The sequence below is a fragment of the Bradyrhizobium sp. SHOUNA76 genome (assembly GCF_023006445.1).
GTDB lineage: Bacteria > Pseudomonadota > Alphaproteobacteria > Rhizobiales > Xanthobacteraceae > Bradyrhizobium.
Genome location: NZ_JALBHA010000011.1, coordinates 1 through 49,745 on the forward strand (window position 1 = coordinate 1; position 49,745 = coordinate 49,745).

Annotated in this window: 46 protein-coding genes and 5 pseudogenes; 36 read left to right on the top strand and 15 right to left on the bottom strand. The window is 59.7% G+C overall.

The annotated features are described in order from the left end of the window. A partial coding sequence (locus tag MOV74_RS03050) for an AMP-binding protein (RefSeq protein WP_246917778.1) occupies positions 1-846 on the bottom strand: 846 nt, incomplete at its 3' end. A gap of 252 nt (positions 847-1,098) precedes the next feature. On the opposite strand from MOV74_RS03050, the gene MOV74_RS03055 reads away from it, so the two are divergent. After that, the gene (locus tag MOV74_RS03055) at positions 1,099-3,057 is read left to right on the top strand and encodes a primary-amine oxidase (RefSeq protein ID WP_246917780.1); all 1,959 of its coding nucleotides are present in this window, start codon (positions 1,099-1,101) and stop codon (positions 3,055-3,057) included. 100 nt (positions 3,058-3,157) lie between these two features. Beyond that, on the top strand, positions 3,158-4,315 hold the full coding sequence (locus MOV74_RS03060; protein ID WP_246917783.1) for an MFS transporter: 1,158 nt from the start codon (positions 3,158-3,160) through the stop codon (positions 4,313-4,315). A 15-nt stretch (positions 4,316-4,330) separates the two neighbouring features. On the opposite strand, the gene MOV74_RS40955 is transcribed toward MOV74_RS03060, so the two are convergent. Further along, positions 4,331-5,368, bottom strand: a complete 1,038-nt coding sequence (locus tag MOV74_RS40955) for a response regulator transcription factor (protein WP_246917785.1) — start codon at positions 5,366-5,368, stop codon at positions 4,331-4,333. A 638-nt stretch (positions 5,369-6,006) separates the two neighbouring features. Between MOV74_RS40955 and MOV74_RS03070 the strand changes: the two genes are divergently transcribed. The 12 genes and pseudogenes from MOV74_RS03070 to MOV74_RS03125 all read left to right on the top strand — a co-directional run bounded on the left by MOV74_RS03070 (position 6,007) and on the right by MOV74_RS03125 (position 19,633). Next, entirely contained in the window at positions 6,007-7,290 is a 1,284-nt protein-coding gene (locus MOV74_RS03070; protein WP_246917787.1) for an ABC transporter substrate-binding protein, read from the top strand. Continuing rightward, positions 7,290-8,066, top strand: coding sequence for an ABC transporter ATP-binding protein (locus MOV74_RS03075; RefSeq protein WP_258719494.1), 777 nt, complete (start codon positions 7,290-7,292; stop codon positions 8,064-8,066). Before MOV74_RS03070 ends, MOV74_RS03075 begins: the two co-directional genes overlap by 1 nt. Beyond that, complete coding sequence (locus MOV74_RS03080; protein ID WP_246917792.1) at positions 8,063-8,830, top strand: ABC transporter ATP-binding protein; 768 nt, start codon at positions 8,063-8,065, stop codon at positions 8,828-8,830. Before MOV74_RS03075 ends, MOV74_RS03080 begins: the two co-directional genes overlap by 4 nt. Before the next feature lie 3 nt (positions 8,831-8,833). Continuing rightward, entirely contained in the window at positions 8,834-9,715 is an 882-nt protein-coding gene (locus MOV74_RS03085) for a branched-chain amino acid ABC transporter permease (RefSeq protein WP_246917794.1), read from the top strand. Between the two features lie 3 nt (positions 9,716-9,718). Then, complete coding sequence (locus MOV74_RS03090; protein WP_246917796.1) at positions 9,719-11,368, top strand: branched-chain amino acid ABC transporter permease; 1,650 nt, start codon at positions 9,719-9,721, stop codon at positions 11,366-11,368. A gap of 69 nt (positions 11,369-11,437) precedes the next feature. Next, positions 11,438-13,759 (top strand): LamG domain-containing protein, encoded by a 2,322-nt coding sequence (locus MOV74_RS03095; protein WP_246917799.1) that lies wholly within the window; start codon positions 11,438-11,440, stop codon positions 13,757-13,759. Between the two features lie 81 nt (positions 13,760-13,840). Further along, positions 13,841-14,206, top strand: a complete 366-nt coding sequence (locus MOV74_RS03100; protein ID WP_246917801.1) for a hypothetical protein — start codon at positions 13,841-13,843, stop codon at positions 14,204-14,206. 61 nt (positions 14,207-14,267) lie between these two features. After that, positions 14,268-16,604: a LamG domain-containing protein gene (locus tag MOV74_RS03105; RefSeq protein ID WP_246917803.1), complete on the top strand. Its 2,337-nt coding sequence runs from the start codon at positions 14,268-14,270 to the stop codon at positions 16,602-16,604. Positions 16,605-16,614: 10 nt separating this feature from the next. Then, positions 16,615-17,307, top strand: coding sequence for a glutathione binding-like protein (locus MOV74_RS03110; RefSeq protein ID WP_246917805.1), 693 nt, complete (start codon positions 16,615-16,617; stop codon positions 17,305-17,307). Between the two features lie 85 nt (positions 17,308-17,392). Continuing rightward, positions 17,393-17,998 carry a 2-hydroxychromene-2-carboxylate isomerase gene (locus MOV74_RS03115; RefSeq protein ID WP_246917807.1) on the top strand — a complete coding sequence of 202 codons (606 nt, stop codon included), beginning with the start codon at positions 17,393-17,395 and terminating at the stop codon, positions 17,996-17,998. A gap of 241 nt (positions 17,999-18,239) precedes the next feature. Continuing rightward, positions 18,240-18,364: pseudogene (gene mraY, locus MOV74_RS03120) on the top strand (phospho-N-acetylmuramoyl-pentapeptide-transferase); the annotation flags it as partial. 888 nt (positions 18,365-19,252) lie between these two features. Continuing rightward, positions 19,253-19,633, top strand: a complete 381-nt coding sequence (locus tag MOV74_RS03125) for a hypothetical protein (RefSeq protein WP_246917809.1) — start codon at positions 19,253-19,255, stop codon at positions 19,631-19,633. Between the two features lie 92 nt (positions 19,634-19,725). Here the strand turns inward: MOV74_RS03125 and MOV74_RS03130 are convergent, their stop codons facing one another. Next, positions 19,726-19,986: a DUF1488 domain-containing protein gene (locus MOV74_RS03130; protein WP_246917813.1), complete on the bottom strand. Its 261-nt coding sequence runs from the start codon at positions 19,984-19,986 to the stop codon at positions 19,726-19,728. A gap of 886 nt (positions 19,987-20,872) precedes the next feature. Here MOV74_RS03130 and MOV74_RS03135 point away from each other — a divergent pair. From MOV74_RS03135 to MOV74_RS40760, 12 genes and pseudogenes are all read left to right on the top strand, one after another. Continuing rightward, positions 20,873-21,256 (top strand): response regulator, encoded by a 384-nt coding sequence (locus MOV74_RS03135; protein ID WP_246917816.1) that lies wholly within the window; start codon positions 20,873-20,875, stop codon positions 21,254-21,256. 99 nt (positions 21,257-21,355) lie between these two features. Then, positions 21,356-22,132, top strand: a complete 777-nt coding sequence (locus tag MOV74_RS03140) for a sensor histidine kinase (protein WP_246917819.1) — start codon at positions 21,356-21,358, stop codon at positions 22,130-22,132. Positions 22,133-23,389: 1,257 nt separating this feature from the next. Then, entirely contained in the window at positions 23,390-24,394 is a 1,005-nt protein-coding gene (gene dctP, locus MOV74_RS03145; RefSeq protein WP_246917821.1) for a TRAP transporter substrate-binding protein DctP, read from the top strand. Positions 24,395-24,400: 6 nt separating this feature from the next. After that, positions 24,401-26,392, top strand: coding sequence for a bifunctional diguanylate cyclase/phosphodiesterase (locus tag MOV74_RS03150; RefSeq protein WP_246917823.1), 1,992 nt, complete (start codon positions 24,401-24,403; stop codon positions 26,390-26,392). Positions 26,393-26,547: 155 nt separating this feature from the next. Then, a complete protein-coding gene (locus tag MOV74_RS03155; RefSeq protein WP_246917860.1) occupies positions 26,548-27,933 on the top strand; it encodes an HlyD family efflux transporter periplasmic adaptor subunit in 1,386 nt (461 codons plus the stop codon). Continuing rightward, positions 27,930-29,873, top strand: coding sequence for a glycosyltransferase (locus MOV74_RS03160; RefSeq protein WP_246917825.1), 1,944 nt, complete (start codon positions 27,930-27,932; stop codon positions 29,871-29,873). The genes MOV74_RS03155 and MOV74_RS03160 overlap by 4 nt, the downstream gene beginning before the upstream one ends. A 1,196-nt stretch (positions 29,874-31,069) precedes the next feature. Continuing rightward, positions 31,070-31,423: a phasin family protein gene (locus MOV74_RS03165; protein WP_246917828.1), complete on the top strand. Its 354-nt coding sequence runs from the start codon at positions 31,070-31,072 to the stop codon at positions 31,421-31,423. Positions 31,424-31,515: 92 nt separating this feature from the next. Then, positions 31,516-31,761 (top strand): hypothetical protein, encoded by a 246-nt coding sequence (locus tag MOV74_RS03170; RefSeq protein WP_246917830.1) that lies wholly within the window; start codon positions 31,516-31,518, stop codon positions 31,759-31,761. A 135-nt stretch (positions 31,762-31,896) separates the two neighbouring features. Then, a complete protein-coding gene (locus MOV74_RS03175) occupies positions 31,897-32,481 on the top strand; it encodes a hypothetical protein (protein ID WP_246917832.1) in 585 nt (194 codons plus the stop codon). A gap of 132 nt (positions 32,482-32,613) precedes the next feature. Further along, entirely contained in the window at positions 32,614-33,372 is a 759-nt protein-coding gene (locus tag MOV74_RS03180) for a DUF1236 domain-containing protein (protein ID WP_246917834.1), read from the top strand. Between the two features lie 765 nt (positions 33,373-34,137). Further along, positions 34,138-34,311 (top strand): annotated as a pseudogene (locus tag MOV74_RS40960) (AI-2E family transporter); the annotation flags it as partial. 206 nt (positions 34,312-34,517) lie between these two features. Beyond that, positions 34,518-35,087 carry an AI-2E family transporter gene (locus MOV74_RS40760; RefSeq protein ID WP_309486775.1) on the top strand — a complete coding sequence of 190 codons (570 nt, stop codon included), beginning with the start codon at positions 34,518-34,520 and terminating at the stop codon, positions 35,085-35,087. Positions 35,088-35,274: 187 nt separating this feature from the next. Here MOV74_RS40760 and MOV74_RS03190 read toward each other — a convergent pair whose 3' ends face one another. After that, complete coding sequence (locus MOV74_RS03190) at positions 35,275-35,952, bottom strand: Crp/Fnr family transcriptional regulator (RefSeq protein WP_246917836.1); 678 nt, start codon at positions 35,950-35,952, stop codon at positions 35,275-35,277. 608 nt (positions 35,953-36,560) lie between these two features. Between MOV74_RS03190 and MOV74_RS03195 the strand changes: the two genes are divergently transcribed. The 5 genes from MOV74_RS03195 (at position 36,561) to MOV74_RS03215 (ending at position 38,439) form a co-directional block, all read left to right on the top strand. Then, the gene (locus MOV74_RS03195) at positions 36,561-36,731 is read left to right on the top strand and encodes a hypothetical protein (protein ID WP_246917837.1); all 171 of its coding nucleotides are present in this window, start codon (positions 36,561-36,563) and stop codon (positions 36,729-36,731) included. A gap of 145 nt (positions 36,732-36,876) precedes the next feature. Continuing rightward, on the top strand, positions 36,877-37,380 hold the full coding sequence (locus MOV74_RS03200; RefSeq protein WP_246917838.1) for a hypothetical protein: 504 nt from the start codon (positions 36,877-36,879) through the stop codon (positions 37,378-37,380). A 26-nt stretch (positions 37,381-37,406) separates the two neighbouring features. Continuing rightward, positions 37,407-37,778 (top strand): signal transduction histidine kinase, encoded by a 372-nt coding sequence (locus MOV74_RS03205; RefSeq protein ID WP_246917840.1) that lies wholly within the window; start codon positions 37,407-37,409, stop codon positions 37,776-37,778. 112 nt (positions 37,779-37,890) lie between these two features. Further along, complete coding sequence (locus tag MOV74_RS03210) at positions 37,891-38,133, top strand: hypothetical protein (RefSeq protein WP_246917843.1); 243 nt, start codon at positions 37,891-37,893, stop codon at positions 38,131-38,133. A gap of 60 nt (positions 38,134-38,193) precedes the next feature. After that, positions 38,194-38,439, top strand: coding sequence for a DUF2061 domain-containing protein (locus MOV74_RS03215; RefSeq protein WP_246917845.1), 246 nt, complete (start codon positions 38,194-38,196; stop codon positions 38,437-38,439). A 1,031-nt stretch (positions 38,440-39,470) separates the two neighbouring features. Here MOV74_RS03215 and MOV74_RS03220 read toward each other — a convergent pair. Beyond that, positions 39,471-39,821 carry a DUF1003 domain-containing protein gene (locus MOV74_RS03220; RefSeq protein WP_404979107.1) on the bottom strand — a complete coding sequence of 117 codons (351 nt, stop codon included), beginning with the start codon at positions 39,819-39,821 and terminating at the stop codon, positions 39,471-39,473. A 495-nt stretch (positions 39,822-40,316) separates the two neighbouring features. Between MOV74_RS03220 and MOV74_RS03225 the strand changes: the two genes are divergently transcribed. Then, a complete protein-coding gene (locus MOV74_RS03225) occupies positions 40,317-40,670 on the top strand; it encodes a hypothetical protein (protein ID WP_246917862.1) in 354 nt (117 codons plus the stop codon). Positions 40,671-40,879: 209 nt separating this feature from the next. Here the strand turns inward: MOV74_RS03225 and MOV74_RS41215 are convergent. The 3 genes and pseudogenes from MOV74_RS41215 to MOV74_RS03230 form a co-directional block, all read right to left on the bottom strand. Next, positions 40,880-41,029: pseudogene (locus MOV74_RS41215) on the bottom strand (trehalose-6-phosphate synthase); the annotation flags it as partial. A gap of 167 nt (positions 41,030-41,196) precedes the next feature. Beyond that, complete coding sequence (locus MOV74_RS41220) at positions 41,197-41,412, bottom strand: trehalose-6-phosphate synthase (protein ID WP_369010437.1); 216 nt, start codon at positions 41,410-41,412, stop codon at positions 41,197-41,199. Positions 41,413-41,687: 275 nt separating this feature from the next. Then, on the bottom strand, positions 41,688-42,053 hold the full coding sequence (locus tag MOV74_RS03230) for a hypothetical protein (protein WP_246917847.1): 366 nt from the start codon (positions 42,051-42,053) through the stop codon (positions 41,688-41,690). A gap of 92 nt (positions 42,054-42,145) precedes the next feature. Between MOV74_RS03230 and MOV74_RS03235 the strand changes: the two genes are divergently transcribed. After that, a complete protein-coding gene (locus MOV74_RS03235; RefSeq protein WP_246917849.1) occupies positions 42,146-42,421 on the top strand; it encodes a hypothetical protein in 276 nt (91 codons plus the stop codon). A gap of 2 nt (positions 42,422-42,423) precedes the next feature. Here the strand turns inward: MOV74_RS03235 and MOV74_RS03240 are convergent. Then, positions 42,424-42,860, bottom strand: a pseudogene (locus MOV74_RS03240) (IS701 family transposase); the annotation flags it as partial. A 132-nt stretch (positions 42,861-42,992) separates the two neighbouring features. Between MOV74_RS03240 and MOV74_RS03245 the strand changes: the two are divergent. From MOV74_RS03245 to groL, 3 genes are all read left to right on the top strand, one after another. Beyond that, positions 42,993-43,262 carry a hypothetical protein gene (locus MOV74_RS03245; protein WP_246917851.1) on the top strand — a complete coding sequence of 90 codons (270 nt, stop codon included), beginning with the start codon at positions 42,993-42,995 and terminating at the stop codon, positions 43,260-43,262. Between the two features lie 343 nt (positions 43,263-43,605). Beyond that, positions 43,606-43,923, top strand: coding sequence for a co-chaperone GroES (locus tag MOV74_RS03250; protein ID WP_246917854.1), 318 nt, complete (start codon positions 43,606-43,608; stop codon positions 43,921-43,923). A 143-nt stretch (positions 43,924-44,066) separates the two neighbouring features. Next, positions 44,067-45,707 (top strand): chaperonin GroEL, encoded by a 1,641-nt coding sequence (gene groL, locus MOV74_RS03255; RefSeq protein WP_246917855.1) that lies wholly within the window; start codon positions 44,067-44,069, stop codon positions 45,705-45,707. Positions 45,708-45,964: 257 nt separating this feature from the next. Here the strand turns inward: groL and MOV74_RS40965 are convergent, their stop codons facing one another. The 6 genes and pseudogenes from MOV74_RS40965 to MOV74_RS03285 all read right to left on the bottom strand — a co-directional run bounded on the left by MOV74_RS40965 (position 45,965) and on the right by MOV74_RS03285 (position 49,744). After that, the gene (locus MOV74_RS40965; protein WP_309486776.1) at positions 45,965-46,375 is read right to left on the bottom strand and encodes an exopolysaccharide biosynthesis protein; all 411 of its coding nucleotides are present in this window, start codon (positions 46,373-46,375) and stop codon (positions 45,965-45,967) included. Continuing rightward, complete coding sequence (locus MOV74_RS03265) at positions 46,299-46,463, bottom strand: DUF3309 family protein (RefSeq protein ID WP_246917856.1); 165 nt, start codon at positions 46,461-46,463, stop codon at positions 46,299-46,301. The genes MOV74_RS40965 and MOV74_RS03265 overlap by 77 nt, the downstream gene beginning before the upstream one ends. A 176-nt stretch (positions 46,464-46,639) precedes the next feature. Next, complete coding sequence (locus tag MOV74_RS03270) at positions 46,640-47,002, bottom strand: hypothetical protein (protein WP_246917857.1); 363 nt, start codon at positions 47,000-47,002, stop codon at positions 46,640-46,642. A 923-nt stretch (positions 47,003-47,925) separates the two neighbouring features. Then, a pseudogene (locus tag MOV74_RS03275) lies at positions 47,926-48,441 on the bottom strand (transglutaminase family protein); the annotation flags it as partial. A 90-nt stretch (positions 48,442-48,531) separates the two neighbouring features. Beyond that, positions 48,532-49,572 (bottom strand): class II aldolase/adducin family protein, encoded by a 1,041-nt coding sequence (locus MOV74_RS03280; RefSeq protein WP_246917858.1) that lies wholly within the window; start codon positions 49,570-49,572, stop codon positions 48,532-48,534. Positions 49,573-49,582: 10 nt separating this feature from the next. Further along, positions 49,583-49,744, bottom strand: a complete 162-nt coding sequence (locus tag MOV74_RS03285) for an HAD hydrolase-like protein (protein WP_246917868.1) — start codon at positions 49,742-49,744, stop codon at positions 49,583-49,585. Between the last annotated feature and the right edge of the window lies 1 nt (position 49,745).

The following is a 49,745-nucleotide window of genomic DNA, read 5'->3' on the forward strand; positions in this document are numbered from 1 at the left end:
GTAGACGATCGGCGCGCCGCACATGTGGGTGACGCCATGCTGCCTGATCAGCTCGAAGATTCTGGTCGGCTCGACCTTGCGCAGGCAGACGTTGATGCCGGCTGACGCCGCAATGGTCCAGGGAAAGCACCAGCCGTTGCAGTGGAACATCGGCAGCGTCCAGAGATAGACCGGATGCTGGCCGAGATTGCCGGCGAGGATATTGCTGACGGCATTGAGATAGGCGCCGCGATGATGGGTCACGACGCCCTTGGGATTGCCTGTCGTGCCTGAGGTGTAGCTCAGCGCGATGGCGTCCCATTCGTCGCTCGGCGTGATCGCCGTGAAGCCTGGATCGCCTTGCGCGACCGCCGCTTCGTATTCGATCTCGCCGATGCGCTCGCCGCCCTTGAACGAGGCGTCGTCGACGTCGACCACCAGCGGCTTGGGCCCCGTCATCTGCGCCAGCGCGTCGGTGATGACGCCTGAAAACTCGGGATCGACCAGAATGATCTTCGCGCCGCCATGATCAAGCTGGAACGCGATCGAGGGCGCATCGAGACGGATGTTCAGCGCGTTGAGCACGGCGCCCGTCATGGGCACGGCGAAATGCGCCTCGTTCATCGCCGGGATGTTCGGCAGCATCGCCGCAACGGTGTCGCCGACGCCGATGCCCTTGCGCGCGAGCCAGGACGCAAAACGCTTGCAGCGCTCATAGGTCTCAGCCCACGTGAAGCTGCGCCCCTCATAGACCGTGCTGACATGATCGGGATAGACGGCGGCGCTGCGCGCGAGGAAGCTCAGCGGGCTCAGCGGCACGTAGTTGGCTGGGTTCTTGTCAAGGCCGACGTCGTAAGGGTTCTGCACGGTTTTCCCTATTGCATACGAACCGGTTTGATAGGGCAGATCGCCCGCAAAATGGCAGCCGTCATAACATCACGGTGGGATCGGTTGAATCGGTCAACTGACGTATTGCGTAGGGCATGTGGGCAAGAAAGCATGGAGATGCGATGGCCCCGGTCCATCCAGAGCGACCGGCAGGTCCGGACAGCGATCGCAAATGTCTGAACAAGCCTCTGGGCTTTAAAGCCACGGGCGGTACTTTTGGGGAAATTGCGTATGGACAAAGCCGCTTCCGAGTCATCCTGCTCTTGCGCGTCGAAAAGCGAGCAAGTGGATGAGGTGCGCCATCCTCTGGATCCTTTGACCGCAGCAGAGATTCGTACAGTTGTGGAGGTAGTCCGTAGCCATCCCCAGTACGGCCGAGATTTCCTGTTCGAAACTATCGAGTTACTCGAACCTGAAAAGTCAGTCGTCCGTCAATACAAGAGCGGGAATCCAATCCCGAGAGCAGCGCGCGTCAATCTTTTCAAAGTCAAGGAGGACGGCATCTGGCGTCTCACGGTGTCGCTGACGGATGAGAAGGTGCTCTCATCGAGGCATCTCCCGATTGCCAAGCCAATGATCCAACTCGAGCAGTTTACCGCTATCGAAGATGCCGTGCGCGCAGACCACCGGTTCATTGCTGCCTGTAAGCAGCGTGGCATCGACGACATGTCGCTTGTTTGCATCGATCCCTGGTCGGCTGGAAATTTCGGCATTCCGGGGGAGGACGGTCGCTATTTGGCTCACGTTTTCGCGTGGGTGCGTCTACGAGAGAACGACAATCTCTACGCGCACCCTATCGGTGGACTCAACGCGGTTGTGGATATCAAGACCTACGAAATCATCCGCGTTGATGATCATGAGATCATTCCGATCCCAGCCGCCGAGGTGAATTATGAAGCGGAGTTTATCAAGAACCCGCGAGCTCCGTATAAGCCGCTCAACATCGTGCAGCCTGAAGGGGTGTCATTTAAGCTCGACGGGCATCGGCTGACTTGGGATCGCTGGTCAGTTTTGGTTGGATTCAATTCCCGCGAAGGTCTGACCTTGCACGATATCAGTTGCGACGGCCGACCAATCGCCCATCGCGCGTCCTTGGTCGAAATGGTCGTGCCGTATGGGACGACCGACAAAGGGCATTTCCGCAAGAACGTCTTTGACATCGGCGAGTACGGGATCGGCAAGCTGGCCAATTCACTGAAGCTCGGCTGCGATTGTCTTGGTGCGATCGAATATCTCGACGCTCACCTCACGAACATGGATGGCAGCGTCACAACAATCGAAAATGCCATCTGCATCCATGAGGAAGATGCGGGATTGCTCTGGAAGCACTGGGATTTCCGGTCCAATAACGTCGAGTCGCGCCGGGCGCGCAGGCTGGTTATTTCGTGCATCGCGACGGTCGCCAACTACGAATATGGCCTGTTCTGGTACTTCCATACGGACGGCTCGATCCAGTTCGAGCTCAAGGCGACCGGCATCATCAACACAGCCGCCTGCCATCCAGGCCAGCCCGGCAAATACGGCAAGGAGGTCGCCCCCGGCGTTGTCGGTCATATCCACCAGCATATATTCTGTGCTCGCCTGGACATGAACATCGATGGTGACGACAACAGTGTCGTCGAGCTCAACACGCGGGCCGATCCGTGGGGACCGGACAATGCCTATGGCAACGGCTTCTACGAGGAGGAGACGGTTCTCAAGACCGAGCTTGGCGGGTGCCGCCAGGTGAACCCGGCCACGCATCGTGCCTGGAAGGTTGTAAACCCCAATCGCAAGAATTGGGTCGGCATGCCGACGGGCTATAAGCTCGAGGCCAGCCATCCAGTGACGCCATTCATCCATCAGGAGTCGCCGTCGGGCAGGCGGTCGAATTTCATCAAGAACCAGTTGTGGGTGACGGCGTTCGATCCCGAAGAGCGATATCCGGCTGGCGAACACATGAATCATTCGGACGGCAGTGGTGGCGTCGCCGATTTCGTCGCGAAAAACCGGAATATCGAGAACACCGATATCGTGCTCTGGCACGTCTTCGGTCTTCACCATCAAGTCCGTCCCGAAGATTTTCCCGTTCAACCCTGCATCTTCACCGGCTTCAAGCTGATGCCCAGCGGCTTTTTCGATCGCAATCCCGGCATCGATCTCGCGCCCGACAGGAACGCCGCGAGTTGTCATGCGCAGGCCGCCGAGTAGGGCACGGCTCGCCGCCGGACCCGTTGCATCGCAGTTCGTCCGACCGGCATCGTGGGCCGGTCGCCTCTCCTCGGTTGGACGGGCAACGCACTCCAGGTCGATGGCCCCTGCGATTGTCGCTTTCGCGATCTTTGCAGGCTCGGCCGCGCGCGTCCTCCCTGCGTTACTGGCCGTCCCCATCCAGCGAGACATGGGATGGCAAAGCTTCGACGTCGCTTGGCCAATTACGCTCGGCATCGCAGTCTCCGCATGCGCATCGCCGTTCGCGGCGCATGGCCTCGAACGATGGGGCATTCGATCGCCGCTGGTCGCCAGTCTGGTTCTCCTTGCGCTATCGCTTGCATCGACGACGCGCGCGACGTCGCCATGGCACCTCGCGGTGGCTTGGGGGCTTGGCGTTGGTTTCAGTGGCTCCCTGAGTGCCTCCCTTCTGGGTGCGATGATCGGGTGTCGTGGCGGTGCGGCGCATTGCGGCACACGCTTCGGCCTCCTGGCGTCGATGCAGTTGCTGGGATCGGCGGCGGGACTGCTGCTGGCATCGCGCGCGGTCGATGCGCTCGATTGGTTCTTCGTGTTTCAGGCTGCTGCTGTCGGCGTGCTGGCCACGGCCTTCGCAGTCGCTCTTGTCCCAGTATCCGGACGAGGAGCCACTCCACAAGATCTTAAGCCCAACCGATACGCAAAGGCGAAGAACTGGCGGTTCTGGGCCCTCGCCGCGATCTTCTGCATCTGTGGCGCCTCGACATCCGGCTTGATCGACGGCCGGCTCGGAATGCTCTGCATGGGCGCGGGTCTCAGCCTCTCATCCAGCGCCGACGTATTGGCCATCGTTGTGGTCGGCGGTGCGATCGGAAGCATGGTCAGCGGATATCTGGCGGATCGTTATCCCGCGCAAACGCTGCTGGCGGTCTACTTCGTGGTCCGCGCGCTTCTCTTGCTCTGGCTTCCATTCACCGGCTTCAGCCTTGTCGAATTAGCCCGATTCGGCGCGCTCTATGGCCTCGATGCGGCACTGACGTTCCCTGCGCTCGTCAGGCTGATGTCCGAAAATCTCGGCAGGCACCGCGTCGGCGGAGCGATGGGTTGGATGACGGTAGCTCACCTGGCAGGGGCCACCATTACCTCTGCTGGGGTCGGAGCCCTTGGCCTCGCAGTCTATGCGGTCGGATTTGCCTGCGTTGGCCTTGCCTGCCTCGTGGCCGCGGGGCTCGTGCTGCTTCTGAAGGACGCGCCCACGCAAGACGCGCCTTCCGGTTGACGTCGTCGCGGCCGGTCAATGGCCGGCGAGGTTCCGAGATCGTCGGGAAGGGGACTCCGCCAGCAGCAGTCCTTCGGACACCGCAAGTGCCGCCAGTCGCGTGCGCGAGTCGCAGCTCATCTTTGCGAGGATGTGCTCGATATGCGTGGAGACCGTGCGGGGCGACACGAAGAGTTGCTCGGCGATGTTGGGATTTGAAGCGCCGCTGGTCACGAGATGCAGGATCTGAATCTCCCGGAGCGAGAGATTATACGGCCAGCGAATGCATTGCTCAGTGATGAGGAGGATATTTCCGCGGCAGGGGGTGACCGTGACCTGGTGGCAGCGGCCGGCCTCGTCCGGCCAGACAAACCGTTGAGCTCTGGCGGACTTCGCCTTCTCCAGCACGAGCCGGCGAAGCTCTCCGCCCTCGCCGAGATGTGGCCCCGGACTGCGATTGGGGAGGTGAAATGCAAAGCCGTTCGGCGAGACGGCGATCGCGTAGGAGCCTGGCGCCAGCTCGTCGGCCAGAAGCTGTGGCGTCCTGAGCTGATCGCAGATGTTCAGCAGAATCGGGCGGAAGCGCTCCGTCATCTCGCGGTGCTCGTCCTTTGCGTGCGCTTCTTTGGACCAGCTCATGTGGATTGCCCCGATGTAGCGGCCATCCGCGACGCGCAAGCACATCGTCGAGCCTTCCTTGAATCCATCCGGGATCAGGTATTCCTGAGCGGTGAACGTGTCCGGCAGATAGAGATTCCAGTTGCGCTTGAAGTCTCGCCAGCGCATCGAGTGCGTGTCCTTCTCGCGCGCGATGGCGTAGGCCGGGCACGAGTTAGGGAATCCGTCGAGCACGTAGGACATTGTTCTGTCCGTGTACCCGTCGGCGGCCAGAGTGCGATGGGTTCGAGAACTCGGATCCATCGCGACCAGCGCGATCGCCTCGCTCCTCACGAACTCGCGTAACAAACGGGTCACCTGCGTCGCCTGATCGATGATCTGATCATTCAGGGCTGCCGCCGGTGTGTCGAGCCGTAGGGTTGCTGAAATCGTATGGTCGATCGCTGCCGATTTCACGGTGAGCCTCCAGCTCGTGAAAGATCTTGCCGACGGTTCGTGATCGAATCTTCTTCTTGGCCGCTAACAGTCCGTTAGCCCGGCGGTATTGCGGAGACCTCCGCGGTCCAAGAGCAAGGACCGCGCCAACCAATCGAGATGTCACATCGCGACAGTGGCCATTCGCTCTGCTGATCCCGACCGTCCTGGATCGAAGTCAGCCGAGGTGAAAGCTGCAATTGCATGTTAGAGGCGATCGCTCCTTTAGTCAAAGCAGTGTCACACTTCGCCTCATTCAGGGCCAGCAATTCTGACGCAAGAGGCCTGCAGCGCTCTCGACTGATGAAAATCTGGGCTTGGCTTGCTGCGCAGCTGGCCACCCGAGCCCTGTTCGCGCCCGCACCGTAGTTCTGGATCGCTCCGCGCCGGACCGGCTCCAAAATCGGTCAGCTGACGTATTGCTGAAAATCGGCAGAAAATGGAGGCTCTGATCCATGCGGTTCGGCCGGATCCACCGTCCCAGGCTGTGGGATGCGGAACGAGGCCCGCTATCACTCGACGTCGCCTGACCGCGCCGTCTTAGCCCAACAGGAAATCCGGCCGGGTCCCCGTCGCGGTGCCGAGGACTTGCGCGCTCGATTGCAGGAGAGGTTGCTCAGATGGTTTCCCAACTCACCAGACGTTCAGTGACCGCGGGCATCGGCGCGGCCGTCGCCGCACCATTCGTTGGACGGACAGCATCTGCCGCCCAGCCGATCATTCTTGGCGTTCCTTACTGCCAAACCGCAGCTGCCGGCGTTGCGGATCATCAGGACTTTCTGAACGGTACGACGCTGGCTATGGAGGAGATCAACGCCGCTGGCGGCATCCTTGGCAGGCCGCTGAAGCTGTTCACGACGGACATGAATGTTCTGTCGCCGGAATCCTCCAAGCAGGCGCTTGCCGCCTGCGTGGACGCCAAGGTCGACGCGATCTCCTTTGCCTTTACGCTGGTCCCGTTGCCGGCAATGGACGCGACCGTGAAGTACAAATGCCCCTACATCAACGGCAACGCGCAGCGCGCCGGCACCTCTGCCGTCAAAGCGCAGCCGGATAAATACAGCCACATCTTCCAGTTCTGTCCATCCGAAGTGAACTACGGATGGAACTACGCACTCTGGCTTGAGGACGAGGAGCAGCGGGGCGTCTGGAAGCCGAAGAACCGCAAGGTTCATATCATTCAGGAGCAGATCGGCTATTGCCAAACGATATCGCGTGCCGCCCAGGAAGAGATCAAGCGGCGCGGCAAGTTCGAAGTCGCCCGGATCACCGATATCCAATATCCCGTGCAGGACTGGGCGCCGGTCATTCGCGAGATGAAGGAAGTCGATGCCGCCGCGATCATGGTTGACCATTGGGTGGCCGCTGAATACGCCGCTTTCTGCAAGCAGTTCATGGCAAGCCCGGTGCGCGACTCGCTCGTCTATCTCCAGTACGGTCCGTCGCAACCGGAATTCCTCGAGCTAGCCGGGTCGGCGGCGAACGGATTCGTCTGGGGCACGACCATGGGCATTTATGGTGACGAGAGAGGTCTCGCCTACAGGGAGAAGTACAAGAAGCGTTTCCCCGGCATCGCGGGGCTCGCCTATACCGGCATTGCGTACGATCAGACCTATTACCTCAAGAAAGCCTGGGAAGCGGTCGGCGATCCCCGAAAGTTCGGCGAGGTCTGCGACTGGATCCGGGCTAACCCGCAGCGCGGCGTTTGCGGCTACGTCGATATGGGCAACCCATATCAGGAGGCACTCCATTTCCCCGACAATGGAGGCGACGAATTGCAGGCTCGCAAGCTCGAGGCCGGCGTCGCGCAACTCTACGTCCAGATCCAGGGTGGCGCGCACAAGATCGTCTATCCCGGTCCGGTTTCGGAAACGAAGCTGATCTCCGCACCGTGGTGGAGCTAATGCTCAGACAACTCTCCCGAAACGTTACGGCTGAACAGGGCGGAAAGCCCGTCCTGTTCTCTTGCAGCGGCATCGCGCTCGATCTCGGGGGGCGCGAGATCCTCCGCGATATCAACTTGCAGGTCGAAGCCGGGGAAGTGCTGGGCATCATCGGACCGAACGGCGCGGGCAAGACCAGCCTGTTTGAAATCCTGTCCGGGCGGATGCCTCCGAAGAGTGGCTCGGTGTGGTTCAAGGGTGCGAATGTTACGGGCTTGCCGTTGTATTCCCGCTCGCGCTTGGGGATCGGCCGCACATTCCAGACGCCGGTCGTTCCTGACGAGTTGACCGTTGGCGAGACGTTCAAGGCGGCGCGCCAGGCCTATTGGCCATTCCTCACCAAATTCGATGCCGAGTATGGCGCTGACCTCGTCGGTCTGAAAATCAGCGAAGACATTTCGGCGACGCAGCTCGAGACCTTCAACCGGCGCAAATTGCTGCTGGCTTGCCTGCTGATGCGTCGGCCGTCGTTGTTGCTGCTGGATGAGCCGGCGGCGGGCCTGATCAATTCGGAAGTCGACGAGATCGACACGTTGCTGCGCATCCTCGCCAAGGAAATGAACATCGCGATCCTGATCGTCGAGCACCGCATCGAGCTCCTGGGAACGATCGCCGATCGCATTCTGGTGATGGATGCCGGGGAGGTCATCTCCGAGGGGCTGATGGACGAAGTCATGGCGGATCCGAAGGTGCACGCGGCCTACTTCGAGGATTTCAGCGAAGAGGCCGAGGGATGAATATTTCCGTAAGCAGCCATTTGCCGGGCAGTCCGGCGCGTCAGCCGCAGCGCGAGGTCCTAAACGTCAAAGGATTGTCCGCCGGCTATGGGCCGGTTCGGGTCATCCACGATCTCGATCTCGTCGTTCAGTGCGGAGAGCGGATCGGAATCGTCGGCCTGAACGGCCACGGCAAGTCGACTTTGTTCTACGCAATCGCCGGACTCACGGGCTGGCAGCGCGGCTCGATCAAGCTGAACGGCAGGGAGGTTGGTCGCACGAGGAGCCAGGGGCCAGGACGCTACACCCACGAGATCGTGCGCGCGGGATTGGCGTTGATTCCGCAAGGCGACGAGATCTTCCACGGCCTGACGGTCGAGGAGCATCTCGATTCCGGGGCCTACACTGCGGCGGCCTGGCGCGATCGTGGCGCCCGTAAGCTCCGCATCCTGGAGATATTTCCACCGTTGCGGAAGCTGATGGACGTACCCGTCGGGCGCCTGTCGGGCGGCGAACGGCGCATGGTGTCGATCGGCCGAGGCCTGATGACCGATGCGTCGCTCTTCCTTGTAGACGAGCCATCGCTAGGGCTGGCGCCCAAGATCGGCAAGAGCGTGATCAACGCGTTGATGGCGGTCGAACTCGGAAATGCCGCCATGATCATTGCGGAGCAGAACGTCGCGCTGCTGGAGGGACGGGTCGATCGTGTCATCGGGATGCACGTCGGCAAGCTCAAGGGTGAGGCCTCGGCGGCTCTCGCGTTGAACGCTTATCGAAAGGCTTAAAGCGTGGATATCTGGTTCATCGTCAGCAACACCATCATCCTTGCGTGCATCTACGGCACGCTCGCGATCGGAATTTCGATCACGTGGTCGAGCCTCGGCCTGCTCAACCTCTCCTATGGCTTCATATTCGCATTCGCTGGTTATGGCGCCTGGCTGTTCGCTCAGCATGTCTCCACCTGGGGGCCGGCAGTGCTGGCCGCGGGCATCCTCTCCGGCGCGCTCGGGGGTGTAGTCATTTGTGCGATCGGGTTCATACCGATCCACGACAAGCCGAATTTCACCATCCGGGGTCTCATTGCGACGCTCGCGATCAATCTAATCGGTACGCAATTCCTGCTCTGGTGGTTCGGTCCGCGGTCGAAGAATCTGCCGGAGATCTTCGGCAACTGGTCGGTATCCTTATCGGGCGCGGTCTTCACGGCGGATAAGATCGGGAACGTAGTGACTTCCATTCTGATATTGGCGGTCGTTCTCAGATGGATGCAATCGAGCCGCCGAGGCCTCGAAATACGAGCCATGATGATGAATCCTCATGCGGCATCCATCGTCGGCATCGGCGTTCGGCGAACCTCCTTCTACGTCATGGGCATCACCGGCGGATTGGCAGGCCTCGCGGCGGTTCTGCTCTCCCAGACCTACTACATCTCACCGTTCGGCGGGCTGATGCCGATGATCAAGGGCGTCAGCATTGCGCTTTGCGGCGGGCTTGGCAGCGTCCGTGGCGCCGTCATTGCCGCGGTCGTGCTCGGCCTTAACGAGGCGGTGACAGGCATGTCGATTGGCGGCCGCTATGTTCTCATCACCCAGTTCGTCGTGATCATCGTCATTCTCTTGGTCCGTCCGCGCGGCATCGCCGGGCTGCTCGACAAGGCGAGGGAGGCCTGAGCCATGTCCATTGATGGCGGCATCAAATGGCGCAATCCGCTCTTCGTATGGGGCGGCAAGCGCGACGTCGAAGAGCTTCCGACCATTCCGTTCCTGAGCCATCAGGAGGTCTGGGAAAATACGCACCAGTCGAGAACGGAGCTGAAGCCGGTCGGCCGCCTGCGCTATTACTACAAGTGGCCGGGGCATGGCGAAACGATGTGGAATCGACTTCGCTACTGGCCGACGCGCCGCCGGGTGCTTCGCGTGCGCGGAGATTACAATCCCAAGACGTTGCGCGCCGAGAAGACGATCGTCGACAAGCGGCCCATCTGGTGGATGTTGGGGCTTCTTGCGCTGGCGATCGCTCCTCTATTCACGCCCGGGGACCTGCAGAACACGCTGCTGACGGCGGGAGCCACGTTCGGCATTTATTCGGCCATCAGCCTGTGCTGGATGCTCATCATGGGCACTGCGGGCGTCTTTTCGCTCGCCACTTATGCAGTGGTCGGGACCGCCGCGTTCGCTACGGCTCTGCTTGCGGTCAAGTTTGCCGTGCCCTGGTGGCTGCTGCCGCCGATCGGCGCACTGGTGGGGCTCGTCTTCGGCGGGATCATCGCCCTGCCGGCCACGCGGCTCGACGGATTCTACTATGCGCTTCTCACCCTTGGGCTCAACGAGCTCTGCCGGGTCTACTTTTTGACCTCGAAGGAGTTCGGATCCGCAAATGGTGGCCTATATGGCGCGCGGACCTATATACCGGAAGACTGGTCGCAGCTCGGTCAGCTGCTGCTGGCGTATTACGCCTGCTTTGGCCTGATGCTGCTCGCGTTGTTGCTCTATCGGTTCGTCAACGGCCGCAGACTTGGACGCATTCTCCGTATGGCGCCCGAAAAGCGCGAGGCCTTCGCTGAGGCGACCGGCGTGAACTTTCGCCAGGCGCGCGTCTGGGTATTCCTCATCTCGTCGGCGGCGCTGGGCTTCATCGGCGGATTCTACACCTCGAATTTTGGCGGCGTGGCGTTCTCGATCTTCAACTTCGATACCGTCTTGCTCGGGCTCGCCATGCTGGTGATCGGCGGCGTCGGACGTGCGGAAGGCGCGGTGGTCGGTACCTTGATCGTCGTGTTCTTCGACCAGGTCCTGAACACGTGGGGGCCGGCGCGCTTCATGATCATCGGTCTCATCATGCTGCTGGTGGTGCTCTACCTGCGCAACGGCCTGTTCGGGATCAAGGCGCAGTTCCGTACGTGGCGCGACAAGAAGAAGAGCGAGCGGCGCTCGACGCGGGCGGTGAAAGGCGGCGAGATGCTGCCTGAGGAGGCGACGGAGACTGAGGACAAGAGCGTCATCTATCAGCGGCGCCACGACAAGATGACTCGCGATCATCTCAAGACGCTTGTGTCACCGGAGATCATTGAGGAGCATCGCCATTCCCTCAACGGGCAGCACAGCGAGGCGCTCGAGCGGCTGCTGATCTATTTCCGCACCCGTCCCCAGGTGGAGAAGTACGCGATCATCACCGTGGAACGCTTCGAGGCGTACCGGATCGTGGCGCTGTCCGGTCATCGCGGCGTAGCGCCGCGCGTGGTCGAGGACAGAATGTACTCGACGCCCGATGAAGCCTGCCACGGCGTTTTCATGCGGCGCGTCCAGGACCTGCTGGAGTCCTGATCGGATCACGAACGTATCCGTGTCCAACCGGCGCGGCGGATATTGGGCTTGCAAACGAGGGAGTTGGTGGTGACACCGGTCAGACTTTTTGGCTACACGGACAGGATCTCGGTCAAGCCGGGCGAGACCATCGAGTTTCATGTCAGCGCCGAGGGGACGGACATGGCTGAGGCGCAACTGGTGCGCCTGATCCATGGCGATCAAGACCCTAAGGGACCAGGCTTCGTCGAGCAGGAGGTGCCGTGCACTGCGAATGGCGGGTGGCAGGTCGAGCCGCAAGTCACACAGGTGGGATCGTTCCTCGAGGTCGAAGACCCCGAGGGGCGACTGGCCTTCACGAGCAGCTTCACCCTGTTCGCCTTCATTCACCCGACATGGCCCGCGTCCGGAAAGCGCCAAACCATTATCGGCCGATGGGACGACGACAGAGAGCAGGGCTACGGGATCGGCATCGACGAAAAGGGCTTTCTGCAGTTCTGGATCGGACGCGGTGAAGAGATCGAGAGCGTGACCGCCAACGTGCCACTGCAAGTGCAGATGTGGTATTTCGTGGCCGCGACCTTCGATGCCGAGACTCGGCATGCAACCTTGCACCAGATCGGGGTCGGCAACAGGTACAACGGCCTGTTGGGCAAGGTCGCGCTGGTGGATTACGAGTCCCGCACATCCGCGATCTTCCGGAGCAAGCCCGGCAATCTGGCCTCAACTCCATTCTTGATGGCAGGATCGCGTAGCTGCGACGCTCAGAAGCGTGCGTGCGTGTCGGAGCTATATTGGGGCAAGATCGACCGGTGCGGCGCGTTTGATCAGGCCCTGCAGGCCGCCGAGCTCGACACGATCAGGAGTGGGCTCGTCCCTGCGATGGACAGCTTGGTTGCTTACTGGGATACAAGCGCGGGGTACACCGACCGCGGCATCGGTGATCTCGTCATCGACGTCGGTCGGCACAAGTTGAATGCCCGAGGATACAACCGGCCCGTTCGCGGTCAGACCGGCTGGAATTGGGAAGGCTTCACCGATTGTTTCCGTCTTGCTCCCCACGAGTTCGGGGGGATCGAGTTTCATGCCGACGCGCTGACGGACTGCAATTGGAAGGCGACCAAGGTCGTGACCCTGCCGCGCGGTCTCAAAAGCGGCTGTTATGCCATGAGGCTGCGCTCCCGCAGGGGAAAGAGCTTGACCGAGGAGCATGTCGTCTTCTTCGTGCGCCCGGAAAGGCCGCGGGCGCGCGTTGCATTCCTGTTTCCGACGCTCACCTATCTTGCCTATGCGAACGAACGCCTAAGCTTCGATCATCCGGAACGTGAGGCTTTAACGGGTCAGCCGGCTGTGCTGTCCGATATCGACATCGAAATGTATATGCGAGCCGATCTCGGGCTATCGACATACGACATGCACGCCGACGGCGGCGGCGTGTGCTACAGCTCCTATCACCGTCCGATTATGAACATGCGGCCGAGATACCGGATTCCGAGCCTCGATGTCGCGTCAGGATTGGCTGCAGATCTATCCGTCATCGCATGGCTGGACCAGAGCGACTTCGAGTATGAGGTCCTGACCGACGAGGACCTGCATCGCGACGGGCTGGGGGCGTTGTCGCCATACGCATGCGTCATCAGCGGAACGCGCCCGGAATACTACACCGAGCGCATGCTGGATGCGACCGAGGATTATATCGCCGACGGCGGCCGTTACATCTATGCAGGCGGCAACGGTTTCAATGCGACGGCGGCAATTCGCGACGGCGAACCATGGATCATGGAGTGCCGGCGTCGCGATGACGGCTACAAGCCGTGGGTATCACGCTACGGCGAGCACTACATGGCAACAGACGGGATGCGTGGTGGTCCCTGGAAGGTGCTCGGACGGGCAACCCAGAAGCTGGTCGGGATAGGCCTGAGCAGCTCGGGCGGCGGAAGAAGCGAACCATACCGACGGATGCCGGACAGTTATCACCGCACCGTGTCCTGGATCACAGAAGGGGTCGATGGCGAGATCATCGGCGACTTCGGCCTCGCCAACAACGGCGCTGCGGGGCTCGCACTCGACTATTACGACCGCGCCCTAGGTACGCCGCCGCACACCAGGATCATCGCATCGTCGGGGGGCCACACAGACAGCTATGTCGTGAACCAGCAGCTTGTCCTTTATTCATACCTCGGTCTCTATGGATCGTATGACTGGCGCGTTCACGCCGACTTGACTTACTTCACAGCGCCCAATGGCGGAGCCGTGTTTGCATGCGGCTCGGCCGCATTCGCGCAATCGCTGCCGGTCAGCAACTTCAAAAACAGCGCATCCCGCGTGCTCACAAATGTCGTGGAAGCGTTCGTGGGGGCCGGCAGGTTGCCCGGGTTCGCCTGGGTCAATGAGGAAAAGCAGTGGGCATGAAACAGCCGTCGCAGGATGGCGTGCGGGTGCGCCCGGCCGACACGCTTCACGTCAGGCATTTGCAGTTCTGGAGAGTTGAGAATGCTGCCTCTCGAATATGACAGGTCCCAGGACCGTGACATCATCGTCCGAGATCGGTTCGACGGCTTCCGCCGCGAGTTCTTGCGGACACTCGTGACTCCCGAGTTGATCGAGGAGCACCGGCGGTCGCCGGTGGGACAGCACAGCGAACGCCTCGGGCGACTGTTGATCTATTTCCGTCAACGACCGCTCGACGAAAGATATGCGGTCAGGGCCATCGAGCCGTTTCGCCGTTATCAGGTGGTCAAGCTGTCGGGGCGTCGGGGAGTTCCACCCCGTGTCATTGATACGGCCATCTACACGTCGGCGAACGACGCCTGTCACGGCCTATTCTTGCGCTGCATCCGCGACCTTCTCGAAACCTAGAGCAACACGTTGGACAGGGCAGGGCGCCTTGTCCGGCCTTTCCGATTGGAAACTCCGCATCATGGCGCAGATCAAGATATTCGGCTACGCAGACAAGATCTCGGTGAAGCCGGGCGATACCATACAGTTTCATGTCAGTGCCGATGGCACGTCTACCGCTGAAGCCCATCTCGTGCGTCTGATCCATGGCGACGAACATCCGGATGGTCCGGGATTCATCGAGGAAGAAATCGACTGCGCCGCCAACGGCACCTGGCAAGTCGAGAAACAGTTCACGCAGGTCGGTGCCTTCCTCCAGGTGACCGACCCCGATCGCAAGCTCGCGGTCGACGGCAGCGTAACGCTGTGTGCATTCATCTGGCCAACATGGCCCGATGTCGGGCATCGGCAATGCCTGCTGGGGCGCTGGGACAATGACAGGAATCACGGCTACGGCCTCGGGATCAATCCGAGCGGAAGGCTGGAGTTCTGGATCGGTCGTGGAGGCGAGATCGACTATCTGCAGGCAGAGCTGCCCTTGCAGAAGCAGGCCTGGTATTTTGTCGCAGCCACCTTCGATGCGCGAAGCGGTCGCGCCACCCTCTACCAGGAAGGGGTCGTGAACCGCTATAACAGCCTGCTCAGCAAGGTTGCGCCGGTCGAATATCGCTCGCACGTGTCGGAGGTGTTTCGGTTCAGGCAGAACAATCTGCCCGATACGCCTTTCCTGGTGGCCGGCTCGCGCGACTGGCACGCACTGCGCGGACATTTCGTGTCACAGCTCTACTGCGGGAAGATCGATCGTTGTGGTATCTTCGATCGTCCGCTGGGGCGCGAGGAACTCGATGCGATCCGCTCGGGCGGGCGGCCCCCATCGGACGGCATGGTGGCATACTGGGACACCACGAAGGGTTACACCGACCACGGCATCGGCGACGTCGTGGTCGACATCGGACCAAATCGCCTCGATGCGATCGGCTATAACAGGCCGGTACGCGCGCAGACCGGCTACAACTGGAACGGCCGTAACGACTGTTTCCGTCTCGCCCCGCACGAATACGGTGGCGTAGAATTCCATGCCGACGCGATGATCGACAGCAACTGGAAAGTCACAAGAGCGCTCCAGTTGCCCGAAACGCTGCGCAGCGGCGCCTACGCGATGAGGGTACGCGGCGGGGACGGCAAGGGCCTGGCCGAAGAGTACATCGTCTTCTTCGTCCGGCCGCGCGTGCCGACCGGACGCATCGCTCTGCTGTTTTCCACCGCGACTTATATCGCTTATGCCAACGAGCGCTTCGCGACGGACGGCCAGATCGTGCAGCCAATGGCCGGTCAACCGCCGACGATCTCCGAGGTCGACATTGAGATCTACGAAAATCCGGAATTCGGCGGCGGTTGCTACGACTCGCATGCAGATGGTGCAGGCATCTGCTATTCGAGCTATCGCCGCCCGCTGGTGAACATGCGGCCGAAATACCGGATCTCCGCGTTCGATCTGCCTTGGAATTTCCCGGCTGATCTCTCGATCCTGGCGTGGCTCGAGCACAAGGGCTACGATTATGATGTCCTGACCGATGAAGATGTGCATCTTGAGGGTGTGGCCGCAATGGCCCCCTATGCGTGCATTCTCAATTCCACACATCCAGAATATCATTCCGAGCGAATGCTCGACGCACACGAAGATTACATCGCAGGCGGCGGACGCTTCATCTGCATGGGCGCGAACAGCTTCTGCTGCAATGTGGCATTTCGCGACGACGAGCCGTGGATCATGGAGTGCCGCAAGACCGGTGGCCACTGGATCGCCTGGGCGGCACGGCCCGGCGAGTACTACCTCGCCACGACGGGGCAGATGTGCGGAATCTGGACCGGCTTTCAGCGCTGGGGGCAGAAGCTGGTCGGTAACACGTTTGCGGGCGAGGGCTTCGCCCATAGCCAGCCCTACCGTCGAATGCCCGACAGCTACGATCCGGCGCTCGCCTGGATCACCGACGGGATCGAGGGCGAGATCATCGGTGATTTCGGCCTCGGTAATGGGGGAGCGGCGGGCATCGAGATCGACTGCTACAAGCTGGGGTTCGGCACGCCGCCCAACACGAAGATCATCGCATCCTCGGGTGGTCACCCCGACAACTACATCGCCCATGACGAGGAGGGTGCGCACGCGCATCAGGGCTTCAGCGGGACGCACAACTACATCCTGCGGGCCGACATGCTGTATTTCGAGGCGCCGAATAACGGGGCGGTGTTTGCAACCGGATCCATCGCATTCGGAAGCGCCCTCCCTATCAACGGCTTCGAGAACAACGTCTCGCAGCTCCTGAGCAATGTGGTGGACGCGTTCGTCAAGCCGGGTCCATTGCCTGGCTCGATCAAACCTAGGGAGACTACAGCGGGGCTCGAACGAGTAGCTCCGTAGGAAGGTTGCAATGATTGACTTGCACTACGCGCCAACGCCCAATGGTTGGAAGATCTCGATTCTGCTGGAGGAACTCGGGCTACCGTATAGCGTCGTCCCAATCGATATTCGCGCCGGTGAACAGTTCAGGCCAGAGTTTCTCGCTATCAGCCCGAACAATCGTATTCCAGCGATCGTTGATCGCGCGTCGGACCGCGGCGAGCCTATCTCTGTATTCGAGACGGGTGCCATCCTGATCTACCTGGCCGAGAAGACGGGACGCTTTCTGCCAGTGGATGTGCGTGGTCGTAGCCGGGTTTTACAATGGGTGATGTGGCAGATGGGCGGTCTTGGACCGATGCTTGGTCAGCACGGTCATTTCCGTCTCTATGCGCCGGAGAAGATCCCGTATGCGATTGACCGCTATCAGCGTGAGGCGACGCGACTGTATGGTGTGCTTGACGCTCAATTGGGCAAGACCGGGCGCTTTGTTGCTGGCGACGAGTACACGATAGCCGACATGGCCTGCTTCCCGTGGACGATGACTCATAAAGCGCAGGGTTTCACACTCGAGGACTATCCGAACGTCAAGCGCTGGTATGCGGAAGTTCGCGAACGGCCGCAAGTGCAAGCCGGCCTTGCGGTCGGCAAATTCGTGAAGGAGCCGTTTTCCGACGAAGCAGAGCGAATCATGTTCGGCGCATCCAGGGTCGTCGCTGAATGAACGGTGATGGAGGCCTCTGGCGATTGAAAATGGAGATGCTGGCTCGCAGCATCGCGTACCGGAGAGATGGAGAGTGTAACGATCGATGATCGAGTTTTTCTTCGACTGCTCAAGTCCGTGGACCTACCTCGCCTTCCACAACATTCAAAAATTGGCGAAGGAGTTTGACGAGCCGCTTTCGTGGCGACCCGTGCTGGCTGGCGGCATCTTCAATGCGGTCAATCCGAGCATTTATGCCTCGCGCGAAAATCCGATCGCGCCGAAAGCGCAGTACGTGCTGAAAGATATCGCTGATTGCGCTCGTTCGGCCGGTCTTGTGATTAAGATGCCACCGACGGTCTTTCCGGTAAACAGCGTAAGGGCGATGCGCGGCTGCGTCTGGCTCGGTAGCGACGGGATGGTCCCGTTCGCAACTGCAGTGTTCGAAAGCTATTGGGGTGAGGACAAAGATATCTCCCAGGAGTCTGTGCTGACCAACATTTGCAAGAAGGTGAGGATCGATCCCGCGGAGTTCTTTCGAAACATCAACGAAGAGGCGGTCAGGAATCAGCTTAGGCTCAACACGGACGAGGTAATCGCACGCGGCGGCTTCGGATCACCGACAATCTTCATTGACAGAACCGATATGTATTTTGGCAACGATCGTCTGCCTTTGATCCGCGAAGTGTTGGAGCGCCGCAAGGCAGGGTAGGGCTCGACCCTGCAATATTGCTCTCAAGCCGTAGGATTGATGCTCAAGTTTGCAGGTGGTTATGCTGTCCGGGCTCAGAAGCAGAGATCTTTTACGCCGATGGTGGTTGACCGAGAAGAAGCTTGTTCCCATTGTGGCCAGCATCTTCCGTCTTGAGGATTTCCGCGAAGCCTTCAAAGCGATGACCAAACGCTCTGCCTCCAAGATGATCGTGCGCATCGAACGATCCTCTGGAGCCGCCCGGATGGCTCCGCTACTCCATCATTTCCAGCAGAATGGGTGGACTGAGCTGCAGATCATGATCCGATTCTGGATCATTTCGTGGTGCTGGCGCTCCCCGGCCTCTCCACACTCAAACAGCGTTGATGACGATAGTCCAACCCGCCATGCAATTGCGTGGCTGTGGGCCTCGTTAATGCGGCCCGGTTTATGCAAGATGAAAACAGTCGAGAGCATCACGGTGCCAATTCGAGGCGGCTTCGGGCGCGTGGCTGCCTTGATCAGGTCGCCAAACGTGCGAACGTTCCGCGCCACGCGTGGCTTGGACGATCCGTTGCGATCGATATTCCATCTCGAGCGCCCATTCTTCTCCGCCCTTGCGCCGCCGGAACGTCTTGGCCACATAACGGGCGCCTTAAGAGGAGGTGAAGTACTATAGCCTGAAGGCTTTGCGATCGCCGTAATTAGGTGGGCTTTATTGGTCTAACTCCGTCGGTCGACGGCAGGCCCAATTTTATGCGGAGATCGGAGAGCGGCCTTCCAAGATCGGGGAGGCTAGTAAGGGCTTCGTCCGATATCTCGCGCACCTCACCGACGGTTTTCAGGTCGGGCTCCTCGGAGAGCGTTCTGGATCCTGGTGGAAAATAGGACGCGTTCGATCGGAATATGGTCCGGCAGCTCGGGTGCGGGAGCGACCATCGGACCCGCGGCCGCCTCTTCCGGTAGCCGAACCCGATTTTTATTGAACGCCTTCTGAGCGGGTTCATGATACGCATGGCCGCTCGTGCCTCGTGTCCCCTGAGAGTTTTCGCTCAGCGACAGACAGACTTCGATCGGTGCTTGTCTTGTCGTCCGTCATTTTCCGTGCGCTTTCACCAGCCCGGCGGGTTTATCTTTGGCTTTTGCCGCGCGCGGCGCGTGTTGACCGGCGATGCCTTTCAATCCGACTTGGTACGGCGGGAAACGTTACAGACGTGCAGCTCCATTTCAAAACGGTGAGCATCACTCTTTCGGCCGGACGAGAGGAGCAGCGTCTTGGCGGCCAACGGCATCCTCTACCAAATGTCAGGATCGATCGAGGTCTCGCTGGGTGGCGAGGCGAAAATGCTGAGCGCCGGAGAGGGGCTGTTCATCGCCGGCGGAAAGACGGCAGCGCTAACGGCGGGCAGTGGGGTGCCGTCAACTTTTCTCCACTTCTCGCTAGCGAGAAGCGTTCGCTCCTCGCAACCGTTCCGTAAACAAAAACGCCCCAATCGCAGCAAACGCGAGAAGGACAATTCCTCCACCCGACAGGAAGGTAAGCGTAAAATGTGTGTCCATGACATTTTCCCAAGAGGCAAGAGAGATGATCGGGTGCAGTCTCGGTTCGACTCTGCCGCTACCCTGGTGTCAGCCCAGCTGCGATTTTTCAGGTGATCAGATCATCAGACAACCACATCGAAAAGCCGACGTTTCGCTATTCGTCGAGCGTCTTCGCTGATCAGGCCGAATTGCAGTGCGAAATCGGTTCAAAAATTTGCGGCGTCCAAATCGTAAGAGCCCCTGCTACCGCGGCTGTAGACCTTGGCAGCGGCGGCACAGATCAAGTCACGATTGGAATCAAACGCGTTCAGAAAGCCCGCTTCATCGTAGCTGGCATCTGGTTGAAGTCGCTTCAGCGCGCTTTCGTTTATGAAAAACGACGCCTCGATAGCGCTGTCGTGTCCCCAAAATCGCACGGCACGCCGCGTGCGATCATAAGAACGACTGTGATTTGGAAACTCAATCATGGTTGAGGCCGATCAGTTGCCGGTACACGAGACTCGTGCCTAGCACGATTTGCATCGAATGATTTCGGATGCCCCTAGCTTATCCTGTCCCGCGACGGCTCACGTCGACGTGCAGGCGGTAGGCTGACAACATCTGACGTGGCCGAAGCTTGACGCGAAGGGCGGGATGTTGGAGCGATTCAGTTGCGTGAACCCTCAAATGGTTATCCTGGAAGCGTATTACAATGCCGCTCGATGCTGACGACAGCAAGAAAGTTGCGCTTGGCCCTCGCTATTCTGCGAATAGGCACCACATCTTAGTCATCACCGCGCGCCCCTCGGCTGTTATCGGTGACTGAGAGCATTGTGCTCCCGCCGCGGCCAAGAGGCGGTCAAATGTCAGATATCTCCAAGTTCAGTGTTCGCGAGTGGATGGTACCTCCCGTATTGCTGCCGATCGTTTTTGTGCTGCTGATCGCTGCTGCAGTGCTTATTCAGTGGTAGTTCCTCCCGGCAGGCGAGCGCCGTCAGCTCCAGCCAATGGCTCATTCGGGCCAATGAGGGGAGTCAAACCCTTGTTAGCTTCTGAACTGAACATCAGGGCGGCAAACGCCCTCAATAGAGCTCGCAAGATGCCGCCGGGACATCAGCGCGGGGAGGCACTGCAAAAGGCAACAATCCTGGAGAACGCTGCTGAGATGCTCGAGCATCTCGGCGGCAAGGCCGGCGTGCCGTCAGAATGACAGTTGAGAGTTGCATCCCGTCCGCTCCACCATTCACGCACCGATCGGGTCGGATATTCTGAGGAAAGAGCACCTAGGTATGGATCATAGGGGAACCGAGATGCTTGTCCCAGATCGATCGCTCGTTCCAGTCAACAGCCGTTTCCCGTAGAGGGGCCCATCCAATGATGCTCGATATTTCACGCAGTCCGGCCGTCGTTCTCGTCGTAGAGGACGAGATGATGCTCCGCATGCGCGCGGTCAACATGGTGGAAGACGCCGGCTACGCGCCGGTGGAAGCTCTGGATACCGACGAAGCCGTCTCAATCCTGGAATCCAGATCCGACATCGCGCTCATGTGCACCGACATTCAGTTGCCCGGCAGCATGGACGGCCTGGGCCTTGCGCATACCGTGCATAAGCGTTGGCCGGTGATCAAGATCATCCTGATGTCGGGGCAATTGAACCCGGCGAGCATCGATCTTCCCCCGTGCAGCAGATTTTTCGGCAAGCCACTCCAAGCCTGGCAAATCATAGCCCAGATGCGCAGCATGATCGGTCACGCCTGAAGCTGGTGGTTTTGGTGCCGGATGCCGCCAAAATCGCACAACGCGAACGCTCCGCCCAAAATCGAGTGCGGCACCCAGTCCAAGGTGATAGAGTTGCAAATGCTTGAAGTCGATCTCCGCACAGATCCGCCCCCCAGCGACGCAGAATCGCACCAGGACTTTCTGGCGGCTGAGAACGTTAGCCTGCGGCTTCTCCTGGCGGAGGCGGAGATCAATACGAGGAGTCTGCTTGCCAAGGCCGGTATCGACGCCAGAGAGCGCGAGGCGGCCGACAGGCTGCAGAATCTGATCCTTGAAGAGCTGCACCACCGCATCAAGAATACCCTTGCGACCGTCGCCGCCATCGTCTCCCAAAGCCTGCACGGCTTACAGGGGGCCGAGCACGCACAGCAGGCCATCGAGGGCCGGCTATTGGCGCTCGGCCGGGCGCACGATCTTCTTTTGCAGGCAAGATGGTCCAGCGCTGATCTTGGCACGGTCGTCCGTAGCGCCATCGAAGCCTTCGACAATCCCGATGAGTCGAAATTCTCGATCTCGGGACCCGATATCCGGATGACGTCGGCTGCCGTCATCGCTGTCGCGATGACGCTTAACGAGCTTTGCACGAACACCACGAAGTTTGGCGCCCTGTCGGTCCCGGAGGGGCGCGTCGACCTCGTCTGGACAATGGACCGACAGACCCAGCGCTTGCACCTGACCTGGACCGAGAAGAGCGGCCCAATGGTCCAGCCGCCCGTAAAGCGCAGTTTCGGAACGCGGCTGATCGAGACGCTTGGCAAGCAGCTCCGGGGCGACGTGCAACTAACGTATGCGTCGACGGGGTTCTCGTACACGTTCGATGTACCGATAGCGTCTCTGAGCTCCTCGCCGACATAGCCCGCGCGCGATGTGTAGCCACGTGAGTGGTTCAGTCTTTCTCTTCATCCCTCATTGGGAGCCGTCCTTTTTGCGGTGAACATTGGCACGGCGTGTGCGGACAAATGTGTACCGCCGGATTGCGATTTCCCGATCCGACACAACGCCGCCAAGCATTACTCGGCTCGGCGGCGTTGTGCTTTTTAGGGAACGAGATTTATGTGTGCCGAGGGTCTTTTGGGACGAGAAGGGGCGGCGACTCATTTCTTTCCGAGAGGCTGACATTGGCCAAAAGGCAAAGCTGGCAAGTTTGCCGTTCGCGTGACCCACGCGGAATCCCGGGAGCCAGCACCGCAGCCTCACGCAGAGCGGGTCCACAGTCGCGGGTCTGGTAGCCAAGTCACAGTGGCGTAGCGAGTCCTGTGGAATGGGTTACCAACGCCGCCCCCAATTGCCGCGCCACCTACCTCCCCATCCGCTGCCACCCCGAAGCAGCCATGCCCGTCGAGCTGCAAAGCGAACGACTCCTCGTCTCCGGCAATATTTGCAATGTGAGCAATATTGACCAGTGAGCGCGGCATTTTTGAAAGCATACTACCGCTCTGATAGCGAGAGATTGGCCGCCGTTGTGTAACATTCCAATATTGGCTTGAGGTCTCAAATGGGGTCTCGTAAGCGGCGCATTGAAGCCGTCCTCGACACGCGCATTTCAGCCCCGCAGCGAAGTGCGATGCGGTCAGGAAAGCGGTCGCGGTCCATTTTCCAACGCATGGTAATTAGGGGGCTCCCTATGGGTGAGGTTGCGCCGCAGAGCAGATTTTTCGTTCGCACGGGAGGTGTCGGCTGGATGGTCTACGATCGAAAACGCAGGGCCCGGCTCTAATTGGAACTGAAGTGGCGGAACGTTTGTCGAAGGAACAAGCAGGACGGGTGTCCGCGATCCTATCTGCTTCAGCAGAGAAGACTTGAACGCTTAAAGCTAAGAGGGTCCGCCTCACTTCGCGGACTGACAAGGCCAGCCTCGAGTTTCGCGCCATTGCTGTGCGGAGCACAGGTCGGTGAAGTTGGGCCAAATCGCATCGGCCCTCTCAGACAATTGTCTCGTTGGCGTTAACACGCGTCAAACCACGATGCGCGATTTGATCGCCGGTCAGGTCGCTAGTTTCTATTTATGAGCGTTATGTACGGCGTTTCTATCTATGAGGGTTCGCTAGAGACCAGAGGAAATCGGCGTCTTACATAACTGTGTGACGCGCCGTCGCCACGATCGGAAAACCGATGCTTAAGTTGCTGGCACGAAGCGCGGTGATCTCTTTTGCGTTGATTTCGGCGTCCGCCGCCGAACCGGTCAAGCTCAAATTGGCCTTCCCAAGCTCCGACCGCTCGACGAGTTATCTCGCCGCAGTCAAACCATTCGTCGACGCGGTCAACGCCGAGGCAAGAGGCCAGATCGAAATCGAAACCTATTTCAGCGGCGCGCTTGGCAAGGATCCGGCTGAGCAACCCCAGCTCGTGCTCGACGGTAAGGCCGACATCGCCTACGTCGTGACGGGACTGACTCGGAACCGGTTCGTAGATAATGCAATCATCGAGATGCCCGGCCTGTTTACAAGCATGCGGGAGTCCGTTGCGGTGTTCAACCAGCTTATGGCCGCCAACGCGCTGCAAGGATACGAAGACTACACGGTGATCGGCGCTTACGTCACCGAGCCTGAGACGATCCACAGCAATATCCCGATCAGGTCGCTGAACGATCTGAAGCACAAGAGAATTCGCGTCAACAATCCGGGCGAAGCCGCCGCGCTGGAAAAACTCGGAGCGCAGCCCGTATTTCTGGCGGTCACCAAGATCTCGGAAGCCATCGGCAATGGCAGCATCGACGGTGCCCTCGTGCCACCATCGCCATTGGTCGATTACGGCATCAAACGCGTTGCGACTTATCATTACCTTCTTGGAATCAGCGGCGCGCCGCTGATGGTTTTGATGAACCGGAAAACATTCACCGGACTGCCGAAATCCGCGCAGGCGATCATCCTCAAATACAGTGGTACGTGGGCAGCCGGACGCTTCATGGATACCTACGAAGCCGTAGAAAGCAGCATTATGGGTGAGCTGAAGTCCGATCCGAAGCGCCAGGTGGTCATCCCCTCGCCATCGGACCTCGATACGGCCAATGCCGTGTTCGCGGCCCTTGCCAATGATTGGGCTTCGAAAAGTGAGCGCAATGCCGAGCTGCTGAAAACGGTTCGGACCGAGCTCACAAAATTGCGATCGACCCGGTAGCCGCGGATGCCATCGCTCGCCAATATCTGGCCTCAGCGAAACATCGTTACCATCGTCGCCGCGCTCGCGACTCTATTGATGGGAACCGGGATCACCCTGAAAATCACGACCGATTACCTTCTACGTCAAGATGCGACATCGACCGCTCGTAGCTGGGCGAGGTTCCTGGCGGCCAGCGTCACCGATCTCGAGCAGATCGCCGGCGGCGAGCAGCCTTCCGCCGCGAGCATTGCGTTCTTCCTGTCGGCGCGAAATTCTGGCGAGGTCTTTCACTACGAAATATTCAACCGTAATGGCTATTCCCAGCTCGTTTCGACCCGCGAAAAGATCGCGCTCGTCGACTTGTCTGAATACAGCCCCGATGCGGCGCGATCGGTGGTCGACGGTCAAACGATCGTCGACGTCAGGGAGGGCAGTTCGCCCGACCAACCGGCATTCTTCGCCCGCGCCTATGTCCCGGTCCAGATCGATGGTCGCCCCACTGCGGTCGTTGCGGCCTACGTGGACCAAACCGAGCAACGCAAGAATGTCCACAACACGTTCCTGACCGCGGCCGTGTTCCTTTGCCTGCTGTCGGGTCTCGCCTTCTCCATTCCCGCAATTGCCTGGTATCGAGAAACGAAGGTGAAACACGCTGACCGGCGCATCCGGTTTCTCGCCCATCACGACGCGTTGACCGGGCTGGCCAATCGCCCTCATCTGATCGAAAAGCTGGAGAGAGCCGTCGCTCGCCTGCAGATGCGGGGCGGCAGCCTTGCCGTACACTTCATCGACGTCGACCGCTTCAAGGAGGTCAACGATACGCTCGGTCATGACGGCGGCGACTTCCTGCTCAAGGCCATCGCCGCGCGTCTGCGCGCAGCGGTCAGAATCGACGACGTGGCGGCCCGGCTCGGCGGCGACGAGTTCGTCGTCGTGCAGGGCGGCATCGCCGGCAAGGCGCAGGCCGAGTCGTTTGCGCGCCGTCTCGCCGCCGCCGTAAATGCGCCCGTGAAATTCAAGCAGCACGAGATCCTCACCACCGCTAGCATCGGCGTGGCGCTGGCGATGGAAGAGGACACCACCCCGGAGCGATTGCTCAAGAGTGCCGACCTCGCGCTGTACGCGGCCAAGACTGCCGGCCGCAACTGCATCCGGTTTTTCGCGCCAGAGATGGATATAGAGCTACAAGCTCGCATCGAGCTCGAGAGGGCGATTCGCGAGGCGGTACTGAATGATCGCTTCGAATTGCATTACCAGCCGCTCTTCGAAATAGCTCAGCGCCGCCTTGCCGGCTTCGAAGCGCTGATCCGGATGCCCGCGGCGGACGGAACGCTCATTCCGCCATTGACCTTCATTCCGATCGCCGAGGACTTGCGGCTTATCGACAAGATCGGGGCGTGGGTGTTGCGGGAGGCGTGCCGCACCGCCGCGACCTGGCCGGCGCACCTGACCGTTGCAGTGAACCTGTCACCCCAGCAGTTCGTGGCGGGCACCATCAGCGACATCGTCGCTGCCGCACTGAAGGAGGCGGAACTCGCGCCGCACCGGCTCGAACTAGAGATTACCGAAGGCTTGCTGCTCGGCAACACCGAAACAATTATGGCGCAGCTCCTGACTCTCAAGGCGATGGGCGTGGCCATCGTAATGGACGATTTCGGTGCAGGCTATTCGAGCTTCAGCTATCTGTGGCGATTTCCGTTCGACAAGATCAAGATCGATCGAACCTTCATGCAGGGCCTCGAGGGCCCCCATTGCCAGGTCGGAGCGGTGGTCAAAGCGATCATCGCGCTTGGACGCGAGTTGAACATGCGCGTAACGGTCGAAGGCGTCGAGACCGCCAGCCAGGCGGCGTTTCTCGATACGGCCGACGGTGATCAGGTCCAGGGGTTTTTCTTCGGCCGGCCGGTCCCGGCCTCGGAACTCGGCGCCAGCATTCTGGCCGGCTTCTCGAGGCCAATGCCGCCGGCTTCGCCCGTGCCCAAGCTGCACGTGGTCAACGCCACGGCTGAACGGTAGCACGAAACCTGCACTTCCGTGGGCGGAGCGGCTCCCGGCCCTCCGCCATTGTCGACCATTCTCGCCTTTCGGTTAGCGCTTGTCTCACCAACATGACATTTTCTTCCGTGGCCTGCATCTCTCGCCGAGGTTGCGCGTTGGTGATCATGCCTACCATGGAAAATCAATCGCGTTGCAACTCCGTACCCGAAAGCGGCAGTCCACACACCGGTCGACCTCTCACGACGTCGATCGACGGCGCAACAAATGGCGGGTACGGCCCACGGCACGAGTTGGACGGGCATCTTAATCCCCGCAAGACCGAGGCACCGGAGACTGACGCTCCGACCGCGAATGTGGCGCAATCCAAGCCGAGCCGGATACCACTGCGATTTGTGAAGGCGGCCGCGGGCATCGCCATCGTCGCAGTATTCGGCTGGCTCCCTCTGAGAGCGCTTTTCCAGACGTCAAGCGTCGAAGCCGTCGTCAACTCGAGACTGGTGACATTGAGATCACCGATCGACGGCAAGGTTTCAGCCGGCGCCGGTCTGTCGGGCGATACAGGCATCGTCGCGGAGGGCACGTTCATCCTTCGCGTCGTCAACCCGCGCGGTGACCGCGTGCGGCTCGACGATCTGCGCAGCCAGATGTCTCGCCTGGAAAACGAAAGGCCAAGCCTCGTTTCGAAGATAGCCTCCGCCCGCGCAGCGCAGAAGGATCTGGCGCGTCAGGCGGCCCTGTTCACGGAGGGGCGTATTCGTCAGCTCGAGGCGCGCATCGCCGAGATCCAAACCTCGATCGAGGCGGCCGCGGCGCGGCGCGAGGAGGCGGCGGCTGCCGTGCAAAGAGCCTTGTCGCTCATCAAGTCAGGCAGCGTTTCCTCCGTCGAGCTTGGGCGCTTGACACGAGATCAAACCATAGCCCTGCAGACCGAGATCGGCGCGCGCCGCCACCTGGATGCGACCCAGGTCGAGCTCACCGCCGCGCGCCAAGGCACGTTTCTCGGCGACAGCTACAACGATCGTCCGAGTTCGGTGCAGCGTGAGGAGGAAATGCGGCAGCGGGCGGAAGGGCTCATCGCGGACGTCGCGCATGCGGATGCGCAGATCGCGTGGCTCGAGGGTGAGGTTGAATCCGAGCGATCTCGCTACGTCAGCCGCTCGGAAGCGGAGATCACATTCCCCGTCGCTGGTCGCGTCTGGGAGATCCTGACTGCGCCAGGTGAGGACGTCCGGGCCGGCCAACCGCTCGTTCGCCTGCTCGATTGTTCCGGCGCGGTGGTGACGGCGAACGTCAGGGAGAGTGTGTACAACAGCCTGCAACTGGGATCGGTCGCGCATTTCCGACCGAGCGCCGAAGGGCCCGAGTTGGCCGGCATCGTGGTCAATCTCACGGGCTCCGCGGGGGCCGCGGCCAACCTCGCCATCAGTCCCGATGCGCTGAGCAAGGAACCATATCGTGCCACGATTTCGGTCCCCGCACTTAACGATGGCTCCAACGATTGTCCGGTCGGGCGAACCGGACGCGTCATCTTCTCGGCAGATAGTGCGAGAAAGCCATGATCGCCGCGCTGACGCCGGGCCTTCTTGCGCTCGGATTCTGCCTTGCCATCCTGCCCTGGCTGCGGCCTGGGAACTCTGCAGCGCGTTCGCTGATGACCGCGATCCTATTGCTGCTTATGATCCGCTATTTTGGATGGCGCCTTACGTCCACGATCCCGCCCGTCGGCTGGACCTTCGATTTCGTCGTGGGAGCAATGTTCCTCGGCGTCGAGGCTGCATCACTCGCGGCGAGTGCACTGTCGCTGCTGTTTCTCAGCCGCACGACCGACCGAACGCCGCAAGTCGAAGCCAACAGACGGTGGCTTGCCGGACAGGTCTCTCCCCTGATCGACGTGTTTATTTGCACCTACAACGAGGAAGTTTCGATTCTCGAGCGCACGATCGTCGGCGCAACTGGAATGAACTATCCTAACTATCGAGTTTGGGTGCTGGACGACGGGCGGCGCCGCTGGCTCGAAAAGCTTGCAGGCGAGCTCGGCTGCCGCTATCTGGCTCGGCCCGACAACAAGGACGCCAAGGCCGGCAACATCAACCACGCTCTGCGGCATGTGACGGGGCTCGCCGATCCTCCCGACTTCATTTCGATCCTCGACGCCGATTTCGTTCCCATGCCCGAATTTCTCGCTCGCGCGATGTGCCTGTTCCGCGATCCTGGCGTAGGCGTGGTGCAGACGCCTCAGCATTTCATCAATGCGGATCCGATCCAAACCAACCTGGCTGCGACCAAGGTTTGGCCGGACGAGCAGCGCTTCTTCTTCGATATTCTGATGCCAGCGAAGGACGCGTGGGGCGTGGCTTTCTGCTGCGGCACGTCGTCGGTCGTCAGACGCTCGTCACTTGTGAAAATTGGCGGCTTTCCGACCGATTCCGTGACGGAGGATTATCTACTGACGCTGCGGCTGAAGGAAATCGGCGCGCGCACGGTGTACCTGAACGAACGTCTGACCTTGGGGTTGGCCCCGGAGGGGCTCAAGGAGTACATCACTCAGCGCAGCCGATGGTGTCTTGGCTTCATGCAGATCTTTCGGGGGCGCAGCGGCCCCTTTTCCCGAAGATCGCGGCTGGATGTTGTCGACAGGCTGTCCCTCGTCGAAGCATTCATGAGTTGGACCTCGACCTATGTCGTCAAGGTCTTCGGTCTTGTCGTTCCGAGCCTATATCTTCTGTTCGGCATCAAAGCCGTTCAGGCGGATCTTTTCGTACTCCTCGGATATTTCCTGCCGTTTTATGTCTGGTACTCGCTCACCATGGCCTGGATTTCTCGTGGACGGTCAATGGCGGTGATGTCCGACGTCGCTCAATATATTGCCCTGCCGGCGGTTCTCAAAGCGGTCGCAACGGGACTGCTCAAGCCCTTGGGGCACAAATTCGAGGTCACTCCAAAGGGCGGAGATCGCGATCATGGTTTCATCGAATGGCCGCTGCTCAGGGTCTACGGGCCCGCGTTGGCGATTACGCTTGCCGGAATTGCCTATGCCTTCGTGCTTCATGCGCAAGGCGACATCATCGCCTATGGCGGCCTGGCGCTGGCCTGGAGTTTATACAATGCGGTCATCCTGACGATCGTCTGCCTGGTGTCCATCGAGCAGCCGCGGCGGCGAAAGGCCGAGCGGTTCGAGCGAACTGAGCCGGTTCTTTTCAGTATCGGTGGACGGTCCGGTATCTACCGTCTGGCCGATATGTCGATCACGGGTGCCCGCTTCGTCAGCAACAATCCTCCACCCGTTGGCACTGCCGTTCATTGCACTCTTCGGGAGAGAACTCTCGCCGCTCTGGTCGTGCGGCGTACAGCGGATGGATTTGCAATCCGATTCGACGAGACCCTCAACACGCGCGTTGATCTCATTCGAGCTTTCTATTCCGGCGACTACGTCACTGCATTCACCGGCATACGTGCCGCCCCCCTCGGCAAGGCAATCATAATGCGGATTTTCGGGTGATTACGTCTGCAGGCGATATCGTTGGCTCGAGGCTTCGCCGCGGCTCGGGCGGCTGCATGGAAGGCATTGGGCAGCATGGCTGTCCCACCAGGATGTCGTGCTGATGGGCGGCAAGAGCGAGCCACAACGGAGAGCGTCGCCGCAGATCAGGGTCGGTCGATAACCAACGCGCTCGTCGTTGAAACTGAGCAATATTGACCAGCGAATCGGTGTCTCTAAGAGCATGTATCCTTGGGGGGGCGGACTGTTGGGAGGAAGGAATGATCGTCGAGCGAAAGTCACCCAGCTTTTGGCCTCAGAGTCCGGACGACGAGATGCGAATGAGGGGCGCCCTTCGCTCTCTCGAAAAGGAGAATATGGAGCTGAAGGAACTGGTCGTCCGCCTTTCGGAGACCATCCTTCGATATGTCGAAGGGCGGCGCTGAGTTCGCGAAACGATGCGCTGAGCCAGATGTCCGGTGAGCGGGTCACTGCCGTTGCGAAGCCAGGCTCGCACCGTCGGCATCGGCGTCGCAATGCCTACATCGATGGTTTTAGCGCCCGATCACTTCGGTTGCGCGCGTGCTATGTCGGCGCCCGCAGCTCCCCCTGAAACCAAGCTAAAGTATTTGCGCAATTCATCGGGTCGACTACCTCGTCGAGGAGCTGGTGGATGAGGTCACAAGCGGGACATTCGAAGGTATGAATGCAAAAGCCGGCGGGACCGGGCGCAATGCGCGCCAGGATCATGCTTATCTGGCATTTGGGACACGTCGGTCGCTGGATCGTCATGGAGCGAGCCTTGATCATGGCGGGAGCGCGAAACTCCCAGTCACCGGTGGATGCCGTTGGGAGCGGTGATGCACCATCGTTGAGCAATGCATGCTGCTGCCGCTGACCAATATTGATCACCTCCCGAACTAGCGTTGGTTATCCCAAACACGCGCTTTCACGATTCGACTCTTTTTTCGAACATGTAATTGTCAGATCGTTCCGATGGATGGGCGTCCGCCGGCTATGGCTGGCCTGTCCGCGCCGACGCCCCACCGGTAGGGGGCTAGCCGACCGCTGATGACAATTCCGCTGCACGCGCATTCGCAGCGGTTGTTCCTCGTACAAACACACGCCGCGCAGCAAGCCGGCAACAATTGACGGACCCGAAGCAACTATTGGTGGTGCTGAACGTTGATCCACACCAAGCGAACAGGGAAACACAAATGTCAGATCAGATCCGGACAAAGCAGAATTTTCCGCACCAACCGAATGGCAATGATCAACTTGAGACAGGAGCTCCATCCAGCGCCTTCCCCGGGGGCTTCCTTGCGATTGCTAGTGCTTACGGGGACTACACGAAGAAGTCGCTCGAGGACACGAAGCTGTTTGTTGAGAAGCTCTCGGGCGTAAAGTCGCTCGACAAGGCGATTGAGGTTCAGGCCGACTTCGCCAAGGCAACTTATGACACGTTCGTTGCGGAGACGCAGAAGATCGGCCTGCTCTATGGCGAGCTTGCCAAGCAGTCGTACAAGCCATTCGCAGGGCTTGTCGCAAAGATGACCCCGACAAATCGGTAACATGTCTGTCCCGCGGCGACGGGAGCAAAGTGGCTCTGGTTCATCGCGAGGCATAACTGAGCTTGGCAAACGAGCTCGCCTTGAGGAGCATTATGGCCAGTGTCAATCCGATTTTCGAAAGCTTATCCGTTGACCCAGGGCAGGTAATCGCCGTGACCGCAGCGTACGACCTAGCATGTCGAACGCTTCAACACATCGGCCAGCTCGAGGTAGATCGGGAAATCATTGCCAGGAGAATTGTGCAGGCTGCGGACGACGGCGAGCGCGATGTGGGCAAGCTGTGCGAGCGTGCCATCCATGGACTGACCGCGCTCGACTATCGGCAGCACAGCACCTAAAGCCCTGAACGATCGACCGGCCGGCAGCGAAGCTCCGACAGCGGGCTGAACAAACGTCCCATGGTGGTTTTGCAATCACCGCTTTGGCTGGTGAACGGATGATGGGTTCGCGCTTTGACTCGTTGGAGAGCCAGCTTGCGCCGCATATTCAAATCCTTTGTATTTCTGATGGCCGCCGTCTACTTCTTGGTGGACGTCGTGCTTTTCGCTCTCGCCAAGCCTGTACTTCGCTGGCTGGCGGATTGCTGGGTTTTTGAGAGCGTGCGGGCGCGGATTGTGTCGCTTGGGCCGTATCCGACCTTGGCGTTGTTCATCGTGCCGGTTGTTCTGCTGGAGCCTGTCAAACCGGTCGCAGCTTACCTGACGGCGACAGGACACTTCGTTGGAGGGCTTATGGTCCTCGTCTTTGGCGAGCTCCTCAAATTCTTGCTTATTGAGCGGCTTTTCAGACTTAGCCGCGAGAAACTTATATCAATTCCTGCTTTCGCCTGGTGCTACGACAAGTTCTGTCAAGCCCAGGACTGGGTCGTCACTCTGCAGGCATGGCAATTCACGCGCCGCTTAAGTGTGCTTGCCAAGCACGCTATTCAAAATTACGTCCTCGAATTTAAGACCGCGCAGAAGCAAAAGAGGCGGTTTTTGCGAGCGCGCTTAGTGCCTGTTCGAGAGCCAATTCAGCCACACGCGAGAGCGCGTCCGGGAGTCCGAACGAAAGGCTGAATGTAATCGTCGTCAATTGACGGCGCCTATCTTCCAACCGAAGACAGCAGCGGAACTATAGTCTGTTGGGACCGTTCCACCGTATGGCCGACGCTCGTCGGCATAGACTCGATTTGAATTGGAAAATATCAGATGAAAAAGTCCTTAATGGTTTCTGCGGCAGTCGCGGCGCTATTGGCCACGACCGGGCTTGCGACAGCTCAAGGCGTTAATCAGGGAGCAGCGAAGGAATCGCCGGCTGCCGCCTCGCCTAAAGGCGATAGCGCGGTGCCGATGAATGCACCAGCAGCAAAGCCAGCCGAGACAGCAACGCCGGGCGCTGCGTCAAAAGAGGGCAAGCCTCAACATGTGCAGGTCAAGCCGGACGCAAAAACGACCGGCGACATGAAAGCCGAGGGCCAGTCGAAGGCATCGGACTCGACTGCTCCGACCGCCACTTCGAAGGACATGAAGAATCCGACCGCTGAATCGAAGTCGCTTTCCGACAGCAAGACGGCAAGCGAGCCGAAAGCCGACAGCAAGGCAAAGGCCGTTGAGTCGACCGCCACCTCAAAGGACTCGAAAGCGCCGACTGCCGAGACCAAGCCCTCGACTTCCGACAGTAGGACCACGGGAAATGCGGCAACCTCGGCGACGGCATCGCCTCCCGCCGAGAAGCGCACCCAGATAACCTCGGCGATCAAGCAAGAGAAGGTCGAGGAAGTAACGAACGTGAATTTCAATCTCTCGATCGGAACGTCTGTCCCAGCCGGCGTCCGGTATTACCCGATGCCGTCACGTATCGTGGAAATCTATCCGGAATGGCGCGGATACGACTTCATCCTTGTGGGCGGCAAGTACTTCATCCTTCGTCCGAGCACGCATGAGATCGTTTACATCATCGAGGGTTAGGCGAGCTCGGCAATCACACGACAGGCAGCTACAAAACGCGAGGGCGGCTCAGGAGCCGCCCTCAACATCTGACCGGGCGCTGCGCGTGATGCTGTTTTTCTCATCCGCGAGTCTTGTTGCGAAAGCGAGCAATATTGACCAGCCCAAAGGGAACCCAAAAAGCTAGGTTGTTTGGATCACCGCCCTACCATAGGCACCGATCGGTGACTGAGAGTGTCGCGCTCCCGCCTGGTCTCAAGGGGAGTATCATGCCGTCTAGTCAATCCAATCCAAGGCTTAGTGCCGCAGACTTCAGAATTCATGGCTGCTCGAGATGCCGCACACCGATGACGTTGGTCTGCATCGAACCGGACAAGCCCGGTTTTGATGTGCGTACCTTTAAATGCGCCAGGTGCGGTCACGACGAAGTCGTCCTCGTAGCAATCTAAGCGGTTTCCTGGTCAGCTTGTTAGCCAGCCTGAAGAGCGGAGCAAGCCCTTCCCGCCTGTGCTTTCGCGGAGCTTGACGATGGAAGGGGGTGGTTGGCACCGAAGAGATGATCCGCTCATCTCCAGAGGAAAACCATGATTGCCGACATCCCGCCGCCGCAAAATCCTTCCGTCCCGCTGGATGTCGCCAGCAGAACCACACGCTGCGGCAATCGAGGTTGCCAATGAGACGGAGATGCCACTCCCGTCTGATCCGCGGACGTTTTTTCTCGGCGGCTTGTTCGGATTGGGTGTCCTGGCGGCGCTTTACGTCGCAAGCTCGATCATTCTTCCGGTCATGCTTGCCCTCGTGCTGAATCTCCTGCTTCAACCCGCTGTCCGCCTCCTGGGACGTTTGCATCTTCCCCGGGCTGTCGGAGCGCTCTTGACTGTCTTTCTGGTCATTGGAGCGCTTGTAGGACTGGTGGCGGCGTTATCGGTGCCAGCCACGACCTGGGCTGAGCGGCTGCCCGAGGGCATCCCGCGCCTGGAGGCACACCTACGGCTTGTCAGTGGACCGATTCAGACGTTGCAAAAAGTCATTCAACAGGCCGAGCAGGCTGCAGATGCTCCGCCTGGCAAGGGGTCAATTGTTTCGGTTCGCCGCGATCTGGGCATAACCGGCGTCCTTTCGCCGGCACGCGCTCTATACTCGATGGCCTGTTTACGACGGTCCTGGTGCTCTATTTTCTTCTGGTCGCGGGCAACATATTCCTGCGGCGGGTCGTTGAAATCCTGCCGACGTTCAGCAACAAGCGACAGGCCGTCGATATCTCTCAGCAGATCCAGGAGGACATATCAGGATATCTGCTAACAATTACGGCCATGAATGCCGGGGTGGGTGTCACGACGGCGGCGGCGATGTATCTTTGCGGCTTGGGAGATCCGCTGCTGTGGGGCACCACGGCCTTCCTTCTGAATTACATTCCAATTTTGGGGCCGCTTTTCGGCGTCTGCATCTTCGTCCTGGTCGGAATGCTGAGCTTCGAGAGCTTGTGGTGGGCCTTGCTGCCGCCGGTGCTCTACTTTGGCATTCACCTCGTCGAGGGCGAAACATTGACGCCCCTGCTGCTTGCGCGGCGCTTCACGCTGAACCCGGTGCTGATTATCCTGTCGCTGGTGTTCTGGTTCTGGATGTGGGGCGTGCTTGGTGCGATTTTGGCTGTGCCGATGCTGGCTATTCTGAAGATCATCTGCGACAGGTTGCGCCCACTAAAAGCGCTGGGTCATTTCCTCGAAGGGGAATAGTGACGTCGACTGGCGTTTTCACGCACTTTTTGGTGTGCCGGATCTCGACCTCGCATCCCTTGCGGAACGAACACCGTCGGCGCGACTTGGTGAGGGGCGACCGGATGCATATGCCCCCCAAGCATCCGATGAAATGACGGCCTCAGCGCGCCCCCACGCCCTGGGGTCGTTTCTTGCGACCGACCTGCTAGTCGCGCTCTCTCAGCAGGGGCTTCTCATGCAAAACCGCGCTCAACAGCGAATTGTGGACCTCGATGTGCCCATTATAGCTGATGAGGCCCAGCCTGCGAAACTTGTTCATGAAATAGCTAACGCGGGATCGCGTGGTCCCGATCATCTCCGCCAATGTTTCCTGACTAATGCTCGCGCTGATCGGCTGCGGATTGCCTTCCTTGCCGAAATTGGCGAGCAGCAACAGCAGTCGAGCAAGCCGCCGCTCGCTCGAATTGAAGAGCTGGTCGATCAGGTCCTCCTCAATCCGACTGTTCCGGGTCAGGAGATACGACATGAAGAGCTGTGAAAATTTCGGCTCTTCACGAATAGCCCCCATCATCGCGTCTTTGGTGATCGACGTGATAACGCAATCTTCCATCGTCGTTGTCGTCGCGATGCGTAAAGGATGACCGTTCATGCATCCTTCGCCAAAGAATTGGCCGGGCTCCAGAATTGCGACGACCGCCTCCTTACCCTGCTCAGACACGACCGTTAGCTTGACTTTGCCTTTTTGAATGTAAAAAACCGAGTCTGCGACGTCGCCTTGCTGGAATACATGCTGGTTCTTGGGAAGGTCGAGAATCGTTTTACCCCCGCCCACTTTGGCGAGGAATTCTTTGGGGTCAAAGACGTCCTTGACTGGCTTTGCCACGGGAGCCTCCTTTGACTCAATAAACTTGCCCGATTTCGGCTAGCGGCCAAGCGCCCTGGCGTCTTGAGCCGAGCGACGAGTGCTGTTCTAGCCAGCTAAACACTTGCGGGGCTTGCCACATTCTCAAACATTACCTGCTCATTTCCACCAGTTCTACGAAAAAACCGACTTTTTGAGTGCGTCAGTTCGCGGCCCGCCGGGCACATCGCCTGCTTCCCCAAGCGCATCGAGCATAGGCTGCGGCTGTCACTCACCAGATCAGTTGCGACAGCTACGATGTGAGGGTGAGCGCAGTTGACATGTTCAAATGTGCGGATATCGACGCCGGTGGGCCTGCGTAACCGGCCTCAGGATGCTGGCCTCAACTCAACCCCGAGATCGGCGGAGCGAGGCAGTTCGCGATTCCGAGTTTGATAGACGTCCTATGGCGATGGCTCGCCGTCAGCCTGTCGCCTTCGGCGCACCGTTGGCTGTTTCGGTATCAGCCATTCCTTCATGTCTGCGGCGATGCGAAGTTGCGCGGCGCTTCTGATGGCTTTGCGTCGCATCGAGCCGGGCGGCAACTTCTTTGCCTGTGCCAAAGCCTCAGATGCCCGGGCAGCCCAATCGTGACGATCGAGATCATTGGGCGGTGGCTCTGTCATGTCATCCTTACTACTGTGGCTCTCAAGTCGCTGCGTCGTGAATCGGAAAAGATGGAAGCAAGATCGAACTCTCCGGTGCCCATGGATGCCGATGATCGTGCGGTGATGAGGCAGTATGCCGGCTCGGCAGCCTAGTCCGCTGGTCAATATTGCTCACTCTTGTGCCATCTTATTTGTACGCCGGGGCTCGTTATTCGAAGCTTTGATCCCCATATTTAGGCAAGTTCGACCATCGAGGATGGTCGGAGATGGGCCGAGACTTCAAACGAAAGGGCCCGGCATGTTTGAATCTCAGCAGTATCGCGCAAAAGCAGCCGATTACGACGAACTGATTAAGCGTTCGACCAACCCGGATGAGATCCGTAGATTTCAAGAGCTGCAGGACCGATTTGCCTCGCTCGCCGATAACGAGCAGGGACTGGCGGACGAGTATGACAATGCAGCCCACGTGGCTGAACAGGGCCGATCGCACGGCGTAGCCTTTGCGGCCGAAGAAGAGCTTGTTCTGCGGTGTCTTGGCGCAGCCATCATCATGCAATGGAACGCTCTACCGACGACGCTGCAACGGGAGATCTTCGACACCGCCGGGTCGATTGGCAAATTGCTGGAGACGGCGGCGCTCCGCGGCCAAATCGCCCGATTTCTTCATAACCACAAGGATGACGCCGGTCGCGGCAAATTGCCTCTAACAGAAGACATGCCCGCCGATGCGAGATCATGCACTTTGGCTTTCTCACGGTGGGACAACGAGGGAGGCGCAGTTCGCGACGGGCTGCCGATCTAACCGGACGCCCATAACAGGAGGTTTCCATGTCACTTACACAGTTTCGGGTCGATGACGGTCCACATGCCATGGACGGGTTGCGGCTTCTTGCTCAGGATGGAAATGAACAGATCGAGGCGTTCATGGGCCGGAAGGTGATGGACGTTTGGGCGGAGTCTGTCGAGCACCGTGGAGGACGACAAAGTCTGTTCCGCGGTCAATACAATGCGCTTGGCAGGCTGAACCTTGGCGCGCTTCAGCGGATTGTGAGCGCGAAGTACCAGCGAGGCGCCGCATTCAACCGCCAGCATCCCTTTGTCGAGGTTCTATTCTCTGACATTACGGAAAGCGGCGAGGCTTTAGATCTAAGTGAACTCGTTCGGGAGGTGTTGCCGCCAGCCTTTCATAGGCTGGCCTGAGACCTGGACCACGAGAAATCTCGCGACTGGAGTCATGTGCGCTCAGTACCACAATCGTAGAAGAATGACCTGCGCTTGGTGATAAGCGGAGCTGCGAAACCACAGCTCGGTCGTGGGCGAGATCCTGGAGGATCAGTACAATACGGTTTCGACTCACAGTACATTCAACGACAATTCGGAGAACAAGATCGATATCGACCCGGACAAAAGTACCCAATGTGATCCGGTATGCCTCCTCGGTGGCAGCTCTCTTGATCAGCAGGATGGCCATCGTCGCCGAGCCGAAGCTCCGGCCGCCGGCGGACACATGGCACCCGAGAATGCGGATGGCGACGCCAGGCCTTTTGCTTTTTGATATAGGTCGTTGCCCGTAGGTCTCGAGATCTTATGCCGACGCCGGGAGCGGGAGGAACCGATGTCCATTCGGGTACGAGATTCCCATTTTCGCTCTATCGTCAAGGCCGTCAGTTGGAGGGTTACCGGTAGTATCGACACCTTCGTGCTAAGTTTCATCTTCACGGGCAGCGTAAAGGTTGCAGGCTCGATCGCCGGCGCTGAAGCGATCACGAAAATGATCCTCTACTATCTTCACGAAAGAGCCTGGTCCGTCATTCTCTGGGACCAGCGAGGACCAACCGGTGGCGCGTCCAGCTCAACCTGATTCGCGCTTGGCTCACTGCGCAAGAGCGACTTCGGCCTATTTAGTAGTTGGAGGAGCGAGCGTCGACCGACATGGGTAAGTCCTGCAAAGCGTAGAAAAGGATGATTGCCGTTAAATTCTCTCTCTCTCGCGTCGTCGCCTCCTGCGCCTGCCCCGATAGGCGATCCTTCTGTGGGCCTCGTTGGTGCTCTCTCGCAAAGCGATCAAAGTGAGCAGCTGTGTATTGAGATCCTTTGAAATGGATCGGAGGTAAAAAAGCTTATCGTCGAGTGACTGCATTGATCCGCCAACCCCCATTTTGGCGAAATATGACCTGAAACTCGGACGGCCGCTGGTCAATATTGACCACCCTCGGATCAATGGGTAGCCGCTTTGGTCGCGGGAAGGTCAACTGGTTTCATCTTCCGCAACGAGGTGACCCAAAGGGGAGTTATTCATCAGGTGCAGAATCGGCGTAGCGTGCTGGCATGCTCGAGCGGATTGCTTGTCCTAGCGCTACCCCAAAACGGCGACGCACCGAAGTCATCGCTTCCATCAAATGGCAAGTCAGTGCCGCCGGTGAGCCCCGGGGGGCGGAGGGCACGTCCTGAGTCTTTCGAATATTGCCCAAGTTGGGACAGGCAATATTCTCAAGCGGCTGGAACGATTGATCTTGGGAGTTCTTGGTCCTCAGCAATCGGAGATTTATCTCCGAGAGCCAAGCCCACCGACCGGTCGACATTTTGCCCCAATGCCCGGCGGAAGGCTTAGCGGCCTCAGATGCTCCCGCACTGAGGCCGTTGCCTTGGTCGAGGCGAAGGTGTTCACGTGGTGCGAAAACGACCTGACGAACTGTTCAGGAACATCGCGAGCAGCTTGTGCCTTGACTAGCGGATCCGGTCGTACGTGACGTCGCCTCGAAGGTGTCAGCGCTACAAGTGCCCTCTAACTGACAAACTCGACGATGGAGCGGGAATGAAAATCTCGTGCCCGATAAACACTCAGTGCTTCCCGCTTCCCTTCTGGTCCATGACAGACAATGTCGTCACCGCCTAGGTCTTACCCGGCACCGCTTCGGCCTCGATAGCCGCGACAAGCTCGGGCGCAAGGTGCGCAGACAAACGCTGAATGATGTTCAGTAGCTGCAAGACTTCTTGCTCACGCAAGGCGTCAATCTTGTTGTGCAGCAGTTCGATCTCGAGTTCAGCCTTCACATTTGTTCGATAGTCGTGTTCTGCGTGCCTGCGGTCAATCTCGGATTGACGGTTCTGGCTCATCATGATGATGGGCGCTGCGTAAGCAGCTTGGAAAGAAAGAACTAAGTTCAGCAAGATGAGAAGCGCTAATTGTTTATTTGGAGTGGTGAGCAATATTGACCAGCGGAGGAGGAACCCCAGTTCCATTCTGGTTTCAGATCTCTACCGGTGTCGATTACGCCTGTTACGCGCCCCCACCATCCATGGTGTTGATGTCATGCCGTCACTTCAGTGCAAGCGAACAGACAGTCAAATCCGCTACAGCATCTCGCAACTTGTTCAATTGCGCCGCCAGATGCTCCGGTTTGCTCGGTCGCTTCCAGCCGGACCTGAGCGAAATGAACGCCGACAAATCGCGTCTTCCTTGCGTAGCCTCGTTAGAAGCAGGGGGTGAATCGGCGGACGTTTATGGCTTAGTCAAAATTTGCAAAACATGGAGAGAGGGGCCGACCGGCCACAGGCCTCGATCTTTTTGTCGGCGTCCGTCTGCCGGAATCTCTCCTGGCCGAATCGCGAGATCGAGAAGATGAGCGATGAATTGGGCACCGGGGAGGAGTGTACGGTACGCAAGCGCCGACTGACAAAAGGACCGACCGAATTGCGCCTAGGGCGCCTCGGCCAGCCGAGGAGAGGGTGGTTCAGATGATGATGCCAGCGAAAGCCGAGGCGCCACCTCTACCCATCTTCGTGCTGGAGATCGATGGTCAGCCGATACTGGCGTTCAGGGCCGCGACGTTTCGCCAGGCCAGAGAACTCGGCAAGGAGGGCTGGCTGCAAGAGGACTTGAAGCGAATGACGTCCGGGCACAGGCCGCTTTGGGATGGGAAGTCGCCGATTAGGGTGCGTCGCGCCGAGCCAGCAGAACAAGTCTATTACGTTGACGCGAAAACGGAGAACGCTGCGGGCGATTTGCATTTGGTGTATCTGGTTCGGCGCGACGATGAAACGGAGACAACTGGTCCCGTCACTCGTGGATCATTTCCGCCCCGGAGATGATCTCGAAGTAACACCTTATCGGTGGACTGGGGCAACTTGGTTGACGGGCGAATCGCGACCTGCTGCAGTGATGCTACCCTCCGAACGACCTCCTCAGTTAGCGCTGAGTGCCCCGAGGAAACTCTCGCGCCACGCCATAATGCTGTTGCGACGCAGTATCGTATCATGGCCCGCCAACGCGTGCATCGCTCCCCAAGTGTCATCCTCAGCGCTGTCTGCAATGCTTCGGCGACGGCGTCGGGGTCATACGGGTTGGCGATCACGGCAGCGTCGAGTTCGTAGGCCGCGCCCGCGAAGGGCTCGAGGATGAGCACGCCCGGGTCATCGAGGTTTTGTGACTCCTTGGCAACCAGGTTCATTCCGTCGCGCAGCGGAGTGGCAAGAGCGACGCGGCCGAGCCGAAAGAAGCCAGCGAGCGCTGGGAAGAGCTCCTGTTCAAATACTGGATTGGCGCCCAATCGAGTTCGCGTAGCGACCGGCCACGTCGCCCGCCAGCGCACTGAGCCGCTGCCGCAGTGCACGGTATTCAGGAACGTCGCTGAGCGTTGCGGTGGCGATCTGCAGCAAGCGGGACATGGTTGCGGTACGCGGGATAACCGTCGAGAAAGGCGGCGAACGCTTTGAACCGGCGCTCGAGGCCCTTACTGAAATCCAGCCGGTCCACCCCAATGATGAGCTGGCGCCCCCGGAGACACTCCTGGAGCCGGCGTGCCGTTCGGGATTTCACGGCGCCACTGGCCATTTCGGCGAAGTTCCTCGGCCATCGGGATCAGATGGTAGTCATGCACCCAGGTCTCGGCCAACACGGCAGTCGCAATTGATCGAGCGGTACATCCGCCGGAGCCACAAGTCCTTCTCCGGAACCGATGGTCCCGTCATCAGGCAATCTGGGCGCTTGAGGTCAGCGGGACGCATGGATATTGAGCGGCAAGATCAAGGCGTTACCTGTAAAACATGTAGATCTTCTCACAGCAAACATAGGATACTCTGCCGACCAGCTGGGTTGTTGGGCTCTGTCTAAAACTGATCTTCGCCGGGATTTCGACGGCAGACGCCCCGGGTGTGCCTCTCGATCTCAGCCAGTGCGGCGTCGAGCGAGGCGTGCGGCCCTTGCAGAATGCCGGCCATAGTTTCCGATGCGTGGCCCTCCGGATGGATCATGAACTGACGGGGAGCGCTTGCCGTGATGCGCCCCATCGAGCGGCCGAGCAGGTCCGTCAGCTGCCAAACCGTGCCTCCCTCTGCCGGTGTAACGATCACATCCATGGTGAACCTTGAGCCTGTACGCCGCGCGAACAAACCGTTGCAATAACGGATCGGCGAACTACCGAGTTCCGCGGCCGCGGCATTCTCGGTACTGGAAGGATTGCCGCTTCGGATCAACCCGCGATCCAGCGAATGGCGCTTAATGCCGATATGTGCGACTATATGGAATGGTCAAAAAGAAAGGTCGAAGGCCAACGTCGGGAGAAGCAATGGCAACCGCTCTCGACCGTTGGGACGAGGAAGGCGGAGCGCAGGAGCTGGCGTGGCCTTTACCCTATGGAGCCAGCGATTTGCGGGACGTGGAGCGCAGAGTCCTGGAATGCCTGGGTGCCGCCCTTGTCAGCGAATGGAATGATCTGCCTACTGACGTCCAGCGCAGGCTCTTCGAGCAGGCGGCCTCGGGCAAATCGCACGACGCCACCCTGTTGAAGACGCGGATCGCCCGTTTCCTGCACGATCATAAAGACGCTTCGCGTGTGCGGTGACACTAACTTGGCAGAGTCGCTGACCTGTCTTGCAGTATGGGTATCGCGGATCTGATGGCCGGGGAATAAGAGCGACGATGTAGACGCGCGGCCGGTAGGCTGGGCTGAGGTGGTGGCCATCGATTCTTCTTCCGCCCCGTCTTGGCAATGCGGCAGTGCTGCAAGAAGGCGTAAGCAATCATCGTCATAAGAGCGTGACGGTGAAGACCGTGCCAGGACCGTCACTCGAAGTGATGGAAACAGAATTCCTCTTTCAACTGCAGATGCGCTTGCTCGCAGATCCATCGCGCCATGACGTTGCAGCCAACCGCCGCAGGTCTATCTCGGATAGCCTTTCTTCTCTCCGAGTCGCGATGCTCGCCGATCGCCAACTCGCATTGTTTCACTTGGAATCAGCAAGCATCTCGTCCGCCGGCATCGACAACAAATCCGCGATGTGCATCGCCTTGTATTTGGTGACTTCGCAGCCATCTCATGATAGAGAGATAGCTAATCTCGGCACAAAGAGCACTGTAAACGGATTGCTTCACGATAGCGCCGATGCAAAGCTGTCTCTGAAGGATAGCCGATCATGACCATGCGCTCCCGACGCGAAACGGTCACCTTCAAGCATCCCTTCCGAATCAAGGGCATTGACCGCCTGCTGCCTCCGGGTGCCTACGAGGTCATCACCGATGAGGAGATGATCGAAGGATTGTCGTTCGCGTCGTTTCGCCGGGTTGCCACTATGATGACGGTGCCGGCGGCGCCGCCGCGCACTTCAACGATGGAGAGGATTTCCATCAATCCGGTCGATTTGGCTGACGCTCGGTGCATTGATGCCGACGCGCCTCGTGAGTGACGAGCCACTCGATCTCGACAAGCACCGCTGAATGGCTGCACAGGAAGCGACCGACGTCCGGCGTATTCTGGCGCATGTCGAGAACAACGCAAAGCCCCTGCGCGATGGGAAGCTTTCTTAAATCTGATGACGCGGCGTCCAACGACTTTCGCACCATACGGCTGGCCTTCACCGGATCCTTAGCGGCCGCGGTCTTGGCAGCTATTTCGTGATGCTCAGAGCAGAATATCGTTTCAGGACGGTCTTGTACGTCCCCTTGCGGCGGCTTATGTGCTGTTAGCACTCGCTGGCCACGACTGCCATTTCGTCCAAAGCAACAACAACGAGAAAGCAGGAGGACAGCATGAAATTCCGTCCGCTTCACGACCGCGTTGTGGTCAAGCGCATCGAAGCCGAAGATAAGACCACTGGCGGTATCATCATTCCGGACAGCGCCAAGGAAAAGCCCTCGCAGGGCGAGATCGCGGCGGTTGGTCCAGGCGGCCGCGACGAAGCCGGCAAGCTGATCCCGATAGAGCTCCAGGTCGGCGACCGCGTGCTGTTCGGCAAGTGGTCCGGTACTGAGGTCAAGCTCGATGGTCAGGAACTGCTGATCATGAAGGAAAGCGACGTTATGGGCGTTCTCGTCGATCTGCCCGCCGCCAAGAAGAAGGTCGCCTAAGCTCCAGTCAGTTTTCCTTATCCTGAGCCGTCGACGCAGCCGGCGCCTCGCAGGATGAGGCCCGTAAGTTCAAATCCCGCCCCTTAACAGCTCGCCCAGGTGCGCGATCCTTGGGATCTGACCAGTCGAAAACGGAGATCATGATGTCGGCCAAAGAAGTCAAATTCGGCGTAGATGCCCGCGACAGGATGTTGCGTGGTGTCGAAATTCTCAACAATGCGGTCAAGGTCACGCTCGGTCCCAAGGGCCGGAACGTCGTTCTCGACAAGTCGTTCGGTGCCCCCCGCATCACCAAGGACGGCGTCACCGTCGCCAAGGAGATCGAGCTCGAGGACAAGTTCGAGAACATGGGCGCCCAGATGGTGCGCGAAGTCGCCTCCAAGTCCGCTGACGCGGCCGGCGACGGCACCACCACCGCGACTGTACTCGCGGCTGCGATCGTCCGTGAAGGCGCGAAGGCGGTTGCCGCCGGTATGAACCCGATGGACCTGAAGCGCGGTATCGACCTCGCGGTGGAAGCCGTGGTCGCCGACCTCGTGAAGAACTCCAAGAAGGTCACCTCGAACGAGGAGATCGCCCAGGTCGGCACCATCTCGGCCAATGGCGATGCAGAGATCGGTAAGTTCCTCTCCGACGCCATGAAGAAGGTCGGCAACGAGGGTGTCATTACGGTTGAGGAAGCCAAGTCGCTCGAGACCGAACTCGAGGTCGTCGAAGGGATGCAATTCGACCGCGGCTACATCTCCCCCTACTTCGTCACCAACGCCGACAAGATGCGCGTCGAAATGGAAGATGCCTACGTTCTCATCAATGAGAAGAAACTGTCTCACTTGAATGAATTGCTTCCGCTGCTGGAAGCCGTGGTCCAGAGTGGCAAGCCGCTTGTGATTATCGCGGAAGACGTCGAAGGCGAAGCGCTTGCGACCCTGGTCGTGAACCGTCTGCGCGGCGGTCTGAAGGTCGCGGCCGTGAAGGCGCCGGGCTTCGGTGATCGCCGCAAGGCCATGCTGCAGGACATCGCGATCCTGACCGGCGGCCAGGCGATCTCGGAAGATCTGGGCATCAAGCTCGAGAATGTCACGCTCAACATGCTCGGTCGCGCCAAGAAGGTGATGATCGACAAGGAGAACACCACCATCGTCAGCGGCGCGGGCAAGAAGGCCGACATAGAGGCGCGGGTGGCGCAGATCAAGGCGCAGATCGACGAGACCACCTCGGACTATGACCGTGAGAAGCTGCAGGAGCGTCTCGCCAAGCTCGCGGGCGGCGTCGCGGTGATCCGCGTCGGCGGCGCGACCGAGGTCGAGGTGAAGGAGCGCAAGGATCGCGTTGATGACGCGATGCATGCGACCCGCGCGGCCGTCGAGGAAGGCATCCTGCCGGGCGGCGGCGTCGCCCTGCTGCGTGCTTCCGAGCATCTCAAGGGGCTGCGCACCAAGAACGATGACCAGAAGACCGGCGTCGAGATCGTGCGCAAGGCGCTATCCTATCCGGCGCGCCAGATCGCGATCAACGCTGGCGAGGACGGCTCCGTCATCGTCGGCAAGATCCTGGAGAAGGATCAGTATGGCTACGGCTTTGACTCCCAGACCGGCGAGTACAGCAACCTGGTCACCAAGGGCATCATCGACCCGACCAAGGTCGTTCGTGTGGCGATTCAGAACGCGGCTTCTGTTGCGGCGCTCCTGATCACTACCGAAGCCATGGTGGCCGAATTGCCAAAGAAGAACGCCGGCGGTGGCGGCATGCCTCAAGGTGGCGGCATGGGTGGTATGGATTTTTAAGTCCAGCTCGTTTAGAGCTCAACAACAACGAAGGTCCGGCAGAGATGCCGGGCCTTTATTGCAGGAACCGGCAAAAAAGCGGCCGCTGGGAAGCGTCGTGAATTCTCGCCGTTTCACGGAGTTCCGTGAGGACGCAATCTCAAAATCAGCACTTTACATTGCAGCCGGGTGGCGGCTGAGAATTGTTACCAAACCAGTCAGGACGCACCTGGATTTTGGGAAGTGCATAGCTCCGCCCTGGTTGGTCGCTCCTGTGATTACCAGAGACCGAAGACCGCGATCATCTGGGACGCGGGGATCATGAGTAGCAGGCCGGCTACGATCGAGACACCCGGTGCAATAGCGACCACAGCGAGCAGCAGCATGATAGGGCCGAAGGAGCGCTTGTGTAGGCGACCCATCAGCCAGCCCAGAGTAAAGTGATCTGCCGGTGCCTCGTCGTGCAGCCGCTGCAGCAGGACCGAGGCAGGCACACCCCCCATCATCGGCGGGCATTGTCGGCTTGAGCTGGTCGGGGCTCGTTGGGACCCGGTACGCCGGGGAGCGGATATTTTGGGAGGCGCCCGGTCGACGCAGCCGACGCTGCGAGGGTCAGAGCCGACCCAGAAGTAGCAATACGACGAGGATGACCAGGATGGTACCAATGACCCCCATCCCACCGTGGCCATAGCCGTAGCCGTAGCCGCCGAAGCGGCCGCTGAAGCCACCAAGCAGGAAGATGATGAGGAGGAGGATGAGGATAAGTCCGATCGACATTGTCCGACTCCTTTGGTGGGACCTTGCACGCGGCCCCGGATGGAGGGGCCGATGCAGTTGACCGGATCACAAGGGCGCGGCCGCGCCATCGCGATCGAGTGCGCGCTCGAGCGCGCGTTGAGTGGGCATGGTTCTGTGACAGAGGTTGCCACGCCCAAACAGCGTCTCTCGTGCGCTTAATACGGGGAGTAGTATTGGCGGCGATAGGGATACGGGCCGCCGTTGTAGCCTGGCGCATAGTAGCCCGGCGCATAGCCCGGCCCGTAATAGCCACCACCACCGTAGGCTCCATAAGCGGCGGCTCCAGCCGCTGCACCCAGGATGCCAAGACCAATTGCGGCCCCCGGAGCGCCGTAGTAGCCGCGACCGCGGTAGTGGCGTCGGTAGTAGACTTCTGTCACTGCGGACGAAGAAGCCCCTTGTGTCAGAAGAGCCGTGCTCGGCGAGGTCGGAGCTGCCCCCGAAGGCAGCACCGAGCCGAGCGTCGCCGCACCGAAGAGTGCGACCGCAATCGCGTGTTTCATTATCTGCTGGTCCATGGTCGTATCCTCTCGAACTTGGAGCATCTCAAGCGGCAAGTCGATTGCGTGCCGCTGGCCGATAACGAACCTCGACCCAGGGCGCTCGAGGCGCTGGTGGGGGCGGATCCGAGGATTCGTGGTTCTAGCGAACTCGCAGAGCCGCCTCTGTACTCGCGCCGCGACTTAACCGATTACTTGGCGCAAGTTTTGTCTGCCTTCAAAGCCGCTTCTGCCGAGGCCTTTGTCGTGTGAGCGGCGCCGACAACCTTCATGCTGCCGCCGGCAGTAGGCTGGCTCTCGACGATCTGGCACTTCATGGTCGCAGTATCCTGAGCCAGGTAGAACGAGGAGGGCGATTGGCCAACGGTTTTGCCAGTCTCCGCCGCGAATGACGTAGAAGCGAATGCGAGAACAGAGACTGTCGCTAATAGAATTCTTGTCATAGTATCCACCAATTCTCATGCGTCCGGAATCGGACAAAGAATGAACAGGACAAGCCGACAAGAGTTCCAGCTATCGCCGATTTGTTTCTTGCGTGTGGATTCACGTGGATCAGTGACAGCCCTGAAAGTCTGTCGACAGGTTGTGCCAATCGCTCAATTCCATTTTGCCCTAGCGGCGATCCTTTCAGCGGGTGTTGCCGTTAGCGGGAATCAATTGGCTATAGCTGCGCCCCTCGCAAACATTCTCTCAATCACCGATGGATGCCGAGAGCAGGGCGGTTAGAAGTATTGTGCCGCAACGCAGCGCGAGCTCATGGTCAAAATTGCTCATCGGCATCACTCATCGCAATGTCACTCTTTGACCCAAGCCCCACTGACGAGTAGGCGCAATAGGCGATGCCCACCATGAGCAGGAGCCTGAAGGCCCTTCTAGAAACCGTGGGGGCCTTGAAGCTGAACGACTGATCAGAAAGGCTGCCGAAGGTTCAATGCGTCGATCTATGATGTGACAAGAACTTCTACGGACATCCCGGCGAAGGCGCCGATGCTGCCGACGAAGCTGCCGGACACCGGAATCGTCTGCCGGATGTCGCGCGCGACCGCGACCGGGATCAGATTGAAGCCGCCGAGACTGCGATTCGTCGGGTCGAAAGTGATCCAGCCGGCGCCCGGTACGAAGACCTCGGCCCACGCGTGGGTTGATCCCGCATCGCTCGATCCGACGCTCTGTTGCTCTGGATTGTAAAGATAGCTGGAGACGATCCTGGCTCCAAACCCGAGCATGCGTGCTGCTTCGGTGAACAGCACCGCGAAATCCCGGCATGATCCCCAGCCACGATTTAATGTTTCTACCGGCGTTTGGGTACCCTCATCCTCACGGCTCTGGTACCGGACAGCTTCCGAAACGCCGACGCTCAGGTCCTTTAGCAGCGACAGCGTATCAGTCCGACTTCCTCGAACGAACATTTGTGCCCAATTTCGTAGGACCCCCTCCGGGTCCGAGAACTGGGGAATGGTGTTGTCGTTCACCAATAATGTAGTGGACGATAGGGTGACCCCGACGAGGCTGCGCAGGGTTCGTACCCGGAAGTCAGGATTGTTAGTTCAGTCGGCTCCGCGGGTTGCGGTCAGTTGCTGGCGATATCGCTCGGCATCCCAATTCACCAACGCGGCCTCATTGTTCTGAGTTAGGTAGCGCACCTGCGCAGTGAGAGGCAAACGGCAGATCACCAGGGCGAGACAGCTCAGCATCGCCTCGGCGCCGTCGCTTGCATCCTTGCGAATGACGCAACCGAGGCCTGGAATGAGCAGCGCAACCGGATGCGGCAGCCCGTCCGCCCGCACTCGCGATGTCAGGGCGCGAAGATCCTCGCCTCGTTCCAGCACGGGTAAGCCCGGACCGAGGAAGACCACGTGATCCGGATAGAGCGAGCCGCTGGTCGCGATCGCACGGCTGGAGGGGTCGATGGCGATGCTGTGACATTGCGGGTCTCTTGTCAGGCGATACGGCGTGCCCGCGCAGAGCGAGCGCCGCGCCTCTTCATCAGGGCCAATCGTGCTCCGCGGCTCGAGCGCGAGACGAGTCTCGACCTCGTCGACCAGCGCCTCCGCGGCGGCGCAGGTTTCGGCGCCGACCACCAGTCCATGATTGCCGAGGATCAGCACATCGATCCTGTCCTGCGCCAGCGCATTCTGCACGGCCTTCGCCAGCGGCAGTCCCGGATGATGGTAGTCGAGCCAGCGCCAGGCCAGACCATCCAGTCGCCTCGCAAATTCCTCCCGCGCATCGGTCCGCACCGCCCAGGCAATGGTGTTGACCGAATGCACGTGCAGAACCACCGGATGCGGCATCAGCGCGTGCAGCGAAGTCTCGATCGAGGGACGCAGTGTCGTGCCGGCATTGGCGGCGAGGGGCACGCGTACGTCGTCTTGCGCCAGCGCGGTGCGTGCCGCGCCGAGCGGCACCGGCACGAAGATGTCCTTCTGTTCCGCATCCGCAAGCCAGGTCCCGGAGGCTTTCACCCACAGAATGTCATCATGCTTGATCGAGGAATTGCCGCCGGCGCCCTGGACCAGGAGGATGTTGCGGCCGACGCGCGCCGACATGCGACGAAGCTCGTTGAGCAGGGCAGATTGATGTTGCATTGCGCGCCTCTCACCAAGCCAGATGGTGCATCGTCCAGTCCGGCATCGGCACGTCGGCGCCTGCCGAAGGGCGTCGTGCCTGGTCGCGGTGCACGCCGGATCTGAGCAGCAGCGTCAGCATGCCGGCCCTGGCGGCGCCGGCCACGTCATGGTCGAGGCTGTCACCGATCATC

What these genes read in the sequence shown, in the direction of transcription:
- MOV74_RS03055 (WP_246917780.1), top strand. Translation starts at nt 1,099, where the DNA reads ATGGACAAAGCCGCTTCCGAGTCATCCTGCTCTTGCGCGTCGAAAAGC.
- MOV74_RS03060 (WP_246917783.1), top strand. Translation starts at nt 3,158, where the DNA reads ATGGCCCCTGCGATTGTCGCTTTCGCGATCTTTGCAGGCTCGGCCGCG.
- MOV74_RS03070 (WP_246917787.1), top strand. Translation starts at nt 6,007, where the DNA reads ATGGTTTCCCAACTCACCAGACGTTCAGTGACCGCGGGCATCGGCGCG.
- MOV74_RS03075 (WP_258719494.1), top strand. Translation starts at nt 7,290, where the DNA reads ATGCTCAGACAACTCTCCCGAAACGTTACGGCTGAACAGGGCGGAAAG.
- MOV74_RS03080 (WP_246917792.1), top strand. Translation starts at nt 8,063, where the DNA reads ATGAATATTTCCGTAAGCAGCCATTTGCCGGGCAGTCCGGCGCGTCAG.
- MOV74_RS03090 (WP_246917796.1), top strand. Translation starts at nt 9,719, where the DNA reads ATGTCCATTGATGGCGGCATCAAATGGCGCAATCCGCTCTTCGTATGG.
- MOV74_RS03100 (WP_246917801.1), top strand. Translation starts at nt 13,841, where the DNA reads ATGCTGCCTCTCGAATATGACAGGTCCCAGGACCGTGACATCATCGTC.
- MOV74_RS03105 (WP_246917803.1), top strand. Translation starts at nt 14,268, where the DNA reads ATGGCGCAGATCAAGATATTCGGCTACGCAGACAAGATCTCGGTGAAG.
- MOV74_RS03110 (WP_246917805.1), top strand. Translation starts at nt 16,615, where the DNA reads ATGATTGACTTGCACTACGCGCCAACGCCCAATGGTTGGAAGATCTCG.
- MOV74_RS03115 (WP_246917807.1), top strand. Translation starts at nt 17,393, where the DNA reads ATGATCGAGTTTTTCTTCGACTGCTCAAGTCCGTGGACCTACCTCGCC.
- MOV74_RS03130 (WP_246917813.1), bottom strand. Translation starts at nt 19,986, where the DNA reads ATGATTGAGTTTCCAAATCACAGTCGTTCTTATGATCGCACGCGGCGT.
- MOV74_RS03135 (WP_246917816.1), top strand. Translation starts at nt 20,873, where the DNA reads ATGATGCTCGATATTTCACGCAGTCCGGCCGTCGTTCTCGTCGTAGAG.
- MOV74_RS03140 (WP_246917819.1), top strand. Translation starts at nt 21,356, where the DNA reads ATGCTTGAAGTCGATCTCCGCACAGATCCGCCCCCCAGCGACGCAGAA.
- dctP (WP_246917821.1), top strand. Translation starts at nt 23,390, where the DNA reads ATGCTTAAGTTGCTGGCACGAAGCGCGGTGATCTCTTTTGCGTTGATT.
- MOV74_RS03150 (WP_246917823.1), top strand. Translation starts at nt 24,401, where the DNA reads ATGCCATCGCTCGCCAATATCTGGCCTCAGCGAAACATCGTTACCATC.
- MOV74_RS03155 (WP_246917860.1), top strand. Translation starts at nt 26,548, where the DNA reads ATGGAAAATCAATCGCGTTGCAACTCCGTACCCGAAAGCGGCAGTCCA.
- MOV74_RS03160 (WP_246917825.1), top strand. Translation starts at nt 27,930, where the DNA reads ATGATCGCCGCGCTGACGCCGGGCCTTCTTGCGCTCGGATTCTGCCTT.
- MOV74_RS03165 (WP_246917828.1), top strand. Translation starts at nt 31,070, where the DNA reads ATGTCAGATCAGATCCGGACAAAGCAGAATTTTCCGCACCAACCGAAT.
- MOV74_RS03170 (WP_246917830.1), top strand. Translation starts at nt 31,516, where the DNA reads ATGGCCAGTGTCAATCCGATTTTCGAAAGCTTATCCGTTGACCCAGGG.
- MOV74_RS03180 (WP_246917834.1), top strand. Translation starts at nt 32,614, where the DNA reads ATGAAAAAGTCCTTAATGGTTTCTGCGGCAGTCGCGGCGCTATTGGCC.
- MOV74_RS03200 (WP_246917838.1), top strand. Translation starts at nt 36,877, where the DNA reads ATGTTTGAATCTCAGCAGTATCGCGCAAAAGCAGCCGATTACGACGAA.
- MOV74_RS03205 (WP_246917840.1), top strand. Translation starts at nt 37,407, where the DNA reads ATGTCACTTACACAGTTTCGGGTCGATGACGGTCCACATGCCATGGAC.
- MOV74_RS03215 (WP_246917845.1), top strand. Translation starts at nt 38,194, where the DNA reads ATGTCCATTCGGGTACGAGATTCCCATTTTCGCTCTATCGTCAAGGCC.
- MOV74_RS03220 (WP_404979107.1), bottom strand. Translation starts at nt 39,821, where the DNA reads ATGGAACTGGGGTTCCTCCTCCGCTGGTCAATATTGCTCACCACTCCA.
- MOV74_RS03225 (WP_246917862.1), top strand. Translation starts at nt 40,317, where the DNA reads ATGATGATGCCAGCGAAAGCCGAGGCGCCACCTCTACCCATCTTCGTG.
- MOV74_RS41220 (WP_369010437.1), bottom strand. Translation starts at nt 41,412, where the DNA reads ATGGCCAGTGGCGCCGTGAAATCCCGAACGGCACGCCGGCTCCAGGAG.
- MOV74_RS03235 (WP_246917849.1), top strand. Translation starts at nt 42,146, where the DNA reads ATGGCAACCGCTCTCGACCGTTGGGACGAGGAAGGCGGAGCGCAGGAG.
- MOV74_RS03245 (WP_246917851.1), top strand. Translation starts at nt 42,993, where the DNA reads ATGACCATGCGCTCCCGACGCGAAACGGTCACCTTCAAGCATCCCTTC.
- MOV74_RS03250 (WP_246917854.1), top strand. Translation starts at nt 43,606, where the DNA reads ATGAAATTCCGTCCGCTTCACGACCGCGTTGTGGTCAAGCGCATCGAA.
- groL (WP_246917855.1), top strand. Translation starts at nt 44,067, where the DNA reads ATGTCGGCCAAAGAAGTCAAATTCGGCGTAGATGCCCGCGACAGGATG.
- MOV74_RS40965 (WP_309486776.1), bottom strand. Translation starts at nt 46,375, where the DNA reads ATGGCCACGGTGGGATGGGGGTCATTGGTACCATCCTGGTCATCCTCG.
- MOV74_RS03265 (WP_246917856.1), bottom strand. Translation starts at nt 46,463, where the DNA reads ATGTCGATCGGACTTATCCTCATCCTCCTCCTCATCATCTTCCTGCTT.
- MOV74_RS03270 (WP_246917857.1), bottom strand. Translation starts at nt 47,002, where the DNA reads ATGGACCAGCAGATAATGAAACACGCGATTGCGGTCGCACTCTTCGGT.
- MOV74_RS03280 (WP_246917858.1), bottom strand. Translation starts at nt 49,572, where the DNA reads ATGCAACATCAATCTGCCCTGCTCAACGAGCTTCGTCGCATGTCGGCG.
- MOV74_RS03285 (WP_246917868.1), bottom strand. Translation starts at nt 49,744, where the DNA reads ATGATCGGTGACAGCCTCGACCATGACGTGGCCGGCGCCGCCAGGGCC.